This is a genomic window from Mycobacterium sp. THU-M104 (assembly GCF_049197365.1).
In the GTDB taxonomy this organism is placed as follows: Bacteria; Actinomycetota; Actinomycetes; order Mycobacteriales; family Mycobacteriaceae; genus Mycobacterium.
This window is the reverse complement of record NZ_JBMIOP010000035.1, coordinates 1-43,889: the sequence shown is the minus strand read 5'-3', so window position 1 is coordinate 43,889 and position 43,889 is coordinate 1. Positions and strand designations below refer to the sequence as shown.

45 protein-coding genes and 1 pseudogene are annotated in these 43,889 nt (G+C 68.3%); 29 read left to right on the top strand and 17 right to left on the bottom strand.

The window, feature by feature from the left end; genetic code table 11:
• The 3 genes from thyX to ACOJVU_RS03520 all read left to right on the top strand — a co-directional run.
• The coding region (thyX, locus tag ACOJVU_RS03530; protein ID WP_421528510.1) for an FAD-dependent thymidylate synthase at positions 1-654 on the top strand (654 nt) is incomplete at its 5' end.
• Between the two features lie 69 nt (positions 655-723).
• A complete protein-coding gene (gene dapA, locus ACOJVU_RS03525) occupies positions 724-1,626 on the top strand; it encodes a 4-hydroxy-tetrahydrodipicolinate synthase (protein ID WP_421528509.1) in 903 nt (300 codons plus the stop codon).
• Positions 1,627-1,633: 7 nt separating this feature from the next.
• The gene (locus tag ACOJVU_RS03520; RefSeq protein WP_421528508.1) at positions 1,634-3,322 is read left to right on the top strand and encodes a ribonuclease J; all 1,689 of its coding nucleotides are present in this window, start codon (positions 1,634-1,636) and stop codon (positions 3,320-3,322) included.
• Positions 3,323-3,326: 4 nt separating this feature from the next.
• Here ACOJVU_RS03520 and ACOJVU_RS03515 read toward each other — a convergent pair whose 3' ends face one another.
• The 3 genes from ACOJVU_RS03515 to ACOJVU_RS03505 are packed head-to-tail and all read right to left on the bottom strand — an operon-like array spanning position 3,327 to position 5,361.
• On the bottom strand, positions 3,327-4,199 hold the full coding sequence (locus tag ACOJVU_RS03515; protein ID WP_421528507.1) for an SAM-dependent methyltransferase: 873 nt from the start codon (positions 4,197-4,199) through the stop codon (positions 3,327-3,329).
• A gap of 5 nt (positions 4,200-4,204) precedes the next feature.
• On the bottom strand, positions 4,205-5,023 hold the full coding sequence (locus tag ACOJVU_RS03510) for a mycofactocin-coupled SDR family oxidoreductase (RefSeq protein WP_421528515.1): 819 nt from the start codon (positions 5,021-5,023) through the stop codon (positions 4,205-4,207).
• Positions 5,024-5,046: 23 nt separating this feature from the next.
• Positions 5,047-5,361: a putative quinol monooxygenase gene (locus tag ACOJVU_RS03505; protein ID WP_421528506.1), complete on the bottom strand. Its 315-nt coding sequence runs from the start codon at positions 5,359-5,361 to the stop codon at positions 5,047-5,049.
• Positions 5,362-5,541: 180 nt separating this feature from the next.
• On the opposite strand from ACOJVU_RS03505, the gene ACOJVU_RS03500 reads away from it, so the two are divergent.
• A complete protein-coding gene (locus tag ACOJVU_RS03500) occupies positions 5,542-8,088 on the top strand; it encodes a DNA translocase FtsK 4TM domain-containing protein (protein WP_421528505.1) in 2,547 nt (848 codons plus the stop codon).
• Positions 8,089-8,094: 6 nt separating this feature from the next.
• On the opposite strand, the gene ACOJVU_RS03495 is transcribed toward ACOJVU_RS03500, so the two are convergent.
• A complete protein-coding gene (locus tag ACOJVU_RS03495; protein WP_421528504.1) occupies positions 8,095-8,619 on the bottom strand; it encodes an amino-acid N-acetyltransferase in 525 nt (174 codons plus the stop codon).
• Between the two features lie 56 nt (positions 8,620-8,675).
• Between ACOJVU_RS03495 and pgsA the strand changes: the two genes are divergently transcribed.
• The 4 genes from pgsA (at position 8,676) to pspM (ending at position 11,622) form a co-directional block, all read left to right on the top strand.
• Positions 8,676-9,266: a CDP-diacylglycerol--glycerol-3-phosphate 3-phosphatidyltransferase gene (gene pgsA / locus ACOJVU_RS03490; RefSeq protein WP_421528503.1), complete on the top strand. Its 591-nt coding sequence runs from the start codon at positions 8,676-8,678 to the stop codon at positions 9,264-9,266.
• A 162-nt stretch (positions 9,267-9,428) separates the two neighbouring features.
• Positions 9,429-9,767, top strand: coding sequence for a transcriptional regulator ClgR (clgR, locus tag ACOJVU_RS03485; protein ID WP_421528502.1), 339 nt, complete (start codon positions 9,429-9,431; stop codon positions 9,765-9,767).
• 195 nt (positions 9,768-9,962) lie between these two features.
• A complete protein-coding gene (gene pspA / locus ACOJVU_RS03480; RefSeq protein WP_421528514.1) occupies positions 9,963-10,775 on the top strand; it encodes a phage shock protein PspA in 813 nt (270 codons plus the stop codon).
• 31 nt (positions 10,776-10,806) lie between these two features.
• Entirely contained in the window at positions 10,807-11,622 is an 816-nt protein-coding gene (pspM, locus tag ACOJVU_RS03475; protein WP_421528501.1) for a phage shock envelope stress response protein PspM, read from the top strand.
• 51 nt (positions 11,623-11,673) lie between these two features.
• Here the strand turns inward: pspM and ACOJVU_RS03470 are convergent, their stop codons facing one another.
• Positions 11,674-12,105 (bottom strand): limonene-1,2-epoxide hydrolase, encoded by a 432-nt coding sequence (locus ACOJVU_RS03470; protein WP_421528500.1) that lies wholly within the window; start codon positions 12,103-12,105, stop codon positions 11,674-11,676.
• Positions 12,106-12,171: 66 nt separating this feature from the next.
• Here ACOJVU_RS03470 and ACOJVU_RS03465 point away from each other — a divergent pair, with 66 nt between their 5' ends.
• The 4 genes from ACOJVU_RS03465 (at position 12,172) to recX (ending at position 16,541) form a co-directional block, all read left to right on the top strand.
• The gene (locus ACOJVU_RS03465) at positions 12,172-13,341 is read left to right on the top strand and encodes a glycosyltransferase (RefSeq protein WP_421528499.1); all 1,170 of its coding nucleotides are present in this window, start codon (positions 12,172-12,174) and stop codon (positions 13,339-13,341) included.
• A gap of 22 nt (positions 13,342-13,363) precedes the next feature.
• Positions 13,364-13,558, top strand: coding sequence for a DUF3046 domain-containing protein (locus ACOJVU_RS03460; RefSeq protein ID WP_421528498.1), 195 nt, complete (start codon positions 13,364-13,366; stop codon positions 13,556-13,558).
• 357 nt (positions 13,559-13,915) lie between these two features.
• Positions 13,916-16,048, top strand: a complete 2,133-nt coding sequence (gene recA / locus ACOJVU_RS03455) for an intein-containing recombinase RecA (protein WP_421528497.1) — start codon at positions 13,916-13,918, stop codon at positions 16,046-16,048.
• The gene (gene recX, locus ACOJVU_RS03450; RefSeq protein WP_421528496.1) at positions 16,017-16,541 is read left to right on the top strand and encodes a recombination regulator RecX; all 525 of its coding nucleotides are present in this window, start codon (positions 16,017-16,019) and stop codon (positions 16,539-16,541) included. Before recA ends, recX begins: the two co-directional genes overlap by 32 nt.
• On the opposite strand, the gene ACOJVU_RS03445 is transcribed toward recX, so the two are convergent.
• Together ACOJVU_RS03445 and ACOJVU_RS03440 are read right to left on the bottom strand one after the other, a co-directional pair.
• Complete coding sequence (locus ACOJVU_RS03445) at positions 16,538-16,735, bottom strand: OsmC family protein (protein WP_421528495.1); 198 nt, start codon at positions 16,733-16,735, stop codon at positions 16,538-16,540. The two genes, recX and ACOJVU_RS03445, sit on opposite strands and share 4 nt — an antisense overlap.
• A complete protein-coding gene (locus tag ACOJVU_RS03440) occupies positions 16,735-16,941 on the bottom strand; it encodes a hypothetical protein (protein WP_421528494.1) in 207 nt (68 codons plus the stop codon). Before ACOJVU_RS03440 ends, ACOJVU_RS03445 begins: the two co-directional genes overlap by 1 nt.
• Before the next feature lie 67 nt (positions 16,942-17,008).
• Here ACOJVU_RS03440 and miaB point away from each other — a divergent pair, with 67 nt between their 5' ends.
• Both miaB and ACOJVU_RS03430 read left to right on the top strand, forming a co-directional pair.
• On the top strand, positions 17,009-18,502 hold the full coding sequence (gene miaB, locus ACOJVU_RS03435) for a tRNA (N6-isopentenyl adenosine(37)-C2)-methylthiotransferase MiaB (protein ID WP_421528513.1): 1,494 nt from the start codon (positions 17,009-17,011) through the stop codon (positions 18,500-18,502).
• Entirely contained in the window at positions 18,499-19,152 is a 654-nt protein-coding gene (locus tag ACOJVU_RS03430) for a hypothetical protein (protein WP_421528493.1), read from the top strand. Before miaB ends, ACOJVU_RS03430 begins: the two co-directional genes overlap by 4 nt.
• Position 19,153: 1 nt before the next feature.
• On the opposite strand, the gene ACOJVU_RS03425 is transcribed toward ACOJVU_RS03430, so the two are convergent.
• The gene (locus ACOJVU_RS03425; RefSeq protein ID WP_421528492.1) at positions 19,154-20,521 is read right to left on the bottom strand and encodes a DUF349 domain-containing protein; all 1,368 of its coding nucleotides are present in this window, start codon (positions 20,519-20,521) and stop codon (positions 19,154-19,156) included.
• Between the two features lie 272 nt (positions 20,522-20,793).
• Between ACOJVU_RS03425 and ACOJVU_RS03420 the strand changes: the two genes are divergently transcribed.
• From ACOJVU_RS03420 to ACOJVU_RS03385, 8 genes are all read left to right on the top strand, one after another.
• The gene (locus tag ACOJVU_RS03420; protein ID WP_421528491.1) at positions 20,794-21,696 is read left to right on the top strand and encodes a DMT family transporter; all 903 of its coding nucleotides are present in this window, start codon (positions 20,794-20,796) and stop codon (positions 21,694-21,696) included.
• A 105-nt stretch (positions 21,697-21,801) separates the two neighbouring features.
• Positions 21,802-22,812, top strand: a complete 1,011-nt coding sequence (locus ACOJVU_RS03415; protein WP_421528490.1) for a DMT family transporter — start codon at positions 21,802-21,804, stop codon at positions 22,810-22,812.
• A gap of 58 nt (positions 22,813-22,870) precedes the next feature.
• Positions 22,871-23,560 (top strand): hypothetical protein, encoded by a 690-nt coding sequence (locus tag ACOJVU_RS03410; protein WP_421528489.1) that lies wholly within the window; start codon positions 22,871-22,873, stop codon positions 23,558-23,560.
• 8 nt (positions 23,561-23,568) lie between these two features.
• A complete protein-coding gene (miaA, locus tag ACOJVU_RS03405; RefSeq protein ID WP_421528488.1) occupies positions 23,569-24,501 on the top strand; it encodes a tRNA (adenosine(37)-N6)-dimethylallyltransferase MiaA in 933 nt (310 codons plus the stop codon).
• Between the two features lie 45 nt (positions 24,502-24,546).
• On the top strand, positions 24,547-25,419 hold the full coding sequence (gene dapF, locus ACOJVU_RS03400; RefSeq protein ID WP_421528487.1) for a diaminopimelate epimerase: 873 nt from the start codon (positions 24,547-24,549) through the stop codon (positions 25,417-25,419).
• Positions 25,420-25,465: 46 nt separating this feature from the next.
• Positions 25,466-26,890 (top strand): GTPase HflX, encoded by a 1,425-nt coding sequence (gene hflX / locus ACOJVU_RS03395; RefSeq protein WP_421528486.1) that lies wholly within the window; start codon positions 25,466-25,468, stop codon positions 26,888-26,890.
• 88 nt (positions 26,891-26,978) lie between these two features.
• Positions 26,979-28,139, top strand: a complete 1,161-nt coding sequence (locus ACOJVU_RS03390; protein WP_421528485.1) for an acyl-CoA dehydrogenase family protein — start codon at positions 26,979-26,981, stop codon at positions 28,137-28,139.
• A 514-nt stretch (positions 28,140-28,653) separates the two neighbouring features.
• The gene (locus ACOJVU_RS03385; RefSeq protein WP_421528484.1) at positions 28,654-30,873 is read left to right on the top strand and encodes an LGFP repeat-containing protein; all 2,220 of its coding nucleotides are present in this window, start codon (positions 28,654-28,656) and stop codon (positions 30,871-30,873) included.
• Between the two features lie 26 nt (positions 30,874-30,899).
• Here the strand turns inward: ACOJVU_RS03385 and lexA are convergent, their stop codons facing one another.
• Positions 30,900-31,574, bottom strand: a complete 675-nt coding sequence (gene lexA, locus ACOJVU_RS03380) for a transcriptional repressor LexA (protein ID WP_421528483.1) — start codon at positions 31,572-31,574, stop codon at positions 30,900-30,902.
• Between the two features lie 365 nt (positions 31,575-31,939).
• On the opposite strand from lexA, the gene ACOJVU_RS03375 reads away from it, so the two are divergent.
• From ACOJVU_RS03375 to ACOJVU_RS03365, 3 genes are all read left to right on the top strand, one after another.
• Complete coding sequence (locus tag ACOJVU_RS03375) at positions 31,940-32,434, top strand: LysM peptidoglycan-binding domain-containing protein (protein ID WP_421528482.1); 495 nt, start codon at positions 31,940-31,942, stop codon at positions 32,432-32,434.
• 116 nt (positions 32,435-32,550) lie between these two features.
• A complete protein-coding gene (gene nrdR, locus ACOJVU_RS03370; protein ID WP_421528481.1) occupies positions 32,551-33,009 on the top strand; it encodes a transcriptional regulator NrdR in 459 nt (152 codons plus the stop codon).
• A gap of 43 nt (positions 33,010-33,052) precedes the next feature.
• Complete coding sequence (locus tag ACOJVU_RS03365) at positions 33,053-33,538, top strand: peroxynitrite isomerase (protein ID WP_421528480.1); 486 nt, start codon at positions 33,053-33,055, stop codon at positions 33,536-33,538.
• Positions 33,539-33,603: 65 nt separating this feature from the next.
• On the opposite strand, the gene ACOJVU_RS03360 is transcribed toward ACOJVU_RS03365, so the two are convergent.
• Together ACOJVU_RS03360 and ACOJVU_RS03355 are read right to left on the bottom strand one after the other, a co-directional pair.
• Positions 33,604-34,635: an alpha/beta fold hydrolase gene (locus ACOJVU_RS03360; protein ID WP_421528479.1), complete on the bottom strand. Its 1,032-nt coding sequence runs from the start codon at positions 34,633-34,635 to the stop codon at positions 33,604-33,606.
• A gap of 90 nt (positions 34,636-34,725) precedes the next feature.
• Positions 34,726-35,700 (bottom strand): proteasome assembly chaperone family protein, encoded by a 975-nt coding sequence (locus ACOJVU_RS03355; RefSeq protein ID WP_421528478.1) that lies wholly within the window; start codon positions 35,698-35,700, stop codon positions 34,726-34,728.
• 219 nt (positions 35,701-35,919) lie between these two features.
• Here ACOJVU_RS03355 and ACOJVU_RS03350 point away from each other — a divergent pair, with 219 nt between their 5' ends.
• A complete protein-coding gene (locus tag ACOJVU_RS03350) occupies positions 35,920-36,741 on the top strand; it encodes a trypsin-like serine peptidase (RefSeq protein WP_421528477.1) in 822 nt (273 codons plus the stop codon).
• A gap of 13 nt (positions 36,742-36,754) precedes the next feature.
• On the opposite strand, the pseudogene sthA reads toward ACOJVU_RS03350, so the two are convergent.
• Positions 36,755-38,176: pseudogene (sthA, locus tag ACOJVU_RS03345) on the bottom strand (Si-specific NAD(P)(+) transhydrogenase).
• A gap of 113 nt (positions 38,177-38,289) precedes the next feature.
• On the opposite strand from sthA, the gene ACOJVU_RS03340 reads away from it, so the two are divergent.
• A complete protein-coding gene (locus ACOJVU_RS03340) occupies positions 38,290-39,348 on the top strand; it encodes a DUF4192 domain-containing protein (RefSeq protein WP_421528476.1) in 1,059 nt (352 codons plus the stop codon).
• A 4-nt stretch (positions 39,349-39,352) separates the two neighbouring features.
• Here ACOJVU_RS03340 and ACOJVU_RS03335 read toward each other — a convergent pair whose 3' ends face one another.
• The 3 genes from ACOJVU_RS03335 to ACOJVU_RS03325 all read right to left on the bottom strand — a co-directional run bounded on the left by ACOJVU_RS03335 (position 39,353) and on the right by ACOJVU_RS03325 (position 41,752).
• Positions 39,353-40,042, bottom strand: a complete 690-nt coding sequence (locus ACOJVU_RS03335) for an iron dependent repressor, metal binding and dimerization domain protein (RefSeq protein ID WP_421528475.1) — start codon at positions 40,040-40,042, stop codon at positions 39,353-39,355.
• Positions 40,043-40,197: 155 nt separating this feature from the next.
• Positions 40,198-41,202 carry a sigma-70 family RNA polymerase sigma factor SigB gene (gene sigB / locus ACOJVU_RS03330; protein ID WP_421528474.1) on the bottom strand — a complete coding sequence of 335 codons (1,005 nt, stop codon included), beginning with the start codon at positions 41,200-41,202 and terminating at the stop codon, positions 40,198-40,200.
• Between the two features lie 121 nt (positions 41,203-41,323).
• Entirely contained in the window at positions 41,324-41,752 is a 429-nt protein-coding gene (locus ACOJVU_RS03325) for a DUF3099 domain-containing protein (RefSeq protein WP_421528512.1), read from the bottom strand.
• Between the two features lie 88 nt (positions 41,753-41,840).
• On the opposite strand from ACOJVU_RS03325, the gene ACOJVU_RS03320 reads away from it, so the two are divergent.
• Complete coding sequence (locus ACOJVU_RS03320) at positions 41,841-42,080, top strand: DUF3039 domain-containing protein (RefSeq protein WP_421528511.1); 240 nt, start codon at positions 41,841-41,843, stop codon at positions 42,078-42,080.
• Here ACOJVU_RS03320 and ACOJVU_RS03315 read toward each other — a convergent pair whose 3' ends face one another.
• Both ACOJVU_RS03315 and ACOJVU_RS03310 read right to left on the bottom strand, forming a co-directional pair.
• The gene (locus tag ACOJVU_RS03315; RefSeq protein ID WP_421528473.1) at positions 42,081-43,067 is read right to left on the bottom strand and encodes a YihY/virulence factor BrkB family protein; all 987 of its coding nucleotides are present in this window, start codon (positions 43,065-43,067) and stop codon (positions 42,081-42,083) included.
• A 66-nt stretch (positions 43,068-43,133) separates the two neighbouring features.
• On the bottom strand, positions 43,134-43,316 hold the full coding sequence (locus ACOJVU_RS03310) for a DUF7455 domain-containing protein (RefSeq protein ID WP_421528472.1): 183 nt from the start codon (positions 43,314-43,316) through the stop codon (positions 43,134-43,136).
• 134 nt (positions 43,317-43,450) lie between these two features.
• Here ACOJVU_RS03310 and ACOJVU_RS03305 point away from each other — a divergent pair, with 134 nt between their 5' ends.
• The gene (locus ACOJVU_RS03305; protein WP_421528471.1) at positions 43,451-43,843 is read left to right on the top strand and encodes a DUF952 domain-containing protein; all 393 of its coding nucleotides are present in this window, start codon (positions 43,451-43,453) and stop codon (positions 43,841-43,843) included.
• Positions 43,844-43,889 lie beyond the last annotated feature (46 nt).

Here is a 43,889-nt window from a genome sequence, read left to right as displayed (position 1 = left end):
GCGCTGGTCGAGTTCGCCGGCCGCGCCTGCTACCAGAGCTGGTCGAAGCCCAACCCGAAGACCGCGACCAACGCCGGCTACATCAAGCACATCATCGACGTCGGGCACTTCTCGGTGCTCGAGCATGCCAGCGTCTCGTTCTACATCACCGGCATCTCGCGGTCGTGCACGCACGAGCTGATCCGCCACCGGCACTTCTCGTACTCGCAGCTGTCGCAACGCTATGTGCCGGAAGGGGACTCGCGGGTCGTCGTACCGCCGGGCCTGGAAGATGACCCCGAGCTGCGGCAGCTGCTGACCGATGCCGCCGACGCCAACCGCGCCGCCTACGCCCGACTGCTGGCCGGACTGGAGGCCACGTTCTCCGACCAGCCCAACGCGGTGCTGCGGCGTAAGCAGGCCCGGCAGGCCGCTCGCGCCGTGCTGCCCAACGCCACCGAGACCCGCATCGTCGTGACGGGCAACTACCGCGCCTGGCGGCACTTCGTGGCCCAGCGGGCCAGCGAGCACGCCGACGTGGAAATCCGGCGGCTGGCCATCGCGTGCCTGCGCCTGCTCGCCGGGGTGGCCCCCGCGGTTTTCGCGGACTTCGAGATCTCCACGCTGGCTGACGGCACCGAGGTGGCCACCAGTCCGCTGGCCACCGAGGCCTGAGCCGCCGGGGGTGCGACCCGGCCCGCGCCGTCGCCAAACCTCTTGCCTGCGCCAGGTAACCTGATCACCGTGAGTATGGCCGGATTCGACGTCCCCGCACGGTTGGGAACACTGCTGACCGCGATGGTGACGCCGTTTGACGCCGACGGCTGCTTGGACACGGCCGCCGCGGCCCGACTGGCGAACCACCTGGTGGACGCCGGGTGCGACGGTTTGGTGGTATCGGGAACCACCGGCGAGTCGCCGACCACGACCGACGACGAGAAACTGGAGTTGCTGCGCGTCGTGCTCGAGGCGGTGGGCGACCGGGCCCGCGTCGTCGCCGGGGCGGGCACCTATGACACCGCTCACAGCGTCCGGTTGGCCAGGGCGTGCGCGGCCGAGGGTGCGCACGGGCTGCTGGTGGTCACGCCGTACTACTCGAAGCCGCCGCAGAGCGGGCTGATCGCGCATTTCAGCGCCGTGGCCGACGCGACCGAACTGCCGATGCTGCTCTACGACATCCCCGGGCGTTCCGTGGTGCCCATCGAAGTCGGCACGCTGCGCACGCTGGCATCGCACCCCAACATCGTCGGCGTCAAGGACGCCAAGGCCGATCTGCACGGCGGTGGCCAGGTGATCGCCGAGACCGGGCTGGCCTACTATTCCGGCGACGACGCGCTGAATCTGCCCTGGCTGGCGATGGGCGCCATCGGCTTCATCAGCGTGATCTCCCATGTGGCGGCCGGTCAGTTACGAGAGTTGTTGTCCGCCTTCTCCTCCGGGGACATCGCCACGGCCCGCAAGATCAACGTCAGCCTCGGCCCGCTGTGCAACGCGATGGCCCGCCTGGGCGGGGTGACGATGTCCAAGGCGGGTGTGCGCCTGCAGGGCATCGACGCCGGTGATCCCCGGCTGCCCCAGATGGCGGCCACCCCCGCCCAGATCGACGCGCTGGCGGACGACATGCGCGCCGCCGGGGTGCTCAGGTGAGCCGGCAGTGGAGGTAGACCTCGCCCCCCCGGGGCCTTTGGCCGCAGGCGGTTTGCGCGTCACCGCGCTGGGCGGCATCAACGAGATCGGCCGCAACATGACCGTTTTCGAGCATCTGGGCCGGCTGCTGATCATCGACTGCGGGGTGTTGTTCCCCAACCACGACGAACCCGGCGTCGACCTGATTCTGCCGGACCTGCGGCACATCGAGGACCGCCTCGACGACATCGAGGCCGTGGTGCTCACCCACGCCCACGAGGACCACATCGGGGCGATCCCGTTCCTGCTCAAGCTGCGCCGGGACATCCCGATCGTCGGGTCGCGGTTCACCCTGGCGCTGGTCGCCGCGAAATGCCGCGAACACCGCATCAAGCCGGAGTTCGTCCAGGTCGCCGAGGGGCAACGCAGCACCCACGGGGTGTTCGAGTGCGAGTACTTCGCGGTCAACCACTCCATCCCGGACGCGCTGGCGATCGCGGTGCACACCGGCGCGGGCACCGTCCTGCACACCGGCGACATCAAGCTCGACCAGCTTCCCCTCGACGGCCGTCCCACCGACCTGCCGGGCATGTCGCGGCTGGGCTCGCGGCGCCATGGGGCCGGCGTGGACCTGTTCCTGTGCGATTCGACCAACGCCGACCATCCCGGCGTGGGGCCCTCGGAAAGCGAGGTGGGCCCCACCCTGCACCGGCTGATCCGGGGCGCCGGCGGCCGGGTCATCGTGGCGTGCTTCGCCTCCAACGTCGATCGCGTGCAACAGATCATCGACGCCGCCGTCGCGTTGGGCCGGCGGGTCTCTTTCGTCGGGCGTTCCATGGTGCGCAACATGGGGATCGCCCGCGACCTGGGATTCCTGCGGGTGGCCGATTCGGACGTGATCGACATCGGCGTCGCCGAGACGATGCCGCCCGAGCGCGTCGTGCTGATCACCACCGGCACCCAGGGTGAACCGATGTCGGCGTTGTCGCGGATGTCGCGCGGCGAGCATCGCAGCATCACGCTGACCGCGGGCGACCTGGTCATCCTGGCGTCGTCGCTTATCCCGGGCAACGAGGAAGCGGTTTACGGCGTCATCGACTCGCTGGCCAAGATTGGGGCTCGCGTGGTCACCAATGCCCAAGCGCGCGTGCATGTTTCTGGCCACGCGTATGCCGGGGAACTGCTGTTCTTGTACAACGGCGTGCGGCCGCGCCACGTCATGCCGGTGCACGGGACCTGGCGGATGCTGCGCGCCAACGCCAAGCTGGCCGCGAGTACGGGGGTGCCCGAGGAGTCGATCCTGTTGGCCGAGAACGGTGTCAGCGTCGACCTCGTCGCCGGGCGGGCCGCAATCGTGGGGGCGGTGCCGGTCGGCAAGATGTTCGTCGACGGGCTGATCACCGGCGACGTCGGCGATATCACCCTGGGCGAACGTCTCATCCTGTCGTCGGGATTCTTGGCGGTGACGGTGGTGGTGCGGCGCGGCACCGGGCGTCCGGTGGGGACGCCGCACCTGTTGTCCCGCGGGTTCTCCGAGGATCCCAAGGCGCTCGAGCCGGTGGTGCGCCGGATCGAGGCGGAGCTGGAGTCCCTGATGGCCGACAACGTCACCGAACCCGCGCGGATCGCCCAGGCGGTGCGGCGCACCGTGGGCAAGTGGGTGGGCGAGACCTACCGGCGGGCGCCGATGATCGTGCCGACGGTCATCGAGGTCTGAGGCGCTAGACCTTTTCCGCGAAGGCCGACCACTCCAGTCCCGAGGTCTTGAGTTTGCGACCGGTGGGCGCGACGTATCGCTGCGCGAGTTCGTCGGGCCCGGCCTGGTCCACCAGGCGCCAGCCGTACTCGCCGAGAAACGCGTCGACTTCGTCGGGTTGCAAGCCGAACTGCCACAGTTGCTGCCGCTGGCGGACCTTGCGGTACAGCGTTCGGGTGCCATACCGGTTCGTGCCGTCGATGAAATCGCCACGGACGTAGGTGAACACGAAGCGGCTACCCGGCGCGGCCGCGCGCAGCCCCTCCATCGTCCGGCGAATGGTGGCGGGGGTGAGGTATTGAGTGACCCCTTCGCAGATGAAGAAGACGCGGTAACCGGTGCTGTAGCCGTGCTCGGCGAGTGCGGTGAGCAAATCGTCGTGCTCGAGGTTCAGCGCCACCAACCGAACCGACAGCGGTGGCTCGCCCAGCACCCGGCGGACCGTCTTGAACTTGCGGGCGACGTTCACCGGCAGGTCGACCTCGAAAACCGGGATGCGGACTCGCCGTGTCAGCAGATAGGCGCGGGTGTCCAGCCCCGCCCCGAGGATGACGACGGCCTCGATGTCATCGAGCGACTCGTTGAGCTTGTCGGCGGTGAAACGCTTGCGGCAGGCCAGATTCGCCCACAGCCCAGGGCCGGTGAACTCCGAGGCGCGGATCATCAGATGACGAACCGGCGCGAACCGCGTCGCACCGACCAGCCAGCGCAGCGGGGCGGGCAGAAAGAGCTCGGCGAAATCGTCGTCCACCAGGCGGCGCCCCGACGGTTCGTTCTGCTCGACGGCGGCCAACACCGCGGGGCCGAACGCCGTCTGTACTACCGATTTTTGGGTCATGGCCGCTACTTGTTCACGAAGCCCGCATCGACCGGCAAGGTGACACCGGTGACGTAGCGGGCCTGGTCGGACACCAGCCAGGCCACCGCGTTGGCGATGTCCTCGGCTTCCAGCACCTCCACCGGCATGGCGTTGCCCATGGCGCCCGGCGTGTTGGTCGCGGCGGCCATCTTGGCCAGCCACTCCCGGGTGAACTCGTTGTTGATCATCGGGGTCTCGACACCGGAGGGATGGACCGAGTTGACCCGGATGTACTGCGAGGCAAGCAGGTTCGCGTAGACCCGCATCAAGCCGACCACCCCGTGCTTGGCTGCGGCGTAGCCCACCGAACCTGCGTCCGGGCTGCCGACGCCGGCCAGCCCGGCCGATGAGCTGATCAGCACGATCGAACCGCCGCTGCCCTGGGAAACCATCGTCGGTATCGCGACCTTGATCGTGTTGTAGACACCGGTGAGGTTCACGTCGATGACGTCGCGCCAGCCTTCGTCACCGGACTGCATGGGGGCGATACCGGCATTGGCGACGACGATGTCGAGCCGGCCGAACGTGTCGAGGCCCGCCTGCAGCGCCGAGGACAGCGACGCCCGGTCGCGCACGTCTCCGCGAGCGGCGACGATCCGGGAGCCGGCGTCTTCGACGAGCGTGACGGTCGCCGCGAGGTCCTGCGGGGTCGCCAGGGGGTAGGGGACGCTGGCGATCTGCTCGCACAGATCGACCGCGATGATGTCCGCGCCGTCGGAGGCCAGCCGGACGGCGTGCGCGCGGCCCTGGCCGCGCGCCGCACCGGTGATGAAGGCGACCTTTCCCTCCAGAGGTCTCCTCAGCGGCCCGTCCGGGCCACGGCCCGTCACGCGCGCAACTGTCCCTTGGCGCGGTCGCCGGCAGGAACCGGCTGCAGCATCTTGATGTCGGGCGCTCCGGCCAGGTGCTCGCCGATCGCGGTGAACATCGTGGCGACCGCGGGCGCGGTGCTGTGCGCCTTGAGCGCCTCCTCGTCGGCCCACTGCTCGACGAAGACGAAGGTTTCGCCCGTCTGGTGCAGCGAGTACAGCTGGCACCCGGGCTCGCCGTGCACTTCCTCGACCGAGGCGGTGAGGATGTCGCGGGCGGTCTCGACCGACTCGGGTTTGACGGTCATGGTGGCGACGACGACGACGGGCATGCTGAGGCCTCCTGGCGATCCGTGAATTGCTGGGTGTGTTGCGGGCGGGCATGACGTGGATCACCCTACTCACGGGTCTCGGGGGCCCGTCCTGCGCGGGGCCGCCCCGGGGCCGGCGACGGAATCGTTACCAGTGTGGCGGGTGGTGCAGATGTTGTCTTTGCGACTACCCTGAATGCCATGTCCAGTAAGACCGTCGCCCGTTCCGGTAGCCGAACGAGCAGGTCAAAGCCCACTTCGCGGGGCGGTACCCGCAGTGCGCGGCCTGCGCCCCCCCGCAAGAAGGTGAACCGGCCGGGCCCGCGGCGTAACCGGTCACTCCTGGTCGCCGCGGGGCTGAGCGGCGGCCGGGCCATGCGCGCGGCCTGGCTGATCACCGCACGGGGCGCCGGTGGCGCGGCGCGGTCGATCGGACGGGCCCGTGATGTGGAGCCGGGGCACCGCCGCGACGGTGTCGCGCTGGTCCTGCTCGGCGTCTCGGTCGTGGTCGCGGCGAGCTCGTGGTTCGACGCCGCGCGCCCGGTGGGCGCGTGGGTCGACGTGCTGTTGCGGACGTTCATCGGCTCGGGCGTCCTGCTGCTGCCGCTGGTCACCGCCGCGGCGGCGGTGACGCTGATGCGGACCCGGCCCGATGCCGACGCCCGGCCCAGGCTGATCCTCGGCGGCAGCCTGATCGTCCTGTCCTATCTCGGCCTGTGCCACCTGTGGTCCGGATCGCCGGAAGAACCCGACGCGCGCCGCAGCGCGGCCGGTTTCATCGGGTTCGCCATCGGCGGGCCGCTGCGAGACGGGTTGACGGCCTGGATCGCTGCGCCACTGTTGTTCATCGGAGCCCTGTTCGGGCTGCTCCTGCTGACCGGCACCACGATCCGCGAGGTGCCCGAAGCCCTGCAGGACATGTTCGGCACCCGGCTGTTCCAGCGCGGCTATGTCGACGAGCCCGGCGACGACCCCGGCCGTTACGACGTCGAGCCCGGCTACGAGGCGTCCGCTGGGGCCGAGGACTTCTCCGACGGCTACTACGACGACCATCATGGCGACGGCGCCTTCCACCCCGACAACGAGCCGGCGGCGTGGCCTTCTGCAGGCGGTGCGGCCGCAACCGATCCGCCCCCGATCGAGGACGACGTGCCGACCGTCCCGGAACGGTCCACCCGGGGCCGCCGGCGCGGCAAGGCTGAGCAGGACAGCATCGAGCTGGACCGGGTGGTCGAGGGACCGTACACGTTGCCGTCGCTGAGTTTGCTGGTGGCGGGGGACCCGCCCAAGAAGCGCAGCGCCGCCAACAACGTCATGGCCGACGCGATCGGCGAGGTGCTCACCCAGTTCAAGGTCGATGCGGCCGTGACCGGCTGTACCCGCGGGCCCACCGTCACGCGTTACGAGGTGGAACTGGGGCCCGGCGTCAAGGTCGAGAAGATCACCGCGCTGCAGAAGAACATCGCCTATGCGGTCGCCACCGAGAGCGTGCGCATGCTGGCGCCTATCCCCGGCAAGTCCGCCGTCGGCATCGAGGTGCCCAACACCGACCGAGAAATGGTGCGGTTGGCTGACGTGCTCACCGCGTCGTCGACACGCCGTGACCACCACCCCCTGGTCATCGGGCTGGGCAAGGACATCGAAGGCGACTTCATCTCGGCGAATCTGGCCAAGATGCCGCACCTGCTGGTGGCCGGGTCAACCGGATCCGGCAAGTCCAGCTTCGTCAACTCCATGCTGGTCTCGCTGCTCGCCCGGGCCACGCCCGAGGAGGTCAGGATGATCCTGATCGACCCGAAGATGGTGGAACTCACGCCGTATGAAGGCATTCCGCACCTGATCACGCCGATCATCACCCAGCCCAAGAAGGCCGCCGCCGCACTGGCGTGGCTGGTCGAGGAGATGGAACAGCGCTACCAGGACATGCAGGCCTCGCGGGTGCGCCACATCGACGACTTCAATGCCAAGGTGCGTTCCGGTGCCATTACGGCACCGCTGGGCAGCCAGCGCGTATACCGGCCATACCCTTACGTCGTCGCGATCGTCGACGAGCTGGCCGACCTGATGATGACCGCGCCGCGCGACGTCGAGGACGCCATCGTGCGCATCACCCAGAAGGCGCGGGCGGCCGGCATCCACCTGGTGCTGGCCACGCAGCGACCCTCGGTCGACGTCGTCACCGGCCTGATCAAGACCAACGTACCGTCGCGGCTGGCGTTCGCCACCTCGTCGCTCACCGACAGCCGGGTGATCCTGGACCAGGCCGGCGCGGAGAAGCTGATCGGCATGGGCGACGGCCTGTTCCTGCCGATGGGTGCGGGCAAACCGATCCGGTTGCAGGGCGCGTTCATCACCGACGAGGAGATCCAAGCCGTCGTCAGCGCCTGCAAGGACCAGGCCGAACCCGAGTACACCGAGGGCGTCACCACCGCCAAACCGACCGGGGAGCGGACCGACTCCGATGGTCGGGACCCCGACATCGGCGACGACATGGACGTCTTCCTACAGGCAGTCGAGCTGGTGGTGTCCAGCCAGTTCGGGTCCACCTCCATGCTGCAGCGCAAGCTGCGGGTGGGGTTCGCCAAGGCGGGGCGTCTGATGGATCTGATGGAGACCCGCGGCATCGTCGGGCCGTCGGAGGGCTCCAAAGCGCGCGAGGTGCTGGTCAAGCCCGACGAGCTGGCCGGAACGCTGGCGTTGATCCGGGGCGGGAGCGACGCCGAGGGCGGCGATCCCGGCTCCGAATAGCGGCGGTCACAGCACCAGCAGCATCCGGGAGTTGCCGAGGATGTTGGGCTTGACGTAGCTCAAGTCCAGGAACTCGGCGACACCGATGTCGTAGGAGCGGCACATCTCCTCGAACACCTCCGCGGTGACCGGTGTGCCCTCAATCTCGGTGAATCCGTGCTTGCCGAAGAATTCGGTTTCGAAGGTCAGCACGAACAGTCGCTCCAGCTGCAGCTCGTGCGCGACCTGCAGGAGCCGGTCGACGATCGCGTGCCCGATGCCACGGCCGGTCATGGCGGGGTCGACCGCGACGGTGCGGATCTCGCCGAGGTCGGCCCACATCACGTGCAGCGCACCGCAGCCAACGACCTCGCCCGGTTTGTCGGCACATTCGGCGACCCAGAATTCCTGGATCGCCTCGTAGAGCGTCACCAGGTTCTTCTCCAGCAGGATCTTGCCCGCGTAGGTGTCGACGAGCCGCTTGATCGCGGGAACGTCGGAGGTGCGGGCACGCCGGACTGCCGGACGGTGGTCCTCAGGGCTTTCGGTCACGGGTAACAGTATCGACATCGGGGGCGTGTGAACTGGTCACCCGCTATTCTGATGCCGTGTCCGGGCACCCTCAAACGAGTCCGATCGCAGGTCGTGCCCGGATTGCCAACCTCGCCAATGTCCTCACCGGCCTGCGGTTGTTGCTTGTCCCGGTTTTCCTGCTCGTTCTTTTCCTCGGGGACGGTCACCAGACCGTCGGCCGTGTCGTGGCCTTCGGCATCTTCGCGGTGGCCGCCATCACCGACCGGTTCGACGGCCTGCTGGCGCGCAACTATGGCATGGCAACGGAATTCGGCGCTTTCGTGGATCCGGTCGCCGACAAGACGCTGATCGGCTCGGCGCTGATCGCACTGTCGATGCTGGGCGACCTGCCGTGGTGGGTGACGGTCGTGATCATGACCCGCGAAATCGGGGTCACGCTGCTGCGGCTGGCCGTGATCCGGCGCGGCGTCATCCCCGCCAGCTGGGGCGGCAAACTCAAGACCGTGGTCCAAGCCGTCGCAATCGGCCTGTTCGTGCTCCCGCTGTCGGGGCCTTTCCGGGTTGTGGCGGCCGCGGTGATGGCCGCCGCGATCGTGCTCACCGTGGTCACCGGGATCGACTACGTGATCTCGAGCGTCCGGGAAGTCCGGCGAACGCGCCGCTGATCGCGGGGACGCGAGCGGGAACCAACGTCACCGCCGCCGGCGTTGACCCTGTGACAAACCGGCACCACTGGACGAACCCGGACTGGACTAACCCGGACTGGACGAACCCGGACTGGACGAACCCGGACTGGACGAACCCGGACTGGACTGAAGGAGAGCAGGATGCCGCCATTGGTGCGTGAGGTGATCGGCGACGTGCTGCGCCGGGCCCGGATGACACAGGGCCGCACGCTGCGCGAAGTGTCCGATTCGGCGCGGGTGAGTCTCGGGTACCTCTCCGAGGTGGAGCGGGGCCGCAAGGAGCCTTCCAGCGAGTTGCTCAACGCGATCTGCGATGCGCTGGATGTGCCGCTGTCGGCGGTGCTCACCAAAGCCGGGGAGCGCATGGCGACCGAGGAGCGTGCTGTCCACCACGTACCGGGTGGCGGGCCCGCCACCCGGACCATCGACCCCGAGACCAAGGTCGTCATCGGATCGGTGGCGTCCCTGGCAGTGGCCTGAACGCCCGGATCGGGCGTTCCGGGGCCGAGCTGCAAAGGTGGGGCTATCGGTTCCGACCCGTTAAATTGAGCGACAGGGCGGACTGACGCACTCTGGCCGCGTCCGACACACGGCCGTCCGACACACGGCCGTCCGACACACGGCCGTCCGACACACGGCCCCTCCGGCCCACAGGAAGCGAAGGTGGAGCTACTCATGGCCAACCCGTTCGTCAAAGCGTGGAAGTACCTGATGGCGCTGTTCAACGCGAAGATCGACGAGCACGCCGACCCGAAAGTGCAGATTCAGCAGGCCATCGAGGAAGCCCAGCGCGCCCACCAGGCGCTGACCCAGCAGGCGGCGCAGGTGATCGGCAACCAGCGTCAGCTCGAGATGCGGCTCAACCGGCAGCTCGCCGATATCGAGAAGCTTCAGGTCAACGTCCGTCAGGCCCTGACGCTGGCCGACCAGGCCACGGCTGCCGGTGACGCCGCCAAGGCCACCGAGTACAACAACGCCGCCGAGGCGTTCGCGGCCCAGCTGGTGACCGCCGAGCAGAGTGTCGAGGACCTCAAGACGCTGCACGACCAGGCTCTGAGCGCGGCCGGCCAGGCCAAAAAGGCCGTCGAACAGAACGCGATGGTGCTGCAGCAGAAGATCGCCGAGCGCACGAAACTGCTCAGCCAGCTCGAGCAGGCCAAGATGCAGGAACAGGTGAGCGCCTCGCTGCGGTCGATGAGTGAGGTCGCCGCGCCGGGCAATGTGCCCAACCTCGACGAGGTGCGCGACAAGATCGAACGCCGCTACGCCAACGCGGTCGGTGCCGCCGAGCTCGCCAAGGGTTCCGTACAGGGCCGAATGCTCGAGGTCGAGCAGGCCGGCGTGCAGATGGCCGGCCATTCCCGGCTCGAACAAATCCGTGCCTCGATGCGGGGCGAAGCTCTGCCGACCGGCGGTTCCGCCGCCCCCCCAGCCACGCCCCCCGAGACCGCCGGACCGGCGGTGCCCGAGCAGCCGCTCGGCCAGTAGCGCGGGGCTTTCGGGACTTCGGGGGCTTGTGATGGCGGTGAAATCGACTCAGCGCGGGCCATGGCGTGCGCTGCTGCAGCGAGGTCTGGGCATCGCCGCGGAGCTCTCCGAGGTGCTGGCCCGACGGCTCGGCGGGGCGGTGGATCCCCGCGCGCGGCTGGTGCGCCGCCGCCGCCGCGCGCTGCGCTGGGGGCTGATCTTCAGCGCCGGGTGCCTGTTCTGGGCGGTGGTGACGGCGCTGCTGGCAGCCTGGGGCTGGTTCGCGCTGCTGCTGGAGGTCACCGGCGCCATCGCGGTCGTGCAGTCGATCCCGGCGACGTTGTTGCTGCTGCGCTACCGGTGGCTGCGGTCGGAGCCGCTGCCGCCGGGACAATCCGCGGGCGCCCGACGGCTGCCGCCGCCAGGTTCGGCGGCGCGTCCGGCGATGTACGCGCTGGGCGCCTCCGAACGCGGATTCCACTCGCTGGTGGGCGTGCTGGAGCGGGGAGCCCTGCTGCCGCCCACCGAAATCGACGACCTGACCTCGGCGGCGGACAGGGCCTCGACGGCCATGGCGGCCACCGCAGCGGAGGTGGTCTCGATGGAGCGGGCAGCGCGGCATTCGGAGTCGTCGCGGCCGCACCTGGTGGCCACCATCAACGTGTTCACCGCACAGTTGGCCGCCGGCGTTCGCCAGTACAACGAAATAGTTACCGCTGCAGCGCAATTGGTGTCTTCGGCGAATGCCTCGGGCGAGGCTTCCGCCGGACCGCGGCAGCGCTATCGTGCCGAGCTGGCGCAGGCCACCGATCGCCTGGTCGGGTGGGCGCAGGCATTCGACGAACTCGGCGGACTGCCCCGCAGCTGACGGCGGGAGCAGGCCGAGTGCTCCCCGGGTGTGCCCGCACCGCCGGCGGCGCTAAAACGTCGCTTTGAGCGAGGGCAGCACCAGCGCCGCGACACCGCGCACGGTTGCCTTCATCATGTCGAAGAAGTCGAAGTAGTCCCGCCACAACGTGATCCGCCCCGCGTGCACCTCGAACACGCCGCACACCCAGAACTGCAGTCGCAGCGGGCCGAAGATCAGCGCGTCGGTGCGTTCGGTCAGCACCGCGGCCCCGTCGGTGGCGATGCGGTGGATCTTCACCTCGAAGGCGGCGCGGCCCTCCATCCGGCGGAACAGCTTCATCGCCCTGGCGCGGCCGTGAATCGTGGGCAAACCGACGTTCTCGTAGACGAGGTCGTCGTCCAGCACGGCATCCGCGGTCGCGTAGTCCGCGTCCTGCAGGGCGTTCAGGAAACGCTCAACCGTGCGAGCGTTCGCCACGCCGGCGTCGGTCAGCTCGGTCATGCCTGTCAGCGTAGGCAAGGATGGCGGTGCCGCGCTGTGGCAGGGTGAAGTGGCAGGGTGAAGCGGATGCGCGTCGCCGTGGTCGCCGGGCCGGATCCCGGGCACTCGTTTCCTGCGATCGCGCTGTGTCGACGCTTCGCCGAGGCCGGCGACGACCCGACGCTGTTCACCGGGGCCGCGTGGCTCGATACCGCGCGCGCCGCCGGCCTGGACGTCGCAGTGCTGGAAGGCCTGGCCGCCACCGACGACGACCTGGACGCCGGGGCCCGAATTCACCGGCGCGCGGCGCGCATGGCTGTGCTCAACGCGCCGGTGCTGCGCGAGCTGGCGCCTGAGCTGGTGGTGTCCGACGTCATCACCGCGGGCGGCGGCATGGCCGCCGAGCTGCTGGGGATGCCCTGGATCGAGCTGAATCCGCATCCGCTCTACCTGCCGTCGACGGGTTTGCCGCCGATCGGCAGCGGTCTGGCCCCGGGCAGCGGGGTCCGCGGCCGGCTGCGAGACGCGGCGATGCACGCCCTGACCGCCCGGTCGTGGCGTGCCGGGCTGCGACAGCGGGCAACTGCCCGCGCCGAGATCGGGTTGCCGGCTCACGACCCCGGTCCGCTGCGACGCCTGATCGCCACGCTGCCGGCGCTGGAGGTGCCGCGTCCGGACTGGCCGGCCGAGGCCGTCGTTGTCGGCCCGCTGCACTTCGAGCCGACCGGGCGGGTACTGGAGATCCCCCCCGGCTCCGGCCCGGTCGTGGTGGTCGCCCCCTCGACCGCACTGATCGGGACCGAGGGTCTGGCCGAGTTCGCGCTGGGTTGCCTGATACCGGGCGAGACGTTGCCGGTGGGGTCGCGGGTGGTGGTCTCGCGGCTGGACGGCGCTGCGCTGCGGGTGCCGCCGTGGGCCGTGGTCGGGCTGGGCCGCCAGGACGAGTTGCTGATGCACGCGGACCTGGTGATCTGCGGTGGCGGTCACGGAACGGTGGCCAAGGCGCTGCTGGCCGGGGTCCCGCTGGTCGTGGTCCCCGGCGGCGGGGATCAGTGGGAGATCGCCAACCGGGTGGTCCGCCAGGGCAGCGGCCGGCTGGTCCGGCCGCTGACGGCCGACGCGCTGGTCGCCGCCGCCGCCGAGGTGCTGTCGTCGCCGGCGTGTCGCCGGGCCGCCCGCGCGGCCGCCGCCGGTCTCGCCGGCGTGCCCGATCCGGTGCGGGTCTGCCACGACGCGCTGGCGTTGGGGGCGGGCTGACCGGCTGGGTATGTTGGCGGGCGTGCGGCTAACAGAGTTCCATGAACGGGTCGTGTTGCGGTTCGGTGCCGCCTACGGGCCGTCGGTGCTGGCAGACCACGCGCTGACCGGCCTCGAGGGTCGGACCGCCACCCAGGCGATCGAGGAAGGCGTCGCGCCCCGCGACGTGTGGCGGGCATTGTGCGCCGACTTCGACGTGCCCCGCGACCAGTGGTGAGTCGAACTCTCGACAGCCTTGCCCCAAACTGCGTCCATGGTCGGTGCGGACCCGCGGATCGCGCCGTGACCGCAGGTTCGGCGCCCTAGAGGCCGCCAAAGGGCGCAGTCGCCGGTTTCCCTCAGTGTCAGGTCGGGGCCGTGTCAGGTCGGGCCGTGTCAGGTCGGGCCGTGTCAGGTCGGGCGCGACATCCCGACGAGATGTTCGGGCGCTCTGGCGTGTCCGCTTGAATCGAACAGGTGTTCGTCTAGGGTGGAACTGTTCGACGACGACAACAACTTGTCGGTGGCCATCTCTAGTGTCACGGCCAACCGACCGATATCGGTCCCGAACACACCGACCATAGGAGAAGGCACCATGGCGCAAGCCCCCGACCGCGAGAAGGCACTCGAACTGGCGATGGCCCAGATCGAGAAGAGCTACGGCAAAGGCTCGGTGATGCGTCTCGGCGACGAGATACGCCAGCCGATCTCGGTCATCCCGACCGGATCCATTGCGCTGGATGTGGCCCTGGGTATCGGCGGACTGCCCCGCGGCCGGGTCGTGGAGATCTACGGCCCGGAATCCTCGGGTAAGACCACTGTGGCGCTGCACGCGGTGGCCAACGCCCAGGCCGCCGGCGGCGTCGCGGCGTTCATCGACGCCGAGCACGCCCTTGACCCCGACTACGCCAAGAATCTCGGCGTGGACACCGATTCCCTGTTGGTCAGCCAGCCCGACACCGGGGAACAGGCCCTCGAGATCGCCGACATGCTGATCCGCTCCGGCGCCCTGGACATCCTGGTCATCGACTCCGTGGCGGCCCTGGTGCCGCGCGCGGAACTCGAAGGCGAGATGGGCGACAGCCATGTCGGCCTGCAGGCCCGGCTGATGAGCCAGGCGTTGCGGAAAATGACCGGCGCGCTGAACAATTCGGGCACCACCGCGATCTTCATCAACCAGCTCCGCGAAAAAATCGGTGTCATGTTCGGGTGCATGAACTACTCGACCCGGGTGGTCCTTGCTGACGGCTCCACCGAAAAGATCGGCAAGATCGTCAACAACAAGATGGACGTCGAGGTGCTGTCCTACGACCCCCAGACGGACCGGGTTGTGCCCCGCAAGGTGGTGAACTGGTTCAATAACGGGCCCGCCGAACAGTTTCTCCAGTTCACCGTCGAAAAGTCGAGTGGCAACGGCAAGTCCCAGTTCGCGGCGACACCCAACCACCTCATCCGCACACCGGGCGGCTGGAAGGAGGCCGGCGATCTCTTCACCGGTGATCGAGTGCTGGCCACTGAACCGCGTCGGCTCAGTGATCAACAGTTCCAGGTTGTGCTGGGATCGCTGATGGGTGACGGGAGCTTGTCGCCCAATCGGCACGATCGCAACGGTGTCCGTTTCCGGCTCGGGCACGGCGCCAAGCAGTCGGAGTACCTGCGGTGGAAGACCGCGTTGATGGGCAACATTCGGCATACGACGCGGCAGGATCCCAAGGGCGCTGGTTTTGTCGACTTCACCCCGCTGCCGGAGCTCGCCGAATTGCAGCGCGCGGTTTATCTCGGAGACGGTAAGAAGTTCTTCTCCGAGGAGTACCTCAAGTCGCTCACGCCACTGGCTCTGGCGATCTGGTACATGGACGGCGGATCATTCAGCTTGCGTTCCAAGGGCTTACAGAGACGTACCGCGGGTGGCAGTGGGCGCATCGAGATCTGCGTCGAGGCCATGACCGAAGGCACACGTGTACGGTTGCGCGACTATCTGTGTGCCACACACGGCTTGGATGTGCGCTTGCGACAGGTCGGCTCGGCCGGCAAGGCGATGCTAGTGTTCTCCACCGCTGCTACGGCGAAGTTCCAGGAGCTGGTCGCGCCGTACATGGCGCCGTCTATGGACGATAAGCTGCTGCCACGGTTCCGTGGCCAGCAGACGGTATCGCCACAGTTCGTCGAACCCACGCAGCAGTTGGTGCCGGCCCGTGTTCTCGATGTTCATGTCAAGCCGCACACTAGGTCCATGAATCGATTCGATATCGAGGTCGAGGGAAATCACAACTATTTCGTTGACGGAGTAATGGTGCATAACTCGCCCGAAACGACAACGGGTGGAAAGGCTTTGAAGTTCTACGCGTCGGTGCGCTTGGACGTGCGCCGGATCGAGACGCTCAAGGACGGCACCAACGCGGTCGGCAACCGCACCCGGGTCAAGGTCGTCAAGAACAAGGTTTCGCCGCCCTTCAAGCAAGCCGAGTTCGACATCCTCTACGGCCGGGGCATCAGCAGGGAAGGTTCGCTGATCGACATGGGCGTGGATCAGGGCTTCGTCCGCAAGTCCGGCTCCTGGTTCACCTACGAGGGCGAACAGCTGGGGCAGGGCAAGGAGAACGCCCGCAACTTCCTGGCCGAGAACGCCGACGTGGCCAACGAGATCGAGAAGAAGATCAAGGAAAAGCTCGGTATCGGCGCGGTCGTGACCGACGATGACGTCCTGCCCGCCCCCGTCGACTTCTGACTCCTCCCGCGAGGAGCAGGCGCGTGCGCTGTGCCTGCGCTTGCTCACCGGGAGAGCGCGCACCCGAGCCGAGTTGGCCACTGCGCTGGCCAAACGCGGATATCCCGGCGACGTCAGTGAACGGGTGCTCGACCGGCTGGCCGCCGTCGGCCTGATCGACGACGTCGACTTCGCCGAACAGTGGGTGCATTCCCGGCATGGGAAGGCCGCAAAAGGCAAGGCCGCGTTGGCCGTTGAGTTGCGCACCAAGGGGGTCGACAACGACGTGATCACCGCGGTGCTGGATGGGATCAAACCCGCTGAGGAGCGGGATAGGGCCGAGCGGCTGGTGCGGACCAGGCTGCGGCGCGAGGCACTGAACAACGCCCAGGACGAGGCCCGGCTCTGCCGCCGGCTGGTGGCGATGCTGTCGCGCCGTGGCTACGGTCAGACCCTGGCCTATGACGTGGTCAGCGTCGAGGTGGCCGCCGAACGGGGGCGCCGCCGGGTCTAACTGCCTGAGCCGGTTGCGAACTCAACCTCGGGCTCAACGTCGACCTCGGTGCGCAGTGAGTTGGTGATGTAGCAGTGCCGGTGCGCCAGTGCGACAAGGCGGTGGATCTGGTCGACGGTTGGGCCTGCCGCTACAACGATCCGCGGTCGCAGCGCGATCCGGGTGATGCTCGCCGGCTGGCCGTCATCGGGCATCACGCCCTCAGCGGCGTCGTCGTAGGCGAGTACGTCAATCCCCGCTCGCCGGGTCGCCCCAGGAAGGCCGGGTCGGCGGAGAGCACCAGCGAATCCGAAGCCGGATCGGCGGCCGCGGTGTGCTCCCGGCGATAGTGCCGGTAACCGCGCTGCGTCGAGCCGCTCCACTGACAGCGGGCGCGGTAGGTGTGCAGCGTCGTCGACATGCGCTGACCCTACCGAGGCCGGAGGCGCTGCCACGTCCCGTCGCCGTACCATGGCGTCGTGACTTCAATGGCGGCACCGGCGCGGACTTACCAGGTCCGAACCTACGGCTGCCAGATGAACGTCCACGACTCCGAGCGGCTGGCCGGTCTGCTGGAGGAGGCCGGTTACCGGCGGGCATGCGAGGGCGCAGACGCCGACGTCGTGGTGTTCAACACCTGTGCCGTGCGGGAGAACGCCGACAACAAGCTCTACGGCAACCTCAGCCACCTGGCGCCGCGCAAACGCGACAACCCCGACATGCAGATCGCCGTCGGTGGCTGCCTGGCCCAGAAAGACCGCGAAGCGCTGCTGCACAAGGCACCCTGGGTCGACGTCGTCTTCGGCACCCACAACATCGGGTCGTTGCCCACACTGCTGCAACGGGCCCGGCACAACCGGGTCGCCCAGGTGGAGATCGCCGATGCCCTCCAGCAATTCCCGTCGTCGCTGCCCACCGCCCGCGACTCGGCCTATGCCGCCTGGGTGTCGATCTCCGTCGGCTGCAACAACACCTGCACCTTCTGCATCGTCCCGGCGCTGCGCGGCAAGGAGGTCGACCGCAACCCGCACGACATCCTGGCCGAGGTGAGATCCCTGGTGGCCGAGGGCGTGCTCGAGGTCACCCTGCTCGGTCAGAACGTCAACGCCTTCGGGGTGTCGTTCGCCGATCCGGCGCAGCCCCGCGACCGGGGTGCGTTCGCCAAGCTGTTGCGCGCCTGCGGGCGCGTCGACGGACTGGAACGGGTTCGGTTCACCTCGCCGCACCCGGCCGAGTTCACCGACGACGTCATCGAGGCCATGGCCGAGACGCCGAATGTCTGCCCCGCCTTGCACATGCCCCTGCAGTCGGGGTCTGATCGCGTCCTGCGCGCGATGCGGCGTTCCTACCGAGCCGAGCGCTATCTCGGCATCATCGACCGCGTCCGAGCGGTGATGCCGCACGCGGCCATCACCACCGACCTGATCGTCGGCTTCCCCGGCGAGACCGAAGAGGATTTCGCGGCCACGCTCGACGTGGTGCGTCAGGCCCGGTTCGCCGCCGCGTTCACCTTCCAGTACTCGAAACGGCCGGGCACGGTCGCCGCCGGACTCGGGGGGCAGCTGCCGAAGGCCGTGGTGCAAGAACGCTACGAACGGCTGGTCGAGCTGCAGGAGCAGATCTCGCTGGAAGCCAACCGAGCCCTGGTCGGGCAGACCGTCGAATTGCTGGTGGCCGCCGGCGAGGGACGCAAGGACACCCACACGGCGCGGATGACCGGGCGGGCCCGCGACGGCCGGCTGGTCCACTTCGACGCGACTCGCGGCGCCGTCGGCCCGGTCCGGCCCGGCGACGTCGTGACCACGGTGCTCACCGCGGCCGCGCCGCATCACCTGATTGCCGACGCGGGCGTCGTGTTCCACCGCCGCACGCGGGCGGGCGATGCGCACGCCGCCGGGCGGCGCCCACGCGGCACCGGTCTCGGCATGCCCGCCGTCGGGCCGCCGACCGGCCCGACCGAACCACTCGGATGTGATCGATGACGAAGAGACAACGCACCCAGCTGGACGCGCTGCGCACCGAGATCGAGGCCGCCGAGCGCCGGGTGGCGCGTCAGATCGAGCCGGGCCCGCGCGGTTTCGTGATCTCGATCCTAATTTTCGTGCTGTTGGCCACGTTCATCCTCCCGCACACCGGTGACGTGCGCGGCTGGGACGTGCTGTTCAGCAGCCACGGTGCCGGGGCGGCCGCGGTCGCCCTGCCGTCGCGGGTGTTCGCCTGGCTGGCACTGGTGTTCGGGGTGGGCTTCTCGATGCTGGCACTGACGACGCGGCGCTGGGCGCTGGCCTGGATCGCGCTGGCGGGTTCGGCGCTCGCCTGCCCGACGGGGTTGTTGGCCGTCTGGTCGCGACAAACCGTGCCCGTCGGGCACCCGGGCCCGGGATGGGGTCTGATCGCCGCCTGGATCACCGTGATCGTGCTGACGTATCAGTGGGCACGCGTGGTGTGGTCGCGCACCATCGTGCAGCTCGCGGCCGAGGAGGAGCGGCGGCGGGCCGCGGCGCAGCAGCAGTCGATGACGTTGCTGGACGGCCTCGACAGGGCGGGTCGTCGCGACAACCTGGACGCTGACGGTGACCGGCAGGCCCCCCGGGGCGTCCCGGAGCCTCCGGATCAGCAGGAAGATCGCTGAGTCAACGCCGCAACGCCGCCGCGGCGGCCTGCGCCCACTGGCGCCACTGTTCGGCGTTGGCCTTCGCCTCTTCGGCCTCCTTGGTCCGGCCGGCTGTCGCAGCCTTCTGGGCCTGCCGCTCGTATGACTCGGCGCGGAAGCGGAACTGTTCGGCTCGGGCCTGCGCCTGCGGATCCGATCTGTCGGCCTCGCCGGCGGCGCGCACCTTCTTCTCGATCGCGCGCAGTCGCCGCTCCAGTTCGGCGGAGCGTTCCCGCGGGACCCGGCCGATTGCGTCCCATTTGTCCAGGATCGAGCGCAGGGCGGCCCTGGCCGCGTCGTGGTTGCCGGTGTCGAGCCGCTCGGCCTCGGTCAACAGCGCCTCCTTGGCGGTCGCGTTGGCGCGCAACTCGACGTCCTTTTCGGCCGTCGTGGTGTTGCGTGCCGAAAAGAACGTGTCCTGGGCGGCCTTGAAGCGCCGCCACAGTGCGTCGTCGAGGTCGCGGGACGCCCTACCCGCCGACTTCCATTCAGTGAGCAGCTTGCGGAACTCCGCGCTGGTGGCGGTCCAGTCCGTCGAATCGGCCAACTCCTCGGCTTGTTCGCAGAGCCGCTCCTTGGTCTGCCGGACCGCCGAGCGCTCCCGGTCGAGTTCGGCGAAATGCGATCCCCGCCGCCGGTTGAAGGTCTCCCGGGCCGCGGAATAGCGCTTCCAGAGCGCTTCATCGACCTTGCGATCCAGGCCGGTGATGGTCTTCCACTCGTCGAGAATCTCCCGCAGCCGGTCTCCCGCAGCCTTCCACTGGGTCGAGTTGGTGGCCAGGTCCTCGGCCTCGGCGGCGAGCGCCTCCTTGCGTGCGGTCTCGGCGGCCCGCTGCTCGTCGCGGCGGGAGCGATCCGCCGCGATACTTGCGTCGGCCCGCGCGACGAGGCTGTCCAGCCGCGCCGCCAGGGCTTCGAGATCGCCCAGCACAGACGCCGTCGGCAACGTCTCGGCCAGCGTGACCGCCTGGGTCTTGATCTTGCGGGCATCCCCGGTTCCGGAAGCCAGCCGCTCTTCCATGAGCGTGACTTCGGTGCACAGGTCGTCGAACCGCCGGCCGAAGTGCGCGAAAGCGGCCTCGGAATCGCCGGCCTGCCAGGAGCCGACGACGCGTTCACCGGAAGCGCCGATCAGCCAGACCGTGCCGTCGTCGTCGACGCGCCCGAACTGGTGCGGATTGCTGGGTGGGGGAGCCGGCACCGGGTGGGCGGCGGGCCGGGTGGGACGGGGACCCGGACGCGGTCCCGGGCGGGGTGTCGGATCGGGGACCGGCGCACCACCGTGTTCGCCAACCGACCTGGGCGCCGGTTCTGCCGAATCGTTGCTGCGGAGATCGTCAGCCGTCATACGCTCGCCACCACCCTTGTGCAACCCTTCCGCGCGGGATCGGTCCCGCGCAACTGCCGCGCGTAGCGGCGCCCGTTCGGTCGGGGCGCCGGTGCCGCGTCGGGCGGACCGTCCACCAGCTCCTCGTGACCGGTTAACACAGTATTCAAACAGCTTGCCGGGCTGCATGCCGCCACCTTGCCGTCACCGCCCGGACACCGAGATTGTGCAACAGTGGAGGGGATCGAAGATATCTGTTCATGTCCCCTCACGACACGACGGAGAAACCGTTCATGACGAAGGTGGATGTCGCCGCCCTGTTCGCGCTGGGTTCGGCGCTGTGCGTGGCGGTCGGCGACGTACTGCAACAACGGGCCACACACCGGATCGCCGACAGCTCGGTCGGCCTTGCGGAGTTGTTGGCAAAACTGCTGCGCAACCGTCGATGGCGCTGGGGAGCCCTGCTGCTCCTGGTCGGCATCGCGTTGCAGGCCGCGGCGCTGGACGAGGGCTCGGTGCTGCTGGTGCAGGCGCTGCTCGTGCTCTCGTTGTTGTTCGCGCTGCCGGTGAGCGCACGGTTGGACGACCGCAGGGTGACCGGACAGCAGTGGCTGTGGGCCGCGTTGCTGACCGCCGCGGTGGTGGTGATCGTCACCGTCGGCAATCCGCGGGCCGGCCATCCCCACGCGTCGCCGCAGACCTGGGCCGGGGTGGCAGTGGTGGTCGTGCCGGTGCTGGCCGGGTGCGTCGTGGCCGCCCGCATCCGCGGCGGTGCGGCGGCCGCTGCGCTGTTCGCCTTCGTCTCGGGTGCCCTGTGGGGGATTTTCGCGGTGCTCACCAAGAGCGTGGTTCATCGGCTCGGCGAGACTGGGTGGGCGATGTTCGGCACACCCGAGCCCTACGCCTGGGTGGTGCTCGCACTGGGCGGCTTCGCCTGGGAGCAGTCGGCGTTCCGGGCCGGTTCCCTGACCGCGTCGATGCCGACCCTCGAGGTGTCGCAGCCGGTGGTGGCTGCGGTGCTGGGTGTCGCCGTCCTCGGCGAGACCCTGAACACCGGTCCCGCCGGGATGATCGCGCTGGCGGTGGCCGCGCTGGTGATGACGGCCGCCACCTTCGAGCTCGCGCGGATCGACGCGGTCGCCACAGACAAGAAGGTCGAGCAGAAGATGCGCAGCCGGGTCGGTCAACCCGCATAGCCGCGCCTTGTCACCCAGTCGTAGGCGAACCGGTACCAAACAGTTGGCGTATCCGCAGCCGCCGGGACAACACTGGTGGGAACGGTTTGAGGTAAGGGGTCGTCCATGTCCAAAGTCGATGTGGCGGCGTTGCTGGCTGTATGTGCGGCGATGGCCTCCGCGGTCGGCGACGTCATCAGGCAACGCTCGGCGCAGGAGATCACCGACCAGCAGGTCGGTCATCTGCAGCTGTTCCGCATGTCGTTGCGCGATACCCGGTGGTGGCTGGGCGGACTGGCGGCGATCGTCAACTACAGTCTGCAGGCCGGGGCCCTGGCGTGGGGCTCTGTGGTGTTGGTCACGGCGTTGCAGGTGACGGCGCTGCTGTTCGCGCTGCCGATCTACGCGCGCCTGACCGGCCGCCGGGTGACCCGCTGGGAGTGGATGTGGGCGGCGATCCTGGCCGGCGCCCTTGCGGTGGTCATCATCGTCGGTGACCCGGCGGCAGGTCGGCAGCGCGCCACGACCGCGGCCTGGATAATCGTCGGTGCGGTGATGTTCCCCCTGCTGGTGGCGTGTGTGCTCGCGGCGCGGACCTGGTCGGGCGGACCGTTCGCGGCCGTGTTGCTTGCCCTGGTGGCGGGTTCGTCGCTGGCATTGTTTGCGGTGTTGACCAAGGGGATCGTGGAGATCAGCGAGCACAGCCTGGTCGGCGTGCTGACCTCGCCGGAGTTCGTGCCGTGGATTCTGGCCGCCCTGGCCGGGATGATCTTTCAGCAGTCGGCGTTCCGGGCCGGCGCGCTGACCGCGTCGATGCCGACGATGACCGTGGCGAAGCCCGTGGTGGCAGCCATGCTCGGAGTCTTCGTGCTGGGTGAGACGCTGAACTCGGACGGCCCCAAGGCGTTGGTGCTGATCGCGGCGGTGTCGGTGGTGGTCATCGGGACTGTGGCGCTGGCCCGGGGCGAGGCAGCCACGATGGTCGCCCAGACTGGCCGCGACGGCATTGGTGACGGCTTTGGTGACGGCATTGGTGCGGCTCGACGCGGACCGTTGGGAAGGCTGCTGGCCGGCGGTGACTCCGGTGCAGCCGGGCAGCCCGCGGAAGGGGGCGTCGCGGCCGAAACCCCGGCCTAGCCGGGTCTGGCCGACAGTTTGTCCGGCGCAGGCTCGTCGAGACGTTAGTTTTGGTGGCGTGTTGACGGCCATCTCAATCGTTCCTTCCACGCCCCTGCTCGTTCCCGAACTCGCCGGAGGGGCCGCCGCCGAGGTGTCTGATCTGGCCGCTGCCGCAGCGGCCGCCGCCGCAGTGCTGCCGCCCCGCTGGGCGGTCATCGGCCCGGGCGACGACGACGACGTGCTGGGACCCGATGGTGTCGGCACGTTCGCGGGGTTCGGCTCTGACGTGCGGGTCCGGCTGAGCCCCGGTGACGACGGCGCGACGCCGGGCGCTTTCCCCCTGTGCGCGCTGCTGGCCGGATGGCTGCGGGGTCGGGCGCGGCCCGACGCCTGCGCGCAGGTTCGTGTCTACCGCGGTGACCGCGACGTGGACACCGCGCTGACGCACGGCGGACAACTGCGCGCCGAGATCGACGCGACCTCCGATCCGGTCGGTGTGCTGGTCGTGGCCGACGGTGCGAACACCCTGACGCCGGCGGCCCCCGGCGGCTACAAACCGGGCGACGCGGAGGCGCAGCGGGTGCTCGACGACGCGCTGGCCGACGGCGACGTCGCAGCCCTGACCCGGCTGCCGCCGCCGATCCTGGGTCGGGTCGTCTTCGGTGTGCTGGCCGGGCTGGTCGGTGCGGGGCCGCGTGCGGCCCAGGAGCTCTACCGGGGCGCGCCGTTCGGGGTGGGCTACTTCGTGGGCGTCTGGCAGCCGTGAGCCCGGCGATGCGACCGCTCGCGATCATCGGACCCACCGGCACCGGGAAGTCGCAGCTGGCGCTCGAGGTCGCCGAGCGGCTGGGCGCCGGGCTCGGCGCCGAAATCGTCAACGCCGATGCGATGCAGCTTTACCGCGGCATGGACATCGGCACTGCCAAGGTGCCCGTCGAGGAGCGTCGCGGCGTTCCCCATCATCAACTCGACGTCCTCGACGTGACGCAAACCGCCACCGTCGCCCGCTATCAGGCCGCCGCCGCCTCCGACGTCGAAGCGATTGCGGCCCGCGGTGCGGTGCCGCTCATCGTGGGCGGTTCGATGCTCTACGTCCAGTCGCTGCTCGATGACTGGTCGTTTCCCGTCACCGACCCGCGGGTGCGGGCGCGCTGGGAACAACGCCTGGCCGAGCTCGGGCCGGGCGGGCTGCACGGGGAGCTGGCCCGCCGGGACCCGGCGGCGGCCGCGGCGATCCTGCCCACCGATGGGCGGCGCATCGTGCGGGCGCTGGAAGTCGTCGAGCTCACCGGGAAACCGTTCGCCGCGTCCGCGCCGCGCATCGGCACTCCGCGCTGGGACACCGTCATCATCGGATTAGACTGTGACACAACTCTTCTGGATGAACGGCTGGCGCTGCGGACCGACGCGATGTTCGACCAGGGCCTGGTCGAGGAGGTGCGCACCCTGCTGCGCGCGGGTCTGCGCGACGGGGTGACCGCCGCGCGCGCCCTGGGCTACGTTCAGGTCCTCGCGGCGCTCGATGCCGGTGGGGGAGTCGCGGAGCTGCGCGATGCGCGGGAGCAGACGTTCGTCGGGACCCGCCGCTACGTGCGACGGCAGCGTTCCTGGTTCCGTCGGGACCACCGGGTGCGCTGGCTCGACGCCGCCGGGGGCGTCGCCGGCCTGGCGGACGCCGCGTTGCGGGCGTGGCGGCAAGTACCCTGAACTGGTGATCCGCGCCGACGACCAAGACGCCAAGGGGTGCCGCGCGTGATCTTCGCCAAGGGTCACGGCACCGAGAACGACTTCGTGCTGCTGCCCGACGTGGACGCCGCGCTGACGCTCACCGCGGCCGCAGTGGCCGCGCTGTGCGACCGCCGCCGCGGAGTGGGCGCCGACGGGGTGCTGCGCATCACCACCGCCGCGGCTGCCGTGGCGGCCGGTGTGATCGAACGCCTGCCCGACGGGGTCGGGGCGGCCGACTGGTACATGGACTACCGCAACGCCGACGGGTCGGTCGCGCAGATGTGCGGCAACGGCGTGCGGGTGTTCGCCCATTACCTGCGGGTCAGCGGCCTGGAGTCCCGGGGGGAGTTCGTCGTCGGCTCCCTGGCCGGCGCCCGGCCGGTCACGCTGCACCACGCCGATGCGGCACATGCCGATGTCACCGTCGACATGGGCAAGGCCAACCGGCTCGGCGGCGGGGACGCCGTCGTGGGCGGCCGGCGGTTCAGCGGTGTGGCGGTCGACGTCGGCAACCCGCATCTGGCCTGCCTGGACCCGCGGCTGGGCGTCGGCGAGCTGGCCGTGCTCGACGTCGCCGGGCCGGTCAGCTACGACCCCGCCCAGTTTCCGGAGGGCGTCAACATCGAGGTGCTCACCGCCCCGGAGGACGGGATGGTGCGGATGCGGGTCCACGAGCGCGGGGTGGGCGAAACCCGCTCATGTGGTACCGGGACGGTCGCGGCCGCGGTCGCCGCGCTGGCCGAAATGGGCGCCGAGACCGGAAGGCTCACCGTGCGGGTGCCCGGTGGCGACGTCGCCGTCACCATCACCGACGCCACCAGCTATGTGCGCGGGCCCTCGGTGCTGGTCGCTCGTGGGGAAATCAGCGAGGAATGGTGGAGCGCGCAACAGTGTTGATTCGGACGCACGACGCCTATCGGGTGTGCACTATGGCTCATTGCTTATGACACATCCCCAGTTTCCTCATCAGGGTCCCAGCGTCGGCGAACTCGCCCTCGAGGACCGCTCGGCGCTGCGCCGCGTCGCCGGGCTGTCGACCGAGCTGGCCGACGTCTCCGAGGTCGAATACCGCCGGCTACGGCTGGAACGCGTGGTGCTGGTCGGCGTGTGGACCGAGGGCAGTGCCGCCGACAACCAGGCCAGCATGGCCGAACTGGCGGCGCTGGCCGAAACCGCGGGCTCCCAGGTGCTCGAAGGGCTCATCCAGCGCCGCGACCGGCCCGACCCGTCGACCTACATCGGCTCGGGCAAGGCGGCCGAGCTGCGCGCGGTGGTGACGGCCACCGGCGCCGACACGGTCATCTGTGACGGCGAGCTGTCCCCGGCGCAGCTGACCGCTCTGGAAAAGGCGGTGAAGGTCAAGGTCATCGACCGCACCGCGCTGATCCTGGACATCTTCGCCCAGCACGCCACCAGCCGGGAGGGCAAAGCACAGGTGTCGCTGGCCCAGATGGAATACATGCTGCCGAGGCTGCGCGGCTGGGGTGAGTCGATGTCGCGGCAGGCCGGGGGCCGCGCCGGCGGCAGCGGCGGCGGGGTGGGTCTGCGCGGTCCCGGTGAGACCAAGATCGAGACCGACCGCCGGCGCATCCGCGAACGCATGGCCAGGCTGCGCCGCGAGATCAGGGACATGAAACAGGTTCGCGACACCCAGCGCAGCCGGCGCCTGCGCAGCGACATGCCGTCGGTCGCCATCGTCGGGTACACCAACGCCGGCAAGTCCAGCCTGCTCAACGCGTTGACCGGGGCCGGGGTCCTGGTTCAGGACGCCTTGTTCGCCACCCTGGAACCCACCACCCGGCGCGCGGAACTACCCGACGGGCGGGCGGTCGTGCTCACCGACACGGTGGGGTTCGTCCGGCACCTGCCCACCCAACTGATCGAGGCGTTCCGCTCCACGCTGGAGGAGGTCGTCGACTCTGACCTGTTGGTGCACGTTGTCGACGGCTCCGATGCCACCCCGCTGGCCCAGATCGACGCGGTTCGTCAGGTCATCTCCGACGTCGTCACCGACCACCGGGGCGACCACGATGCCCAACCGCCGCCAGAGTTGCTGGTGGTCAACAAGATCGACGCGGCCGGCGACCTGGCCCTGGCGAAACTCCGTCACGCCCTGCCCGGCGCGGTGTTCGTGTCCGCGCGCACCGGCGACGGTATCGACACGCTGTGGCAGCGGATGGCCCAACTCGCCGCCCCCACCGACATCGCCGTGGACGTGGTCATTCCCTACCACCGGGGTGACCTGGTGTCGCGCCTGCATTCCGAGGGGCGGGTTCAGCACGAGGAGCACAAAGGCGACGGCACCCGGATCACGGCCCGGGTTCCGGCTGCGCTGGCCGCCACCTTGCGGGAATTCAGCGCCCGGTGACCAACCACCGCCCACCGACCAACCGGGTGGTTGGTATATCTTGGTCGGCGGAGTCCCCACATGCCGCGCAGTTCGCCGGAGGTTGTCCATGAGTAGCGCCATCAGATACCAACGCACGCTGTTCGAGCCCGAACACGAATTGTTCCGCGAGTCCTACCGGGCTTTCCTGGACCGCCATGTCGCCCCCCACCACGACGAGTGGGAGCGGGCCAAGATCGTCGACCGCGGTGTCTGGCTCGAGGCAGGCAAGCAGGGCTTCCTGGGGATGGCGGTACCCGAGGAGTACGGCGGCGGCGGCAACCCCGACTTCCGGTACAACACGATCATCACCGAGGAGACCACCGCCGGGCGCTACAGCGGAATCGGTTTCAGCCTGCACAACGATATCGTCGCGCCCTACCTGCTGGCACTGGCCGACGAACAGCAGAAGCAGCGCTGGCTGCCCACGTTCTGCACCGGGGAGTTGATCACCGCCATCGCGATGACCGAGCCGGGTACCGGCAGCGACCTGCAGGGCATCAAGACCCGCGCGGTCAAGCAGGGCGACCACTACGTGCTCAACGGCTCAAAAACCTTCATCACCAACGGAATCAACTCCGACCTGGTGATCGTGGTGGCGCAGACGGATCCGGACAAAGGCGCGCAAGGCTTTTCGCTGCTCGTGGTGGAGCGCGGCATGGAGGGCTTCGAACGCGGCCGCCATCTTGACAAGATAGGGCTGGACGCTCAGGACACGGCCGAATTGTCGTTCACCGACGTCAAGGTGCCGGCCGAGAACCTGCTCGGCGAGGAGGGCATGGGTTTCATCTACCTCATGCAGAACCTGCCGCAGGAACGCATCTCGATTGCCATCATGGCCGCCGCAGCGATGGAACAGGTGCTCGAACAGACGCTGCAATACACCAAGGAACGGAAGGCATTCGGCAGGCCGATCGGAAGTTTCCAGAACAGCCGGTTCGTCTTGGCGGAGCTCGCCACCGAGGCGACCGTGGTACGCATGATGGTCGACGAGTTCTTGCGGCTGCACCTGGAGGAGAAGTTGACAGCCGAACAGGCCGCGATGGCCAAGTGGTATTCCACCGAGAAGCAGGTGCACCTGATCGACCGTTGTTTACAGCTGCACGGAGGCTACGGCTACATGCGCGAATATCCGGTTGCACGTTCGTATCTGGATGCCCGGGTCCAAACCATCTACGGCGGTACGACCGAGATCATGAAGGAGATCATCGGCCGAAGTCTCGGGGTCTAGCCCGGATCTCGATTCCGTACAACCGGACTCGTCGTCGGCGCCGACGTCATTCGACGTCAGTGACGCGAAATTCGCCGATCATCGGTCAGATATCGGCCGGTTCACGGTCTGACGTACCTTCGACGCATGCGTGTCGCACATGCCGGTGAGGGCTCGGGCTGATGGGCGGACGTCGACGTCATCAGGACGGACAGGGTCCGACGAATGCCCCGGTGGGCGCCACAGTGATCCAGACGCCGCGCATGCGGCGGCACAGTTCGTTGCGACGCGCGCGTCGTTCGGCATCATTTCCACATCGATGCGGTATCCATTTTTGTAATATCCCTGAATTGAGTTCGCATTTCTTGTCGATTGGAGCAATGTGGTGCGGGCCCGGTGAAAATGCGGATCGTCGCGAGGGTACGGCCCGTCGGTGGGATGACCCTCCGTTCATAGGGTCGCGGGATATGGGCATGGCCACAGATGGGCGCATCCTCGTGGACTGGAGGGCTTGGTGAACTGGCGGAGAGGTCACATGCACAGGCTGGTCGGGCGCGCGTTGGTCGGCGCCTTGGCCGGCTTGGTCACCACCGCACTGGCAGCCGTGTTCCTGGCTCCTGCGGGGGTCGCGAGCCCGATCGGCGACGCCGAGGCGGCCATGATGGACGCCTGGGAGAAGGCCGGGGGCGACACGTCGCCGTTGGGTGCGCGGAAGGGGGATGTCTACACCGTCGGGGACGGATTCGCGCTGGAGTTCGACGACGGCAAGATGTTCTACACCCCGGCCACCGGCGCCAAGTACGCCTACGGGCCGATCCTGGAAAAATACGAGTCGCTGGGCGGTCCGGCCGGTAGCGACCTGGGCTTCCCGACCATCAACGAAGTGCCTGGGCTCGCCGGGCCGGACAGCCGCGTGAGCACCTTCGCGGCCAGCGACAAGCCGGTGATCTTCTGGACGGCCGACCACGGTGCTTTCGTCGTGCGCGGCGCGATGAACGCCGCCTGGGACAAGCTCGGCAGCTCGGGCGGCGTCCTGGGGGTGCCAGTCACCGACGAGAACTACGACGGCGAGTTCGCCTCGCAGAAGTTCAGCGGCGGCCAGGTCTCGTGGAACCGCGAAACCAAGGAGTTCACGACCGAGCCGGCGGCACTCGCCGACCAGTTGAAGGGCCTGCAGGTGCCGATCGACCCGACCGCGGCCATCAACATGGCCTGGCGCGCGGCCGGGGGAGTCAACGGTCAGCTGGGCGCCAAGCAAGGTGGCCAGTATTCCGTCGGCGGTGACGGGATCGCCCAGAACTTCGCCGGCGGGAAGGTGTACTTCAGCCCGGCGACGGGCGCAAACGCCGTGGACAGCGACATCCTGGCCAAGTACGAGTCCCTGGGCGGCCCCGCGGGCAGCGACTTGGGATTCCCTGTCGCCAACGAGTCCGACGGCGGCATACCTTCGAGCCGGATCTGTATTTTCGCCGCGGCCGGCAAACCGGTGATCTTCTGGACCGCCGACCACGGCGCGTTCGTGGTGAGCGGAGCCATGAAGGCCGCGTGGGACAAGCTACGCGGTCCCGGCGGAAAGCTGGGCGCGCCGGTCGGGGACCAGGCCGTGGACGGCGACGTGGTCTCGCAGAAATTCGCGGGCGGCACGATCTCGTGGAACCGCGCGAAGAACGTGTTCACCACCGACCCCTCGAACCTGGCCCCCCTGCTGGGCGGGCTGCAGATAGCGGGCCACGACCAGCCGAGTGCCGTGGCGATGCCACCCCACACCAAGACGCCGGCCTGGCAGCAATGGTGGTGGATACTGGGCGGCGCCGCGGCGCTGTTGCTTGTCGCGGCGCTGGCGTGGGGGGGCGCCCGCGTGCGCCGGGTCCGCGCCCGCCGCGACACCGTCGTCGGCGGGGCCGAGCCCGATGCGGGCGTCGGGCACAGCCACGCTGCCGACGAGATCTGGGGTCACGACGGTGACCTGCAGGCCTTCGAGGAACATTCTGCGGACGCCGAGCCCGCTCACCGGTTCAGCTGGGGGCGCGGGACTGACGTCGCGCTCGCCGGCGAGGACATTGCGCCGCGCCGCGGCTACGGCGGCGAAGCGCAATCCCGACCGGGGCAGGGCGGGGATGGCTTCGAGAGCACGTTCGGCGTGGAGGAGGAAAATCCCGATACGGTGGACACCGACTCGATTCCCGTGGTTACCGAGGCCGCCGTGTCAGAGGCCGGTTATCCCGACATCGAGGAGGAACTCGAGGAGGAAGAGGGTTATCTCGACGAGCTGGAATCCGGCTACGCCGAGTTGGCGCCGGAGGACATCCCGCAGCACGATGGCGGGATGTACGGGGAGTACCTGGAGCTGGCGCCGGAGGGCGAATACTCCGATGCCTCGGGTGCCAACGATGCCGGCCACTCTAGGGCCGCATCCGGAACGGTGGCCCCCGACTTCTCCGGGGCAGCCGTACCGGATGAAGCCGTGGCCGCAGGGGAAGCGCGAAGCGGGCGGCATGCGGCTGTCGACACCGAACGGACGTCGCCGTTGGCGGCGCACGCCGCCAGTGTGGGGCCGAGCGTGGCGGGGCGTCCGACGATTCACCTCCCACTGGACGATCCGTACCAGATGCCCGACGGGTATCCGATCAAGGCCAGCGCCCGTTTCGGCCTCTACTACACGCCCGGCAGCGCTCTTTATCAGGACACGCTCGCCGAAATCTGGCTGTCCAGCGAACAAGTCGCGCAGGCCAACGGTTTCATCAAGGCCGACTAGGGCCGGCCGTTCTGGTTCTACCCGGGTCAGATCTTGCGGATCACGGTGACGACCTTGCCCAGCACGGTCGCGTCGTTGCCGGGAATGGGGTCGAACGCCGGATTGTGCGGCATCAGCCATATCTGACCGCCGGCGCGCTTGAACGTCTTCACCGTGGCCTCGCCGTCGAGCATCGCGGCGACGATGTCGCCGTTGTCGGCGACGTGCTGCTGTCGCACGACCACCCAGTCGCCGTCGCAGATCGCTGCTTCGACCATGGAGTCGCCGACGACCTTGAGCATGAACAGCGTGCCCTCGCCGACCAGCTCGCGGGGCAGCGGGAAGATGTCTTCGACGGCCTCCTCGGCGAGAATCGGCCCGCCCGCCGCGATGCGTCCGAGGACGGGGACGAAGGTGGGTTCCGGCAGGGCGTCCGATCCCGCCACCTCGGTGGCGGGCGCTGGGGCCGTGGTTTCGTCCGCGCCGCGGACGTCGACGGCGCGGGGACGGTTGGGATCGCGGCGCAGGTACCCCTTGCGCTCGAGGGTGCGCAGCTGGTGGGCGACCGAGGAAGTCGACGTCAGACCGACTGCGTCGCCGATTTCCCTGATGCTCGGGGGATAGCCGCGACTGGTGACCGACGCGCGGATCACGTTGAGGATAGTGCGCTGCCGCTCGGTCAGCGATGAACCACCGGCGGAGGCGTCTTTGCTGTCACTCATGGCAATGAATGTAGCCGGACGCAGGCCGGGAATCAAACATGTGTTCGACTGGCGTGTCGACTGGCGTGTTGACTGGCCTGTCGACTGGCGTGTTGGCGCCCATGCAGCGCCTCTTCGGCTGTCACGCCGGGTCGAATGACAAAGGTGTAACTCTTCGGCCGATCGGGTATTGGACAGGCATGTCCCCGTTGGCCGATGCTCCAGCGCCGTCTTGCGAGGGGGCCGTCTGTCGGTGGCGCGGTCTGTCGGTGGGGCGGTCTAGCGTTCGGCTCGTTCGACACGCTTCGCTCAAATGTTCGCCAATCGAACACACGAGCGATAGTGTCGAACACACGAGCGAGAATCAGTGCACCGGAGGAACGCAGATGACAATCATTCACTCAGTCTCGCCGCGACCCAGCAGCGTTCGGCGCCCGGTAAACGGGCCGGTCCGGGACCCTCGCCACGGGCGACTCCGCGCGCCCGGGTCGCGCGGACCCGGCCAGTTCGGTCCGGCGGGCGCCACGCCGCGGTACCGCGGTTCCGGCGTCGCGATGTCCGTCGCGCCCCACCGCAAACGCTCCGTCACGTGGGCGAAGACTGCGGTCCTGGCCGTGGCCGCCGGGCTGATCACCTTGTGGCTCGGGCTCATCGCCGATGTGGGGCAGGCCGTCAACGGCGACTCCGCGGGTTCGGCGGCCCCGGTGCCCGACAGGCTCGCCGTCGTCCGGGTCGAACCGGGGGAGTCGCTGCAAGACGTCGCACACCGGGTGGCGCCCGACGCACCGGTTCGCCAGGTGGCCGAACGCATCCGCGCACTCAACGACCTGAACTCCCCGGCGCTGGTCGCGGGTCAGCCGCTGATCGCACCGGTGGGCTGACCGCGTCCCTGCCGCAGTACGGCGGCCGCTGTACTGCCGGGATCGCCCCGCGGGCAGCCCGCGCGGGTACGATCTGGGTGTCCTGCGATGTCCGGGAGCGCGGCGAAGGAGCGGTGATGCACTGTCCGTTCTGCCGTCATCCCGATTCCCGGGTGATCGATTCGCGGGAAACCGACGAGGGTCAGGCCATTCGTCGACGCCGGTCGTGTCCCGAGTGTGGACGGCGTTTCACCACGGTCGAGACGGCGGTGCTGGCCGTAGTCAAGCGCAGCGGTGTCACCGAGGCGTTCAGTAGGGAGAAAGTGGTCAGCGGGGTACGCAGGGCGTGTCAGGGTCGGCAGGTCGACGACGACGCGCTCAACCTTCTGGCTCAGCAGGTGGAAGAAACCGTACGCGCGGCGGGGTCCCCGGAGGTCCCCAGCCACGAGGTCGGCCTGGCCATCCTGGGACCGTTGCGCCAACTCGACGAAGTGGCGTACCTACGGTTTGCGTCGGTCTACCGGTCCTTCGAGTCCGCGGAAGATTTCGAGCGTGAGATCGAGCTGCTGCGCGCGCAGCGCAAGGTGCCGACGTAGAGCTGGCGAGCCGGCTCCGGAGACCCGCGTTAGGGTAGCTGCCATGGTCCCTGAGTTGCATCCCGATCTCGAGGCCTTCGCACCACTGCTCGGCAACTGGGCTGGTCGGGGGGCGGGCGAGTACCCGACGATCGAGCCTTTCGAATATTTCGAGGAAGTCGTGTTCTCCCATGTGGGGAAGCCATTTCTGGCGTACGCGCAGAAGACCGGGGCGGTGGCTGACGGCAGGCCCTTACACAGTGAGACGGGTTACCTTCGCGTGCCGCGACCGGGCCACATCGAGCTTGTTCTGGCACATCCGACCGGCATCACGGAAATCGAGGTGGGCACGTATTCCGCACGCGGCGGCGTGATCGAATTCGCGTTGTCCGCCACGTCGATCGGGCTGTCCCCGACCGCCAAAGAGGTGACTGCGCTCGGCCGCTCCTTCCGCGTCGACGGCAATGAGTTGTCGTACTCGGTGCAGATGGGTGCCGTCGGGCAACCCCTGCAGCATCATCTGGCCGCGGTGCTGCACAGGAAAGACTGAACATTCGCCGATGCCGCCGGCGGCCGCCGCCGATGGCCATGGGCCCCTGTCGTTCGGTCTGAGGATCAGGTCGCGCTGCGCTCGTCGTTGCCCATGGCGTTCAGCACCGCGACGCGGGTGTGGGCCGGGCCGGTGACCGCCTTCTCCCCACCGCCGGAGCGGAGCAGTTGGCCAAGGGCGGCTTGGTCGTATTCGCCGGGTTCGGTGGTGTCGATGAAGCGCTGCACGACGTCGATGAAGCGGGCCGGGTCGTCGTGAAACGTGAAGTGTCCGGAACCCTCGAAGATCTCCAGCCGCGAGCCCGGCATAGCCGCGTGCGCCATCCGCGCATGGCGCACGGGAACGACGACATCTTTTGCGCCCCAGATTATCTGGACGGGGATGGCTTCGGTCAGATAGCACCGGTCCAGCATGGTGACGATCTGGCCGCGCCAATCCACCACCGCGCGCAGGGTCCGACTGAACGCCGCCGAGGCGGTGGGCTCCGGGAGGTCGTCGAGGATTCGCAGCACGCTGGGCAGGTCCCGGCCCAGGCCGGTGTTCCCGAAGGCCGCGCCCAGCACGCGGCCGACGACCTGCACCGCCGGCAGTACCAGGGGCAGCCGCAGCAGCGCGAGTGCTTCGCTGCCCATCGGCAGCGACGCCCACCGCAATACGAGATTGACATCCTTGGTGACGCCGCCGGCTGCCACAAGAATGAGGCGCTCCACCAAATGCGGGAACTGGTAGGCGAATTGCATCGCCACCCCGCCACCGAGGGAATGACCGATGATGGTCACCCGCTCGATGTCGAGCACACTGAGCAGGTCGCGTATCCCGTTGGCGTACGCGGCGATGGAGTAGTCGGCGCGCGGCTTGTCAGATTGCCCGTGCCCCAGTAGATCAGGGGCGATGACGGTGAATCGCTGAGCCAGCTTGGCCTGCACGGTGTTCCAGGTTGTGGAGTTGTCACCGATGCCGTGGACCAGCAGGACCGCCGGCCCCGAGCCCGCGATGCGGTAGGCCCTGCGGTATCCATGAATCGTGCGGAACTCCAGTCTCGGTGTCCGCACTTCCCGCACCGAGCGAAGATTGTTCCTGCGCTGCCGCTCGGTCATCTACACCCTTGTTGTGGGGCCTTGTTGTGGGGCCTTGTTGTGGGGCCGTGTTGTGGGGCCGTGGTGGCGTTTCGCGTCACTCGAAGGCGCTCATGCCGTGTCGTCGTCGTCGTACTTCTTCTCGGCCTGCTGGGCCAAAAATCGCTCGAACTCCGCGCCGATCTCCTCGCCGCTGGGCAGCTCTTCGTCGCGAGCCAGTAACGATCTGTTCTCCTGTGCGTCGATGAAGGCATCGTACTGGCGCTCGAGTGCGGCCACCACTTGAGCCACTTCCGCGCTCGCCTGGACCTGCTCGTCGATCTTGGCGCGGATTTCTCCCGCCGCCTCCGACAGCGCCGACAGCGGCAGTTCCAACGACCCGCTCTTGGCCACCTGCTCAAGCAGCACCTGTGCCGCTGCGGGGTAGTCCGTCTGCGTCAGGTAGTGCGGGACGTGCACGGTGAAGCCGACCACCTCGTGGCCGTGCTGGGCCATCCGGTACTCGAGCAGGTTGGACGCACTGCCCGGGACCTGGATCTCGGCGATCCACGGTTGGAAATCGGCGATCAGCTCTCCGTTGTTGGAATGCGCGGTCAGCGTGATCGGGCGGGTGTGCGGAACCGCCATGGGGACGGTGCCCAGGCCGATGGTCCGCCGCACGCCCAGCCTTTCGGCGAGCATCCGCACCGCGGTGATGAAACGCTCCCATTTCAGGTCCGGCTCCATGCCGGCCAACAACAGAAACGGCGTGCCGACGCAGTCGCGCAGCGCGTACAAGCTCAACTCCGGGTCGTCATAGTTGGTGAAGTGATCGGTTTTGAAGGTCATCAGCGGGCGCCGCGAGCGGTAGTCCAGCAGTTCGTCGATCGCGAAGGATGCGACCAGTTCGGTGTCCAGGGCCGCCTTGAGGTGGGTGGACGCGAGCCGTATCGCGTGACCGGCGTCGGAGAAGCCCTGCAACGCGTGTACCAGAACCGGTCCCCGGCCGTCGGACGTCAGCAACTGCGGCGCCGGGAACTCGAGCTCGTACATGCCCGACTGTTCGGGCTGGTAGTACTCGTCGTCCGCGTCATGGCGGTGTGCCATTCGGGTTGCCTCCTTTCGGGAGCTGCTTGAGCAGCGCCCCCTGTAGTGTCCCCCACATCCTCTCGTGTCCCACCACTCACGGGGCACCAATGGCGGAACAGGGTTATTGAACAGGGCACGTGTGTGCGTCTGTCTGTTCGAACGCGAAAACGCGTCGGCCTCATCCCCGGGCCCGGTGCGATCTGGCCGCCGGGCGCCGGTCGGGCATGATGGGAGCCGATGCGAATCTCCCGGAGAGTGCTCTGTTGGGTGGTCGGCCTGGCCATGCTGTCGACGTCCTGCGGCCGGCCCGCGGAGCATGTCTCGGCCCCGCGGGTTCCGTCGCAGCGGGCCAGCGAGCCCGTGGAACGGCTCACCAAGCCCACACGCGCGGCACTCGCCGCGCCGGTGGACCCGGACCTGCGCGTGGGGCCGATCTTCCTCGACGGCGGCACCTTGCACGTGTGCACGGGATCGGTGGTGCACTCGGCGGCCGGGGACCTGGTGATGACCGCGGCGCACTGCCTGGCCGGCGGTTCGCAGATCACCTTTGCGCCCGGATTCGCCGGCGACGCCGCGCCTAGCGACCTCTGGACAGCCGATACCGTCTATCTCGACCCGCGCTGGACCGCCGCCAAGGACCCGCACGCCGACTATGCGGTCATGCGGGTCAGAAATCAGGGTGGCGGCGGGTCGGTCGAGTCGCATGTCGGTCTGGCGCTGAAACTGGGTCAGATGCCCGCTCCCGGCAGCGACGTCACGGTGCTGGGGTATCCGTCCGGGATCGGCGGTACGCCGGTGGGCTGTCAGACCAGCACCCAGGTCAGCGAGAGTGGTTACCCGTCGGTGGTGTGCGAAGGTCTGGTCGCCGGCACCAGCGGCGGACCGTGGGTCAGCGGCACGACGATCACCGGGCTCACCGGTGGCTTGGAAGGTGGTGGGTGCGCCGAGGACGTCTCGTACTCGGCGCCGTTCGACCAGCGAGTCGCCCAACTGCTGGCTCGCGCCGAAGCCGGCGGTCCCGGCGATACCGTCCCGAACGGTGTGGCCGACTCCTGCTAGCGCGACGGTCCGATCAGCGGCGGAATTGGTTGAGGGCCCGCACCTTGTTCATCACGTCGAGCGCGGCGACCTTATAGGGCTCGGAGAATGTGGGGTAGTTGAACACCGCGTCGGCCAGGTGCTCCACGGTGCAGCCGCAGCCCATCACGGCCTGCCCGATGTGCACCATCTCGGTGGCGCTGGTGCCCAAGACGTGCACCCCGAGCAGCGTGAGGTCCTCGGTGGACACCAGCAGTTTGAGCATCCCGTAGGAGTCGCCGGCGATCTGCCCGCGCGCCAGCTCACGGTACCGGGCCACCCCGACCTCGTAGGGGATTGCGTTGTTGGTGAGCTCGATCTCGGTGGCCCCCACGTAGGACACCTCGGGAATCGAATAGATGCCGATCGGCTGCGGCTGCAGTTCGGTCAGCCCCTCCGCCGGCTCACCGAACGCGTGGTAGGCGGCCAGCCTGCCCTGTTCCATGGAGCGTGGCGGCCAGCGTGGGGAGCCCGATGACGTCGCCGTCGGCGTAGATGTGGGGCACCTTGGTCCGGAACATGTCGTCGACGAGAATCCGCCCGCGGCTTTCCACTTCGAGGCCGGCGTTGTGCAGATCGAGGTGGTCGGTCTGCCCCTGGCGTCCGGCGGAGTACATGGCCGTTTCGGCGGGGATCTGCTTGCCGCTGGCCAGTGTGGTGATCGTGCCCGCCGAACCGACGTCGACCGCGGTCACCTCCTCGCCGAACCGGAATGTCACCGCCAGGTCGCGCAGGTGGAATTTGGGCGCCTCGATGATCTCGGGGTCGCAGAAGTCGAGCATGTCGTCACGCTTCTCCACGACGGTGACCTTGGTGCCCAGGGCGGCGAACATCGAGGCGTACTCGATGTCTATCACCCCCGCACCCACCACGACCATCGAGGCGGGCAGCGACGTGAGGTCGAGGATCCCGTCGGAGTCGAGCACCCGGTCCTCGTCGAACTCGACCCCCGAAGGTCGCGCCGGCCGGGTGCCCGTGGCGATGATGACGTAATCGCCTGTGATCGTGATCTTTTCGCGGCGGGCGTGACATCGACGAGAACGGTGTGCGGGTCGACGAATCGGGCGTGGCCGACCAGCAGGTCGATGCGGTTGCGGATAAATTGGTCGCGCACCACGTCGACCTCCTTGCCGATCACGTGCTGGGTGCGTGCCAGCAGGTCGGCCGGGGTGATCCGGTCCTTGACGCGGTAGCTCGCACCGTACAGTTCGCGCTGGTTCATTCCGGTGAGGTACAGCACCGCCTCGCGCAACGTTTTTGACGGGATTGTCCCGGTGTTGACGCATACCCCGCCGAGCATGCGGCCCCGTTCGATCACCGCGACCGACTTACCCAGCTTGGCTGAGGCGATGGCGGCCTTCTGCCCGCCGGGACCCGAACCGATGACTACCACGTCGTACTCGCGCGTGGACGCCATGGGCTAGACACTAGGACAGCGCCACCCACAGTGCCGACTCCATGCACAGGAGGAACGTTGCGCCGGTCCGCGCGCGCGCCGGCTGACGGTGGGGACCGCCAACGTTGAGACTCATGACGACGAATCACGCGGATTTCGAACTGAGTCGCCCCGGGGCACTGATCGCGGCACTGCCGGCCGTGCTCGGCTTCGTCCCGGAGAATTCACTCGTACTGGTGTCGCTGGACGGCGGCCAACTGGGGTCGGTGCTTCGGGTCGACCTCACCGAGAAGCTCGCCGACCGGATCGCGCACCTGGCCGAAGTCGCGGCCGCGGCCGAACCCGAGGCCGCGATCGCAGTCGTCGTGGCCGAGGCCGGCGCTCGTTGTCCGGGATGTAATGAGGAATACCGGCGCCTGTGCGCGGTACTCACAGAAGCGTTGTCGGAAAACAACATTGAGCTGTGGGCCGCGCACGTCGTAGACCGGGTGGCCGCGGGCGGGCGCTGGCACTGTGTCGACGGCTGCGGTGCGGGCGGCGCCGTCGACGATCCGTCGGCATCCCCGCTGGCCGCGGCCGCCGTGCTCGACGGGCGGCGGCTCTATCCGCGGCGCGCCGACCTGCAGGCCGTCATCGCCATCAAGGACCCGCAGCACACCGGTGCGTTGGCCGAACTGCTCGGCCGGGAGGCGGTTTCCCGAGAAGTGGCGCATCGCGACGATCCGACCGGCCTCAGCCGCCAGGACGTGGAATGCGCGTTGGCCGCCGCCGCCCGAGTCGCCGACGGCCGTCCGCTGCCCGAGACCGCGTTGGCGCGGCTGGGCTGCGCGCTGACCGACGTGCAAGTGCGCGACCCGCTGTACGCGCTGGCGGTCGGCGAGCGCGCCGGGGAGGCGGAGTCGTTGTGGGCGCTGCTGGCCCGCACGTTGCCGCCGCCGTGGCGCGTCGAAGCGCTCGTGTTGCTCGCGTTCAGCGCCTACGCCCGCGGTGACGGGCCGCTCACGGGCGTGTCGCTGGAGGCCGCGCTGCGATGCGATCCCGAGCACCGGATGGCGGGGATGTTGGACACGGCGTTGCAGTCCGGGGTTCGGCCCGAGCACATCCGGGAACTCGCGCTCACCGGTTACCGTCTGGCCGAGCGCCTCGGTGTGCGGCTGCCGCCACGCCGGCCGTTCGGCCGGTGCGCAGGGTAGCGGGTCAGACTTTCTCGACCTTGACCGCGTGCGCCATTTCGTGAGGCAGGGTGACGTTCTCGTGACCGGGTATCACGATGGCCACCCCGGCCTGACCGTTCTCGACGATCACCCGGGCGTTGGGCACGACGCCGGCGTCCTTCAGCCGGCTGATCAAATCGATGTCGCCTTGCACGTGCTCGGTCAGCTGGCGCACCACCACCGCCACCGGAGACCCTCCGGGCAGCTCGGTCAAGCGGACCAGGTTGGCCTCCTCGGCGCTGAAGCCCGAACCCATGCCCAGATCCAGAAGACCCGGAATGGGGTTGCCGAACGGTGAGGTGGTCGGGTGGTTGAGCACTTTCACCAACCGCCGTTCGACGTCCTCGCTGATCACGTGCTCCCAGCGGCATGCCTCGGCGTGCACTTCTTCCCACGGCAATCCGATGACGTCGACGAGCAGACGTTCGGCGAGGCGGTGCTTACGCATCACCGAAACGGCCAGGGCGCGTCCCTTGTCGGTGAGCTCCAGGTGGCGGTCGACGGCGACGTGGAGCAGGCCGTCGCGTTCCATGCGGGAAACGGTCTGGCTGACGGTCGGGCCGCTCTGATCGAGGCGCTCGGCGATCCTGGCACGAAGGGGAGTGACTCCCTCTTCCTCGAGGTCATAGATGGTCCGCAGGTACATCTCGGTGGTATCAACCAGGTCGTTCATTCAGCACCCTCCAATGACGCCGAGTCTACTGGGCCGGCTGCGCGAATGGATGCAACGCTTCCCCGGCGACCAGTATGGCGACTGCACACGCGGCGGGCCTACTGCTCTGCTACCTGGCTCTGGTGGTGGCGTCGACCGGCGACGTGCCGGCAACGTCAGCTCGCGTACGACCGGAGGCGGTCGGCGCGTTCGCCGTTACGCAGCTTCGACATCACGTCACGCTCGATCTGGCGAACCCGTTCGCGGGAAAGACCGAACAGTTTGCCAATCTGGTCCAGGGTGCGTGGTTGGCCGTCATCGAGACCGAACCGCAGTCTGATGACCTGATGCTCACGCTCGTCGAGGGTGGACAAAACACTGCGGATGTCGGTGTGCAGCAACTCGGCGATCACCGCGTTCTCCGCGGACATCGCTTCGGCGTCCTCGATGAAGTCTCCCAGCGGCGCCTCTTCCTCGGAGCCAACCGGCATGTCCAGGCTCACCGGGTCGCGGCTGTGCTCGAGCAGGTCGTTGATCTTCTCGACCGGGATGCCCGATTCAGCGGCGAGCTCCTCGTCGCTGGCCTCGCGTCCCAGGTTCTGGTGCATCTCCCGCTTGATCCGAGCCAGCTTGTTGACCTGCTCGACCAAGTGAACCGGCAGGCGGATGGTCCGGCTCTGGTCGGCCATGCCACGGGTGATGGCCTGGCGGATCCACCAGGTGGCATACGTGGAGAACTTGAACCCCTTGGCGTAGTCGAACTTCTCCATCGCCCGGATCAGACCCAGGTTGCCCTCCTGGATCAGGTCGAGCAAGGGCATGCCCCGGCCCGTGTAGCGCTTGGCCAGCGACACCACCAGCCGCAGGTTCGCTTCCAGCAGGTGCCGGCGCGCCGCCTGGCCGTCACGCACGACAGCCGCCAAGTCGCGTTTGCGGCTCTCGCCGAGGCGCTTACGGGTTTCCAGCAGGTGCTCGGCGTAGAGGCCGGCTTCGATGCGCTTGGCCAGTTCAACTTCGTCCGCCGCATTCAGCAACGCGGTCTTGCCGATGCCGTTCAGATAGACGCGCACCAGGTCAGCTGCGGGACTTTGAGCATCTAGATCGCCTTCGATCCTGCTGGGGGCGGCGTTCGCCATAGCGACCTCCTGATCGGCTTGAGCTGTCGTATGGGTTAACGACACACAGGGTTGGAGAGTTCCCGTCGATGTGTGATCTCACACGCCATGACGTGCAGAAATGCGCCTTCGACCTGAGAAAGTCCTGAGAAGTGCGGCAGGCGGCAACGCACCCGGAAGACGCGTGTCAGCTGTGCCAGTGCGCGGTGTGTGAACCGGGCTGCGGCTGCGGGTCGCGCCGTGGTTCGAGAGCGGGACGCTCCGCAGTCGGGAACAGCGGCGTGCGCGGCGGGGCGGCCTCGAACCGCCGGGGCTCGTCGCGGCGCCGTGGCGGGCGGTCGTTGGCGATCAACACAGCCATCCACGGCAGCGGCAACGATACCGCCACGATCGCCAGCGAGATCAGGCCGTTGTGCCAGGCGCCGTAGGCGACGGCGGCCAGGATCAGCGCCGGTATTCGGAAAGCCATCAGCGCCAGATACTTACGCACCCGCGCGCGATGCTGTTCGTCGTAGGAGGGTGCGGCGGCGGTGATGAGGATGGGCGAGCCCTCGTCATCAAACCTGTCTCCGGACCCCGGATCGGAGCCGCGCTTCATTCCTCCACTGTCCCACATGTCGGCGATTCCGGCTCGGCCGGTTTCGCCAGGCCACCGGGAGTGCACAATGTCAGTCATGGAGATGTCAGTCATGGAGACGTCAGGTATGCAGACGCAGACGATCGAACGTACCGAGACCGACGAACGCGTCGACGACGGGACCGGGGGTGACACCCCCCGGTACTTTCACTACGTCAAGAAGGACAAGATCGCCGAGAGCGCCGTGATGGGCAGTCATGTGGTCGCCTTGTGCGGCGAGGTTTTTCCGGTGACGCGGGCGGCCAAACCAGGATCGCCGGTGTGTCCGGACTGCAAGAAAATCTACGAGCAGCTCAAGAAAAGCTGATCATGCCGGCGGTTCGACCGTAGCGACGTCGCGCTTCGGCATCGTCGGGTACGCAGGCGAATCGGCCGACTTCAGTGCACGCATGCGTGACATCAGCCAAGTGCGCAGCCGGTGGGCATGCGTCTCGGGTGCCGGGAACTCCTCTTGGACGGCGGCATTGACTTCGGCGCCGAACATGATTGCGAAACCGCCGAAAAAGGCGAACAGCAGAAACGCGATAGGCGTGGACAGAGCGCCGTAGGTGTATCCGGTGCGGGTGATCCAACTCAGGTAGATCCGCAGGCCCAGGGTGGCGATCACGAACACCGCAGTGGCCAGTCCCGCTCCCAGGATCAGCCGGTGCGACGGCAGCGGCACCGGCAGCGCCACCCGGTACAAGATCATGATCCCGACCATGAGCGCGAGCGCGAGCGCCGGGTAGTAGCCGAAACGCAATGTGTTGGCCAGGGTGACCGGGATCTGTTCTCCGATCTTGCGCGGTCCCACCACCAGTAGCGGCGCCGTCGACACAACGACCACGAGCATCATCAGGTACAGGAACAGTGCGAAGAAGCGCTGGCGCACCGGGTGGCGCAACGGCGTCTGGTCATGGGCTTCTACCACGGAATCGACGAACGCCGAGATCGCCGAGGAGCCCGCCCACAGGGAGATCACGAAACCCAGCGACACCACCTCTCCCCGCGCGCCGTTGGTGATGTCGCGCATGGTGGGTTCGATGATCTCGTTGACCACGCTACGGGAGAAGACGGTGTGGGCCGTCGTGATCACCTGCCGCTCGATACTGGGCAGCATGTCCGGGCCGAACAGAGGCGCGACGTAGGCCAGACTGCCCAGCATTCCCAGCAGCAGCGGCGGTAGGGACAGCGCCGACCAGAAGCCAGCCTGCGCGGACTCGGAAAAGATGGAATCTTCCCAACTCTTCGCGATAGTTCGCAGAGAGATTCGCCAGACGTGGTGGCGGGACGGTTTAGGGACCTGATCACTCATACAAGTCCAGCATTACCGAAAACTGCGCCCGCGGCCCACATTCGACGCGGGCGAGTCGACGTTGGGCTAGCGTTCGCTGAACTCCAGCACGGCGGCCAACTCGACCAGTTTCGATTCATGCTCGTTGGCGTGGTGTTGGCAGAACAGGAGTTCTGCTCCGGAAGGCAGCGTGGCACGGACGCGGGCTGCGGCGCCGCAGCGGTCACAGCGGTCAGCTCTGGTCAATGGACTGGTCAGAGTTGCGTTCATGGCTTCTCCGTTCTGGCGTTTCCCTACTGTCTCAGACGTAGGGGATTTTCGTGTTGTTCACCGATCGTTACAGGGTGTGTCGTTTCTCACCCGTTCCCCACGCGTTCCGGGAAGGCTCTTTAAGGTGTCCTTCCGTGACCTTCACTTCTGACGCACTGGTCCACTTGTGCGGTGCCGACGAGTGGTCGCGCGCCTGCCAACAGGGAGCGATCCTGCCGCAAAGTACCGACGCGGGTGCCGGTTTCATCCACTTGTCGACTCCGCAGCAGGTACATCTACCGGCAAACCGCCTCTACCGCGGTCGTTCCGACTTGCTCATGCTGCACATCGACGCTGGGCTGCTGGATTCGCCTGTTCGTTGGGAGCCCGGTGTATCAACGGATCCGACGGCCATGGTGTTCCCGCATTTGTACGGTCCGCTTCCGTTGCGGGCGGTAATGCGTGTCACGGACTACCGCCCGGGACGCGACGGTGCCTTCCCCCCGATCGCCGAGGTGCCGGGGCTCGGCTGGTCCGCGCAGGCGTGACTCGGCGGGCGGCGCCGGACACAACGTCAGTCCAGGTAGTCGCGCA

What these genes read in the sequence shown, in the direction of transcription:
- ACOJVU_RS03515 (WP_421528507.1), bottom strand. Translation starts at nt 4,199, where the DNA reads ATGACCCAAAAATCGGTAGTACAGACGGCGTTCGGCCCCGCGGTGTTG.
- ACOJVU_RS03505 (WP_421528506.1), bottom strand. Translation starts at nt 5,361, where the DNA reads ATGCCCGTCGTCGTCGTCGCCACCATGACCGTCAAACCCGAGTCGGTC.
- ACOJVU_RS03500 (WP_421528505.1), top strand. Translation starts at nt 5,542, where the DNA reads ATGTCCAGTAAGACCGTCGCCCGTTCCGGTAGCCGAACGAGCAGGTCA.
- clgR (WP_421528502.1), top strand. Translation starts at nt 9,429, where the DNA reads ATGCCGCCATTGGTGCGTGAGGTGATCGGCGACGTGCTGCGCCGGGCC.
- pspA (WP_421528514.1), top strand. Translation starts at nt 9,963, where the DNA reads ATGGCCAACCCGTTCGTCAAAGCGTGGAAGTACCTGATGGCGCTGTTC.
- pspM (WP_421528501.1), top strand. Translation starts at nt 10,807, where the DNA reads ATGGCGGTGAAATCGACTCAGCGCGGGCCATGGCGTGCGCTGCTGCAG.
- ACOJVU_RS03470 (WP_421528500.1), bottom strand. Translation starts at nt 12,105, where the DNA reads ATGACCGAGCTGACCGACGCCGGCGTGGCGAACGCTCGCACGGTTGAG.
- ACOJVU_RS03465 (WP_421528499.1), top strand. Translation starts at nt 12,172, where the DNA reads ATGCGCGTCGCCGTGGTCGCCGGGCCGGATCCCGGGCACTCGTTTCCT.
- recA (WP_421528497.1), top strand. Translation starts at nt 13,916, where the DNA reads ATGGCGCAAGCCCCCGACCGCGAGAAGGCACTCGAACTGGCGATGGCC.
- recX (WP_421528496.1), top strand. Translation starts at nt 16,017, where the DNA reads ATGACGTCCTGCCCGCCCCCGTCGACTTCTGACTCCTCCCGCGAGGAG.
- ACOJVU_RS03445 (WP_421528495.1), bottom strand. Translation starts at nt 16,735, where the DNA reads ATGCCCGATGACGGCCAGCCGGCGAGCATCACCCGGATCGCGCTGCGA.
- ACOJVU_RS03440 (WP_421528494.1), bottom strand. Translation starts at nt 16,941, where the DNA reads ATGTCGACGACGCTGCACACCTACCGCGCCCGCTGTCAGTGGAGCGGC.
- miaB (WP_421528513.1), top strand. Translation starts at nt 17,009, where the DNA reads ATGGCGGCACCGGCGCGGACTTACCAGGTCCGAACCTACGGCTGCCAG.
- ACOJVU_RS03430 (WP_421528493.1), top strand. Translation starts at nt 18,499, where the DNA reads ATGACGAAGAGACAACGCACCCAGCTGGACGCGCTGCGCACCGAGATC.
- ACOJVU_RS03425 (WP_421528492.1), bottom strand. Translation starts at nt 20,521, where the DNA reads ATGACGGCTGACGATCTCCGCAGCAACGATTCGGCAGAACCGGCGCCC.
- ACOJVU_RS03420 (WP_421528491.1), top strand. Translation starts at nt 20,794, where the DNA reads ATGACGAAGGTGGATGTCGCCGCCCTGTTCGCGCTGGGTTCGGCGCTG.
- ACOJVU_RS03415 (WP_421528490.1), top strand. Translation starts at nt 21,802, where the DNA reads ATGTCCAAAGTCGATGTGGCGGCGTTGCTGGCTGTATGTGCGGCGATG.
- miaA (WP_421528488.1), top strand. Translation starts at nt 23,569, where the DNA reads ATGCGACCGCTCGCGATCATCGGACCCACCGGCACCGGGAAGTCGCAG.
- hflX (WP_421528486.1), top strand. Translation starts at nt 25,466, where the DNA reads ATGACACATCCCCAGTTTCCTCATCAGGGTCCCAGCGTCGGCGAACTC.
- ACOJVU_RS03390 (WP_421528485.1), top strand. Translation starts at nt 26,979, where the DNA reads ATGAGTAGCGCCATCAGATACCAACGCACGCTGTTCGAGCCCGAACAC.
- ACOJVU_RS03385 (WP_421528484.1), top strand. Translation starts at nt 28,654, where the DNA reads ATGCACAGGCTGGTCGGGCGCGCGTTGGTCGGCGCCTTGGCCGGCTTG.
- lexA (WP_421528483.1), bottom strand. Translation starts at nt 31,574, where the DNA reads ATGAGTGACAGCAAAGACGCCTCCGCCGGTGGTTCATCGCTGACCGAG.
- ACOJVU_RS03375 (WP_421528482.1), top strand. Translation starts at nt 31,940, where the DNA reads ATGACAATCATTCACTCAGTCTCGCCGCGACCCAGCAGCGTTCGGCGC.
- nrdR (WP_421528481.1), top strand. Translation starts at nt 32,551, where the DNA reads ATGCACTGTCCGTTCTGCCGTCATCCCGATTCCCGGGTGATCGATTCG.
- ACOJVU_RS03365 (WP_421528480.1), top strand. Translation starts at nt 33,053, where the DNA reads ATGGTCCCTGAGTTGCATCCCGATCTCGAGGCCTTCGCACCACTGCTC.
- ACOJVU_RS03360 (WP_421528479.1), bottom strand. Translation starts at nt 34,635, where the DNA reads ATGACCGAGCGGCAGCGCAGGAACAATCTTCGCTCGGTGCGGGAAGTG.
- ACOJVU_RS03355 (WP_421528478.1), bottom strand. Translation starts at nt 35,700, where the DNA reads ATGGCACACCGCCATGACGCGGACGACGAGTACTACCAGCCCGAACAG.
- ACOJVU_RS03350 (WP_421528477.1), top strand. Translation starts at nt 35,920, where the DNA reads ATGCGAATCTCCCGGAGAGTGCTCTGTTGGGTGGTCGGCCTGGCCATG.
- ACOJVU_RS03340 (WP_421528476.1), top strand. Translation starts at nt 38,290, where the DNA reads ATGACGACGAATCACGCGGATTTCGAACTGAGTCGCCCCGGGGCACTG.
- ACOJVU_RS03335 (WP_421528475.1), bottom strand. Translation starts at nt 40,042, where the DNA reads ATGAACGACCTGGTTGATACCACCGAGATGTACCTGCGGACCATCTAT.
- ACOJVU_RS03325 (WP_421528512.1), bottom strand. Translation starts at nt 41,752, where the DNA reads ATGTGGGACAGTGGAGGAATGAAGCGCGGCTCCGATCCGGGGTCCGGA.
- ACOJVU_RS03320 (WP_421528511.1), top strand. Translation starts at nt 41,841, where the DNA reads ATGCAGACGCAGACGATCGAACGTACCGAGACCGACGAACGCGTCGAC.
- ACOJVU_RS03315 (WP_421528473.1), bottom strand. Translation starts at nt 43,067, where the DNA reads ATGAGTGATCAGGTCCCTAAACCGTCCCGCCACCACGTCTGGCGAATC.
- ACOJVU_RS03310 (WP_421528472.1), bottom strand. Translation starts at nt 43,316, where the DNA reads ATGAACGCAACTCTGACCAGTCCATTGACCAGAGCTGACCGCTGTGAC.